Origin of the sequence: Legionella septentrionalis (assembly GCF_003989745.1) — a bacterium.
In the GTDB taxonomy this organism is placed as follows: Bacteria; Pseudomonadota; Gammaproteobacteria; order Legionellales; family Legionellaceae; genus Legionella_A; species Legionella_A septentrionalis.
On record NZ_RZGS01000012.1, the window covers coordinates 1 to 57,671 of the forward strand.

Below are 57,671 nucleotides of genomic sequence, written 5' to 3' on the forward strand. Positions count from 1 at the left end.
CTCAGGGAGTATGACAAAGATATTTATAAAGAACGCAACCTTATCGAACGCATGTTTAATAAACTCAAACATTTTAGAAGAGTGGCAACACGATATGATAAACTTGCTCAATCTTTTTTATTGTTCATTTATATTCCTGCAACCGCCCTTTGGTTAAGATAAATGTCGACAGAACCTAGCTAAGGTCCAGGGAAATAACTTTTTGTAATATTTCTTTTTACAGTATTTATTGAAATGATTCGTTGAATTCAGATGTGTCTATTCAATTAATTTTTGCATGAATTGTCAATAAGTAAATCATATTGTATACTTATATTCATTAATTACAAGTGAGAGTAAAGCAATGCGTCCCATGAATGATGGCAGCATTTTAAGAGAAGTTCGCGATGCAGACATAAAAAATGGCACTTTCGATATCCCTGAGTCCGTAAGGGTAATTGATTGGGGGGCATTTAGCAATCACATAAATTTAAAAAAACTTGACGTGCCAGAAGGCGTCACTCATATTAACCCTTTTGCATTTAGTGGTTGCAGAAACTTAACCCAAATTGATCTGCCAGAAAGCCTAACCACTATTGAACGTTGTACATTTGAGGGCTGCAGCAGCTTAACCAAAATTAATTGGCCAAAAAACGTTGCCATTATTCCTGTTGGTACATTTATTTATTGCTGCAGCTTAACCGAAATTAATGTCCCGGAAGGTGTCACTCATATTGGTGACTCTGCATTTAAGGACTGTATTAACTTAACTAAAATTTACCTGCCAAAAAGTCTCACAGACATTGGTGCCGCTGCATTCGCGGGCTGCAATAACTTAACCGAAATCAACGTGCCGGAAGGCGTCGCTCGTATTGGTGCCTCTGCATTTAAGGGCTGCATTAACTTAACTAAAATTTGCCTGCCAAAAGGCCTCACAGACATTGATAACACTGCATTTGTGGACTGCAACAAATTAGCTCATATCATTATCAGTAGTGATGATGAGAAAGAAATCACCCACATCAAATCGTTACTTCCCAAGGAATTACACAACAAAGTGAGTGGCAGGGCAGATTATGATAGGGCTCAACAAAAAGTAAAATCAGCACTTGAATCAGCATTTCTAAGGTCTGAGCTCAAACCACTATATCCTTTTATGATACGTAAAGAGTCCCCCTTTTATAATGAGGACACTTCGACTGTTGTTCGGATAGAGAATAGTGACTACTATAAATTTGCCAGGGAGGATATGGAAAATATTCCGATACCTGAGAACGAAGCGCAAATACAGGCTTACCAGGAAAAATTAGACGATATTGCCGAGCGATACCTGAATGAGGCCAAAAATGAGGCGAGGAAGCAAGTTGAGCATCAGTACCAAGAATCCATTAAGCTTTATCCTGAGCAAATTAAAAATTTTTCTTCTACCGATATAAAAAAAACCAGAGAAAAATATCCATTATTAAGCGAGGAAGAGTCAGGGAAATACCTCGATGCATTTAACAGGTTTCATCAATGCTGTGCTGAATTGTCAAAAAAACATTCTGATTTTGTAACACGTGATGAAAAAGCAGCTACCCGTGGAACGCATGAGCTGTTAAATACCCTGCAGCTGGCTTATATGGATTACATGAAAGACGCTCGTGAGATTGAGGAAAAAAGCAAGTTGTCTGAACGAGCAAAAGCATTCAGGCAAACCTGCCAGGAAGCCATTGACAAAGCTACGCCAGAACTTGAGAAACATAGGGGGGTAAAGAAAATTTTAACCAATCTGGCCATTGCTTTGGTAACTTTGGGCACGGCGTTTGTGGTTAACTACGCATTAACTGGTCGTTTCTTTTTTCATCCAGCAACTGCTTCTGAAAAGATCCTTAATAAAGCCAGTAAGGCAATTGAGGAAATTGACATCCCTGCGCTTAAGCAAGAGCCAAAAAAAGGAACATGATTTTGGCTCTCACATAAATTTTATCTGCAAGCACAATAAATGCATCTAAATTTGACCAATGATTTCAAATAAGTACTGCAGTAAAAGGTAATCCATTTCCTTGGTAATCGAGCGATCGATGCTGTTTTTATTAATTTTGAAAATAATTAGACTTCTTTCTCAATTGAGACGTGTTTTAATTATATTTCAGCAGCTATGGGTATATCTGTTTGCTGCGAGATACAAATTGATATTTATGCAGGGTGTTACGATGCCTTTTCAATATGCATGGGATACAGTGTTTTTTAACTGGCTTAAGCAATCTCATGAATAGAATCGGTGGGCAAACGAGCGAAGTCACGAGCTAAGAGACTAAATATAGAGCTTTAAATACCATCGTATAATGTTTTCTCCATAAAATAATGAAACCAATCCAGCCAGGCAAAGAAAAGGGCCGAATGCGATGGGGGTTTCTTTAGTTTGTTTGGTCGTTTTTAAATAAATAATGCCAAAAATACCGCCTATAACGGATGAAAGGAGCAGGATAAATGGCAGTTGCATCCATCCAAACCAAGCGCCAAAAGCGGCGAACAGTTTAAAATCTCCGTGCCCCATGCCGATTTTACCCGTAAACCAATAAAAAAGTTTTATAAAAAGCCATAAACTCATATAAGCCGCGGCAGCACTTAATACCGCATCTGGTAAGGAAGTGAACAAACTTTGAGTATTTGCAATTAATCCAAGCCAGAGCAAACTCAAGCTCAATGGGTCTGGGAGTAATTGATGCTGTATATCAATAAAGCAAATGATTAATAACAACCATATAAACAACAGGGAAAAAACGAAACTTAAACTTATGCCAAAATGCCAAAATGCCAAAAAAGAAAGTAGGAGAGAGAGTAATTCAACGAGGGGGTAGCGCAAGGGAATACGGGTTTCACAGTGGCTGCATTTGCCCCTCAATACACAGTAGCTAAGTAGGGGAATATTATGCCAAAAGGGAATCGTGGTTTTGCAGCCTGGGCAAAAAGAGCGCGGTAAAAATAGATTTATTCTTGCCGTAGGCTCAGCAGGTAATTCGAGGAGGCAGCGGCATTCAGCCAACCATTCTGCTTTAAGCATCAAGGGCAGACGATATATGACCACATTTAGTAAACTGCCCACGGCCAGAAAAAATAAGGCTAAAAAAATATGGAGAGCCAGAGGAGATGCTTGAGTAATTTCATTTAACATAAAGTTACACCACGGAGCCAAGTTTGAAGATAGGCAAATACATCGCAACGACTAATCCGCCCACCAGGACTCCTAATATTGCCATGATCATCGGTTCTAATAAACTGCTTAACGAATCGACGGCATTGTCTACTTCTTCTTCATAGAAATCAGCCACCTTAGTCAGCATTTGTTCCAATGCGCCGGATTCCTCTCCGATAGCAATCATCTGCACCACCATGTTCGGAAACAATTTGGTATTTTCCATGGCTACTTGCATTTGTTGACCGCTTGAAACTTCTTCACGAATTCGATCCGTTGCATTTGCATATAAGTAATTACCTGTGGCACCTGCTACAGATTTCAAGGCTTCTACCAAGGGCAATCCTGCGGCAAAAGTAATCGACAGCGTACGTGAGAAACGGGCAATGGCTGCTTTCTCGATAATGGGACCGATAATAGGAATTTTCAATAAATAACGATCAATGGTATGCGCAAAATTTTCAGAATGATTGCGTGCATATATAAAGGCATAAATGGCAAGCCCTAACATACCAAAAATGATATACCAATAAGCTTGGAAAAATTCGGAAAGGGAAATAACCCCGCGGGTGAGGGCTGGTAAATCTGCCCCAAACCCTTTAAACAAGGATTCAAATTGTGGCACGACGAAAATTAACAGCCCTGCGGTTACCAAAAATGCAATCACCATAACAGCTATGGGATAAGTCAGCGCTTTCTTTATTTTTCTTTTTATCGTTTCAATCTTTTCTTTATAAGCGGCAATTTTTTCCAGCATGAGATCTAAAGAGCCAGATTTTTCACCGGCATCAACCAGGTTACAAAACAATTCATTAAAATGGGCTGGATGTTTGCGTAAAGACTCGGCGAGAGTTGAGCCTGATTCTACATCTTTTTTAATCGTTTCAATCAAATCTTGCATGCGTTGGTTGCTCTGCCCCTTGGCAACGATGTCAAATGCTTGAATCAAAGGGATCCCGGCTCCAATCATCGTGGCTAGTTGCCGGCTAAAAACGGCAATGTCGGCTTGTTTTATTTTCCGGTTTTTTCGGCTGAATAATGGTTTTCTTTTTTTTACAATTTTGCGTGGAATCACCCCTTGCTTGCGTAACTCTACCTTGGCGATAGTCATGCTGCGTGCCTCAATAACACCCTGCAGTTTTTCACCAGACTGGTTCACTCCTTCCCATCTGTAGCGGGTCAGTGTTTCATCATTTTTTGCCATGATCCTAATCCACCGTGACTCGGTTTACTTCTTCAATGGTTGTCACCCCTTCTTTAATTTTTTGCAGTCCCGATTGATAGATGGTAACCATGCCTTCTTTTTGGGCAATATGCAAAATATCTAAAGAGTTACCTCCGGACATAATCAAGCCCCCCAGTTCTTTAGACATGGGCATGACTTCAAATAGTCCAATCCGGCCGCGATAACCATTTGTACACTGGGAGCAGCCTTCTGCTTTATAAATATGCAGATTTTTAATGTCGGTTTCAGAAAAACCTAATTCCAAAAGACTGGAGGCGGGTATATCATCCCGGATCATTTTACATTGTTCGCATAAACGGCGTACCAGGCGCTGCGCGATGATAAGACTTACAGAGCTTGCAATATTAAAAGAAGGGATCCCCATGTTAACCAAACGGGTAAGCGATTCTGCGGCGCTGTTTGTATGCAGAGTGGACAATACCAAGTGTCCGGTTTGTGCGGCTTTAATTGCAATTTCAGCGGTTTCCAGATCACGTATTTCCCCTACCATGATAATGTCTGGATCTTGGCGTAAGAAAGAACGCAAAGTGCCTGAAAAAGTCAAGCCAGCTTTAGGGTTGATGTTCACCTGATTAATGCCGGAAACTTTTATCTCTACCGGATCTTCGGCAGTGGAAATATTCCTTTCCGGCGTATTTAAAAGATTTAAAGCGGAATAAAGAGTCACCGTTTTACCGCTTCCGGTGGGACCTGTTACTAAAATCATTCCTTGCGGACGGCCAACGGCGCGTAGAAAATGTTCTTTTTGTGTTTTGCTAAATCCTAACGATTCAATTCCTAGCTTGGTAGCGCCTGGATCAAGGAGTCTCATCACTACTTTTTCGCCAGCCACAGTAGGGCAGGTGCTTACCCGAAAGTCGACCGAGCGGGTAGGGGATAATTTCAATTTAAAGCGCCCATCTTGCGGTATGCGCCGTTCCGAAATGTCAAGATTGGCCATCACCTTAATACGGGCTGCAATGCGGGAAGCTAAGCTGATAGGCGGAGCCGTTACTTCATTTAAGATGCCGTCTTGCCGGTAGCGAATGCGAAATGTGCGTTCATAGGGTTCGAAATGGATATCGGAAGCGCCTTTTTTTATGGCTTCCACTACAATGCGGTTGACGAATTTTACAATGGGTGCATCTTCGCTGGACAAGCCTAGCGTTTCCGCTTCTTTTTCTTCGTCATCCGTACTGAATTCTACGCCGTCGATTTCCTGGGATTCTTCAAAATAATGAGCTAACCCCTGGCTTTCTTTTTCGTGGAGCAGGTTATCAATGAAATCTTGTAATTTATCTGTCTCGACTACTAAGGGTGTAGGGTATAACCCTGTGTGGAATTGAATTTCTTTTAAAGACGAATGCTTACTGGGATCATCCATAGCCAAATACAATTGTTTGCCACGGTTGAACAATGGAATTAGACCGTGGCGTTTTATTAATTTGTCACTGACAATGGCTGCAGGAATGGCATCCAGATCCACACAATCTAAATCAATCAGGGGAACACCAAAATTTTGTGCCACAGAGACAGCGATTTGTTTTGCAGAAAGGATGCGATTGGCTACCAAATATTGCTGTAAACTAAGCTTGTTAGCTACAGCAGCTTTTTGATAAATTAAGGCTTTTTCTCTATCCAACAGCTTTTCTTGAACTAAAAGTTGAGCAATTCCATGTAAGTGATCTTCTTGAGCAACCGCCATAATCCTATAAATCAATTTATTAAGTATGTGATAACTATAGACAAAAAAAAACATAGCTGCATTAAAATTGCCTAGATTATTGCAAGGATTGAATGATCACTAGCAAATATCATCGGTAGCTTGTTTCAATGGGTGAGTGTATAGTAAAAAATACGTCTCGTTTAATTAATAGCTTAAATTGGCATTGGAAGAACAAGCATTTAAATATCGCTCGTTAGATGAGTGGTTTAACACACCGCAAGGGGCGCGCATTGGTTTGGCGTTTGCAGCGGAGCTTAATGAAATTTGTGAGCAAATCAGCGGGACGACTTTACTGCAATTAGGTAATTGCGGTGACAATAGTTGGCTTCCTGCGTTCAAGTTTCGGCATAAGTGGATCATCACCCCATATATTGATTATAAAAAAAGCAGTATTATTTCTTCTGTAAACCATTTGCCCATAGAGCGAGATAGTATTGAATGCCTGATTGCGCCATTAACTCTTGAGGCTTTTCGTGGTGATAAAAATCCTCTGGATGAAATGGATCGCATCATTAAGCCTATGGGGTATATTATATTTTTAGGTATCAATCCCTGGAGTTTTTGGGGGGCATCACTTAAATGGGGGCATCTGCATTGCTTTGCTCATGGCTCGATCTCCTTGGTTTCTTCGTTCACAATAAAACGGGCCATGTTAAATCGAGGATATCAGCAGTGTTCGCATAACAGTTTTTATTACGTTCCCCCGGTAAAACACCATCGCTTCATACAAGCTTTAGAGTTTATGAATGCGATGGGTAAAATGATTTGGCCTTTCCCAGCCGGTTTTTATTGTTTAATCATGCAAAAATATCAGTATTGTTCGCCCGATTTACTAATAAAAAGCGAAGGCGAATTGGTGTTGCAGGGAAAATCGTCTTTGGCTACCTGATGGATTACAGTTTGGGTGAAGATGCATTTTTTATGACGATTTCACGCGCGTCCTTACACATTTTTTCAAAGGCTTTAAACGAATCGGTTCTTAGTCCAAACAGCCATGTGGTGATATCCTGTGCTGTTTTTAATGTATTGAGTTCAAATTCATAGTCTTTTTTTATTCTGGTTATTTCGCTGTCCAATTCCTGCAGGCTGCTGCTGTCTGCAATAGCAAGATTTAAGGCTTTTCTAAGATTTTTTAATATTTTCCCTTTTAATTGATCGCCTTTCTCAGGCAAATGGTCAACTTCCACAATGTAGCGATGATTGCGCGGGTCTTTACCGAATTTATAATAATTTTTTACTGATGAAAGTTTCTGGTTTGTTGCAGATTTAAAGAGCGTTGGGTCATAGGGTGACGTTTTATCGGCTTTAATATTTTCAGGGTTGGATGCATTTACATTAGCTGATGGTGCTACTGATATTTTTTCCGGGTTTTTGTCCATGGGGAGCTGGGTGTCATGGCTTGGGGTTCCCATTTCCGAAATTACTTCTTTATGTGGTGCAATGCTTTGATTGTCCTGGCTTGCCACTGTAATCTTTTCCTCTACGGGCAATTTTTTATGTGGTTCGAGGTTATCTTCTGCCTGGTGGGCAGAAGTTAAGACTTCCTGGGTGTGAGGGAGCTGCAAATCCTGCAGCATTCCTTGCTCAAGGCTTGCCTTGTCTTCTTGATTTACAGGCGCTTCGACAGCAATAGTTACGGCTTTTGCCTGGGCAAGCAAGGTTTCTTTGCCAGCTTTTAACAAATCGCGAAAGCTTGGTTCCGGATTTAGATTAAGAGAGCGTGCATAACGGCGACTTTCCAAAAAATCAAAGACCAAATGGCATGCCTCTTTCTCGTTTAAACCACGGTGTTGCAAAACGGCGACCATTTCCGCAGTCGTGTAGTCCGGGTAATTGCACTGCAGCAGGCGGCGTTGGAGAGCCAGGCTAGGTTGACGTCTTCCTGCCATGGACATGGGATTTTGGGTGCCGATGAGCGTAAACCCTGGATTAAGCGCGGTGCGGTTTTGTAGATCCCGGCCCATGAGCAGGGCATTCATCATCCGTTCTAACATAACGGATGTGTTAAATTCATCGATAATGACAACTGCGCCCTCGTGGAAGGCGCGATTCAAAACATTAATTTTCGCGCTGACGCTCATGCTCGCTGGCAAATAATAAAATTGCTTGCTCGCCCCATTTTTTTCAATTTCTTCTTTTTCGTCAGCCAAATTAAAAGGCTTACTGTCCTTAATGTGCTTTTCTTCATACCCTTCGGAAAGAAGCACTTGTTTCACCAGTTGGCTTTTGCCAACACCAGGTTCACCTTCCAGCACAATGCCGGATATGCCGACCGGAACATCCTTAAGATTTTCTTTTTGCTTGTTTTCGCGGATTTTTATCATTTCAAACAAGCTTTGATATACCGGTTGGTGCGTTGACGTCAGTAAAAATTTATCTTCTTCCCTGGCACCAGGATGGCCCACAGTTTTAGGAAAGGCTATTTTTTCTTCGGATAATGAGCCAAAAGTTTCCTTAAACCAGTTTTGAAAAGGTACATGCTGCTCTTTATTCAAAACCATCAAAGCAATTTGATAGGCGCTGTGTTTGGCGCGTTCGTATTCATCCTGCGGGACAGTTTTGGCTTTGAGGAGTTGTGCCATCATCAGTAATTCACGTGCACTGATTGCAGTTTCATCAAAAGTTAAAATTTTACGGTAGGTTTTCAGAAAAAGTTTGCCTGCTTTCTCTGCTTCATTCACACCGTTTAATAAAGATTTTAATACACGTTGATAAAGATATGCATCCGTCATGTTTTTAAAGGTCACGACATTCGGATGCTCAATAAAGAGGCGCGGCATGCTGCGCTCCCCGCCGTAGCTTGCGGGATTGCCGGCGAAAATAACTACATGGTTTGCAGATAAGGGATAATAAACACCCTTATGGTATATGCCTTTGGGTAGGCTGTACAAATCTTCAAAAGAAGACCAGTCCGTATGTTCTAAGTTGGCTTCGTCAATGAATAAAATTTGTAAGCCATCTTTAGCTTTTGCCCAGGTTTCAATATTCTCAAAATGAACGCTGATGTTTTTTTCAGCAGCCAGGCTATTCATAAAGCTGCTCTTGCCCACGCCAGTTTTTCCTGAAAGAAAAAGAACGGGTTGTTTTTTTAAAGCAGCAAGCACTTCTTCTTTACGGGAAGCCTCAAATTGGCTTGCTTTCTCTTCGCTTAAATCGAAAACCACATCCAGAGAAGCGGGCAATTCTTCAGGAAGATGATAAAGCGGTGTTCTGAGTGCAGCAGGGTCGGCCGGCAAGCTGGTTTCGTTGGCCAGGGTTTCAAGGTAAGAGTAGGAAAATGCTTCCAATTGCTGTGGAGCATAATGCTGCAACAATCTTTCTTTTTGTTTGCTAGCCAATGCATCCAGGCGTTCTTTTAGCGAAATGTGTTTTTCAACTTTGTGAGGCGAAAAAGAAAGGAGCTCGGCTGAATCAGTTAAGAGAACCAATTTTCCCTGATAAGTTTCTATTTGCCCATTATGATAAGTACCGCCATTTTCTTTAAATAAAGGAGCCAGGCTGTCTGCAATTTCCGGTGTCAATTTTCCGGTTAAAAGAACTGACTCGCCTTGGCGCAGGGCTTGCCATATCGAACTGATTTTTTCTCTGAAAGCAAGGTTTGTTCCATTAGACTTCCCCTCTATGGCATAAAATATATCCGATTTAGTCAATTCGCTGAGGTTGATGACTTGATTAAATGACGTTTCTTTTTGCAAGATTTTTTTGCTGAGTGCCAAATCATTGCTAATAACGACTTGCGGATTGTGTGCGTTTTTTATTAATGATTTTTCCTGGAGCGGTGTTATTTTGACTCGTTTTGCCACCTCTTCCGGTAATGCTACGCCAGCGGCCAAGGTGATGTTTAACTGGCAATGTTGATGCTTGGCCGCGGTGAGTAAGCGTGCAAAAGAAGATAAAGGCAGTGCGCGGGTGAGATAAAGGTGGAGCGATTTTGGTGTTTCTTTTGTGCCTGCATGTTGCTCCAGGAAACCCGGTAAAGTGGTGAGTGTGTCTCCCTTGATTTCAAAATTCGTGAAGAAATGCTCAAAATTTCCCGGATTTAAAACGTAATCAAAGTCTTGAGCCAAGCCTTGTTTAAATTGTACGGTTTCTTCGCTGAGTAATGGCTCTAACTCATAACCACTTGCGGATTCAATAGTCACTTTGGCAGGAATATTAAATGAGCGGCCGTATAAATCCATCCGTTTTTGGCTGACGAGCGTATTTAAAGCAAAACGAAAATCAGGAAGATGCCAGGGAGCGTTTTTAAGCACTATTTTTAGGGCAGTGGGCGGTTTTTGCGCTTCCAGTGCAGCGATTAACGGGCTTGGGCTAAACTGTAAAGCATTCTCTGTTAACTGCCACTTTCCATATAAATGAGCTTGCCAGTTGGATTCATTATAAAAATCAACAGTAATCGTTTCAAACGTATCGTTTTCAGTCAAGACTGCAGGGAGAGATACTGCAGGGATATCAAGCCCAGCTGGCATTTCCATGATGTGGTGCTGGCGGGAGCTGAAATCACTGCCTGAATATAAATTCGGATCATTGATATTTTGTAGTCCCAAAACAACGGCTTTAAGCGGAACGTTAGTACCGTCAGCACGCCTTGTTTCATCAAGGATCGTATTGGCCTGGACTAATTCCTGCGGGGTGAAATTGCTCCAATTGACTACGATGATGGGCGCTTTATTTTCATGTTCATGTAAAAATTGCGATAAAGGACTGCCTTTTTCAATGTGTCCTTTTCCATTTTTATCCAGTTTGATGCAGTGGGTGGCACATTTTAAGTCATCCATGTTATTGATGATAAATAAGCCGCGGTTTTGAGCAAGGTTTGAGCTTTGTAGATGATGGATGTAGTTTTGTAAATCTACCTGACTTTGCAAATAAAGAAGAACATTTTCTTGTTGATGGCTGAATAATGATAAGTCAAGTTGTTCTAGAGACGAAATCTTTGCGGGATTTTTAGCTTCCCAGGTTTTAAAGCGGCCATGCTCGGGAAGTTTTGGTTTTTGTTTATGAGCATTGGACAGGAAAAAATCCAGATCAGTTATATTTTCCAATGTTTTTTGTGCTTTGGAAAGCTTTTGAGCGACCGGTTTTTTAGCTTCTACTCCTTGCGTTTCTTGTGCTGCTTCTACAGATTTTTTTGATACTTCTGAAGGCTTTGGCGTGATTGGTTTTCTTGCTTCTTCTGCCTGTATTTGTTTCGCTTGTTCTGCAGCAATAATTTTTTCTTCAATTTTGTGCAAAAGTGGATCTTTTTTAAAATTTTGTTCCAAATCATTCAGGTTTTGTTCAATATTTTTTTTAGGTTTTACTGGAGCATAGGCTGGAATGGTTTCCATTATATTTAAAATCAACGCTGTAAATTGCGTATTTTCCTTTTTTAAAATGCTTGCAAGTTCATTGGCTTCAGGCTCGGACAATGCTTCCAGATTTTTCTTTATTTTTGCTGTAAATTCAGCCTTCAGCACCACAGCAGCTCGCTCAAGCAAGTCTAGTGTTTTTTCACGGCTTGGAGGATTTAGCAAACCCTGCTGCCAGAATGGTTTATCTTCATTGCTGAGCCAGAACAAACCTTCCAAAGCTTTTTTAGATAGATGGTTGGGGTTTATAGCTTGTAGTTTCGTTGTGTCTTTTTCCGCAAGAAGGAGATAAAAACCGCCATCTGCAATAAACGCATCGATGTGTTCGGTCTCAAGAGACCAGGTGGCTTTCGGCAATTCATGAAACGAGAGTACCCTCAAGCCATGGCCCTGAGTTTCGTAAATTTGCTTGACCAGTTTGACTATATCTTGTCGTTTAAATTGTTTGGCGGTACCTGCCTGAAAATTAGGATCAAAGAAATGCCATGTATTGTCTTTAAAAAGTAGGCACGTGCGATGCCAGGCATTGGCAATGTAAATGGGGTGGCGTGGGGGATTGGCCAATATTTGCGGCAGGTTATTAACCGGGATGGCTTGAGTTTCAGGCCAGCGAATCTGGTATTTTAAAGCATAGTGCAACAATTCTTTCAGCAACGGCTCTATCTCTCTGGGGCAAGAGCGTTTGCTCCAATCCCTTAGCTTATCTAGTTTTTTCGTCCAGGCTGCTTCATTTTCTGTTGCTACGGTATCGGCATACCACTTGGAAACAGCTTGGCAGATGCCTTTATCAAACTCAGGAAAAAGAGGGGCCAGTTCAGGATGTTTTAACTGGCAATATGCTTTTAAGCGATCAATGAGCATGGATTGAGACCAGCTATTTTTTTCCTGTTTGTCAACAGAAGGTTGTTGGGGTGCCATTGGCGGCTGAAAAACAGGGTCGCGCGGTTGCACAGGTTGTATGGTTTCACCTGCTTCAGCTTCATTCGCCGTAATCGGCACAGACGGGCGGATGCGGGGTAGCCCTTTAATTTTGGGCTCTGTTGCCAGAAAAATTTCGAACTCTTCTCGCTCACCATGTACTTCTGTTTCCGATAAATCAAATTCACAGTGCGGGGCTGCTGCGATCAGCGCCATTAGATTTTCCAGGGAAATCACGATACGAGAAAACTTTGCGCTATTTAAATAAGGTAAGCTTGGAAAATTGAGAGGGCTTGTTAAAACTAAATCGCTTATCTCTAGTTTTTTCAGATTTGGAGCATGGGCAATAAAATCTAGGAATAATTGATCCGAGCCGTAATCTAATATTAATTGATTTAAGTTGTTTAGGTTATTGAAGTTGGGGGTTGATGTCCAATTGCAAATTCCGTGCCCTTCTATTTTTTGCACATTGGGCAAATGATTTAACAGGTTGGATTGATTGCCATAACATTCCCTCATGATCAATTTTTCAACCGAAGGAATATCTTCCTTCAATTGTAAACTTTCATTATTTCCATGAAGGTCTATTTCTTTTAAAGATTTGCACGCAGGCAAAAATTTTGCCAGGAATGGTGATTTTGTTGTGTTGACGTATGTACCGCTAAATTTCCCTAATGAATAGTCACCTTCCAGCTCATCCCGTATTGCCAAAGTACTGGAAATTTTTAATTCGCCGTCTTGTCCTAGAAGAGAGGTAAAATTTCTCAAAGTCGAATTCGTACAAGAGCAATTTCTTAATGTAATTTCCCTAAGAGCAGGCAAAGAGAGAGTAAAATTATCAGGAAACTTTACGTTGTTGATATTTAGCGCAGTAATAGGAGCAGGTATGGCGGTGATAATGCCGCCTAGCTCTTCTTCAGAAATATCACCCGAAATGAGAGTGATTAATAACAGGCCTTGGTTATAATCAATTCTCACCACGCCTGCTTTTAAATGAAGATCAAAATGCCCCTCGGAAAATTGATTTGGATGTAATTGTTCTGCAAAGGATTGATATTGTGGTAAAGAGAGGATTATCCCATACAGGCAAAGCCGCAAGAAGGTTTTCCCCGTTGGCACCCGCCATTCCTCGGGTAACGGTTGACTGGTATTTGTAGTAACAGCCAAGTCAATAGGCAGGCTGCTGGTTTGGATGATTTTTTCATATAATTGTGCGTCGAATTCATACTCTATCCTAACGACCGATGCTCCATTTTTTTTATGAAAACTTGCCATCCCGCCTGGCTCAAACATGCAGCGGCAGGAAAAATCAAAAGGATATTGGGCAGCAGCTTCCAAAACTTTATGAAAGTTAGCATCTAAAGTATCTCCCCAATTGATCTTAAGTTCGTGTAATTTTTCGAAATTAATGTCGGGTAATAAAGATAAATCATCCAGAGTTAAAATAAATTTATTACTGTCAGCCTGAAGAATGGATTCGATTTCTTTTTTACTAAACTGTTGGGCAATATCCTTTGTGTAATCAACCCGGCTTAAACCCGTTTGTTTAGGCAATTGCAAATTAGTTTCTTGTTCAGGAGCTGCAAGTATTTGTAAATTTGTAAAATCAAATTCACGAAGCTTTGGGGCATTCAGCAGGAAGCTGAGAAAAGCAGATTTAGTCAACTGCAATTTTTCCGGGATAATAATTTGTTTTAATTCTGGCAAATTAGGAGTTGACTCTTCCCCCTTTATTTCTGAAACCCCGGTCAAATCCAGGCTTACTAAAGTAGGGGAGAGCAGGGGAGCAATCAGTTTAGGCACTACGCTGGATGGCTTCCCTAGTATTCCCAAATGCTTAAGCTTTGCCTGTGGTTTCAGGTGGGTGTCGAAAATAGATTCTAAAAAATAGGTGTTATCTATTTCTAAATGCTCCAGTTCCAAATTAGCATTTACTATCTTGATGGTATTGTTGAAGTCAGAATTGGAAATCTTCAGATGTTTTAATTTGGGCAGATCCAGGGAGCTTAATTTACCAATGATGTTTACATTTTTTAATTCCAATGCGGTTAGGTTCGGGGCATTTTCCAGGATCAATTTAAGTTGTGCCGCCGATATGACGCATGATGTTAGGGTCAATGACCTTAAATTTGCCAGGGACAGAGCATGTAAATCGGATTTAATGGAACTCCCTTGAATCATGAGGCGTTCTAAGTTTGGTGCAAATTTAAGCGCTTCATGAAAAGAAAAAACATGCTGTTGACTGGAACTTATGGTGAGTGATTTAAGCGAAGGCGCTAATGGTAAGGTGTCTGCCGGATTGGGTGAATTTCTGTTATTTTCTCTTTTTATTTCTAGCTTTTCCAATTTTTCAGGCAAAACGAGGGGCTTGAAATTTGTATCATCCGCGATATTGAGCTGCAGCGACTGTAAGGAAGCTGCATATTTTAAAAAAGTTAACCTTTCTGTATACTTCGTCAAATCCGCTGAGAATTTAATTCCCAGATGTTTAACCGGAATTAAATGGATAAAATTAGCCAATATATAAAACCATGCATCGGTTAAATGCAACTTGGTACAGTGAGGTAATTCAGGGGTTATGTTTCTTCCTATTTCTTCGTTGATCTCTGTCTGTGTCAAATCTACATAAACCAATTGCCGGCAAAAATCGGGGTTTGCCAGCAGTTTAAGGATGTGGGTTGTGTCTTCTGTAGCTGCGATGCCGGTTTGGAATGTTCCAGTACAATGCTCAACATCTAAGTTTAGTACGCAGGCGGTTTTTGGCAATAATTCAATTCTCCTTTTAAGATCTCGACTCCTTTCCAGAAAACTTGAGCTGGCTGCTATTTGTTTTGTATTCAATTCATCAGCTTCCAGGCCGCTTAGTTTGTTGACATATTCATAATCGATAATAAAGGTTTTATCGTTTTCAATTTTATGTTTGCTGAGTAACTCACTTAACTGCCGACGATTAATCCTGGGAGGGGTAGAAGATAATTGTTTGGCATTGGTTATTTTTTGCAGGCGCTCGCCCACCACTTGGTAAACTTCGAAATCGTAATTTAAAAAATGGTTAATTTCATCGGTGGGATTTTGGTTTCGTGGTATGTTTTCTGAGCTTCTCCAAACATCATAAAAAATTATTTTTTTCTTTTCTTTTCGTGCGATTGCCTCTGATGTTTGATAAAAAAAGTCGCGTTGCCCATTAATAGCCCGCTCGAGGGCAAACAAAGGAGTTGGAGTTTCACTAAAAGAAACTCCTTGAGCATTCTCTTCATAATAGAAAGATCCTGCAGCCAGCAAATTAAAGAACATACATACCTCAAGAAGGCGAAACCTGGAGTGAGCAATTTTGTAGTTATTATTATAGCAATTAGCTATATTTTTGTCCTTAAAAATCTTATTTTTGCCTTGGCGTGTATTAAAAAAACAAATAGGACATTTATAAATTTCTCATTTATAAAAATGGGCAAGTCTTAGCATTATATTATTTGAACATGCTACTTGTTTTTGTATACTAGCGTTCTTTCTTATTGGGTATGTTTTATGGCTAACAAAACGCTGTATCGCATCATGTTTTCCTATGCCGAGGCAGTGTACGAAATTTACGCACGGCAAGTCCAGGAAAGCAGTATGTTTGGCTTTCTCGAAGTCGAAGAGTTTGTGTTCGGCGAAAACACTTCTCTGGTTGTCGATCCTTCCGAGGAGCGATTAAAGTTGGAATTTAATAATGTTAAACGCACCTATATTCCTGTGTACTCTATTCTTCGCATTGACGAAGTCAGTAAGCAGGGAGTTGCTAAAGTTCGTGATAAAACCCCACCAGAGACAAGTAAGGTAAGCATGTTTCCCGTTCCCGGCAAATCTAGAGATTGAGAAAATAATGACAATTCCAAGTAAAATTCAAGAAGTTTATGAGAAATCCACCCGCCTTTTCACTACGAAAGAAGTTGAAGCGGCACTGGATAGAATGGCCATCAACATCCATCAACGGCTGCATGATAAAAATCCGGTTATTATCTGTGTCATGATCGGCGGATTGGTGCCTATGGGGAATTTATTGCCGCGCCTTGATTTTCCTCTGGAAGTTGATTACGTGCATGCAACGCGCTACTGTGGGGAAATAAAAGGCGGCGAATTACATTGGAAAGTCAAGCCCAGTCTGGACTTGCGTGGCCGTACTGTTTTAGTGGTGGATGACATACTGGATGGTGGCGTAACATTAGCCGCTATTTTGGCTGAGGTCAAAGCAATGGGAGCAGCAGAAGTTTTAAGCGCAGTACTGGTAGACAAACATCATAAGCGCGTGGAAAACGGTTTGGAAAATGCCGATTTTGTTGGCTTGCAAGTAGATGATCATTATATTTTTGGCTATGGCATGGATTACGAAGAGTATTTACGCAATGCTCCCGGAATATTCGTAGTTGCTCCAGAGCACGAATAAAGTTCACCATAATGGTAATCTGGTTTGCGCAAAATACAACCAGATTACTATTCTTGCATGCTTTTGTATTCCAAGGCTTAATAAAAACGTATTACTGCAGCATCAGAATATGGCATTAACTGACCTTGGGCACGGGAAATTGATGCAAAGCCATGGATATTTCTTTATAAAGCTCTGGCAACCAGCGCGGCTGCGCAAAATTGGTTGTTGCTGGCTTTTCTTTCCTAAGATCATTCGGCGCAATGATGACTTTAACGTGATTTAAGCCTACTCTTCTTGCCAATAAAAATAATTGATCAATGGCTTTATCGCCGACGGCAAGACAGCCAACGGATGAAGCTTTACCATGCAGGAAAATATTGCCACCCAACTGCTTCCGGCCATCTTTAATCGCCTGCAATCTATCGAAATGATTTGGATAATTGATCATCATGGATAAATGGTGCGAGCTAAATGGATTAAATGAAGTTAAACGATAAACGCCTTCCGGGATCTGGTAGTCGTGCTCTTTGAGTTTAGGGCCCAGCCGGCCACTAAATGCTGTCAAAGGATAGGTGTGAATATATCGCCAGGAAGTATTGGCATCCTTTGCCCATAGTTGTATATGCCTTTCTTTCTTAAAGGCGAGCAGGGCAATTTCTTTAGGAGGGTAGGATATCTGTGCTTTGGCAAACATCCGTTTAAGTTGTGGTTCAAAATGCAACCCGTAGCGTTTGATTGCATTGTCAATAGCTTTGTCGAGACTAACTTTGGGCGCCATGGCATGCACAGCCATATGGTGCAACAATAATAAGCATAAAATGATATATCGCATAGCAGTATAAGACTTAATTTTTACCGATAGTAGCAAAATTAAAGCAATGGAACAATTTATAAGCAGCACATTTTAGTTTTTATCCTTCTTGGGCGTTAGTTTTTCAATTTCAACTGGCCGGTTTAGTTGACGAATAATAAATTCCGGAGGGGTGTCCAAATTCCCCACGGATGGAATTAACCCGTAATGGTTTGGACATAAATAACTTACCTTACCATTAGAACCTATTTTGTAAAATACAAAACGGTTATTACAATATTCCGCTGGGGTAAAGGTAACAACTTCCATGAGTGCGGTACCAGGAAGGCGGCTCTCCACGAAACGGGCATTTATCCACAAGTTGATGAGCAATAAAGCACTACCGGTAATGACCAAGGCTGCAATAAATCCAATGAGATAGCGAACATATTTTCCCTGGAAGGAGGAAACGTTGAAGCAAACATATAAAAAGGCAATGACTGCAATCACTATATTTAAGGAATATAAGAGGGCATTTTTATAATTAAAGTAAGTGCCGAAAATTTCACCACCAGCTCCATGGTAGGAAATTAGCAAAGCCACTAATGAAAGCCAGAGTGCAATCAGGATGTAATTAAGAAGATTTTTACTTAAGCCTAAGAGCAGAAAAACCAAGCATAAAAAGGGTAATAAATAATTAATTACACCAGTTAGTACAATCATCGCAAATCCTTGCTCCTTAAGATGCATTCATTTTATCCTAGAAAAAACAAGTTGTCGCTACTCTTTGGATAAGGATTGTTTGATAAGCAGTATTGTTGTAGGTTGTACTTGTTTGCCTGTTTTTAATTGTTCCTTATTTAATGAAACCCAATTAAAGCTGAAACCGGAAAGTGCGGAAGTAAGGAGATGAAAATCTTGCAAACTTCCCTCTGAAGAAATTTTATTATGATTTGCAGGCTCGATGCTACCAAGCCATATTGGTTGTTTGTAATGGTTTAAATAATAATTCGAACGCCAGAATTGTATGATCCACAAGGATGAGCCGCCATGGCTCCCATAGGTCATAATTAATGCGGGTTTTTTATTACGATAAAACTGAGTCACCAGGGGCTTGGCATTGCTGCGCTGGCCTTGTGCACGTAATAAAATTTTAAGAAAAAAAGAGCTGGATTGTTTTTTCCACCCCTGTTGCTCAAGCTTTTTTTCCAGTGCTTTAATTGAACCTGAATACTGAAGATTAAAGGTACCCGCCGGCTGCCCGGTGCGATTTGTTGTAAAAAGGGGAAGCAGGGGGTATTGCTGTTTCCACCAGGTTTCTTCGGTTAACAAGTGTGGCTTAAGATATGGATAATCTGTATCAATGATTTTTTTAAAACAAAAACCATACATCAGGCTTGCAGTAAGCACCAAAACAAGGCAAGAAAAAACAATAGGTGATTGTGAGCGGTTGCTGCTTAATTGTGCTTGCCGGTAAAAAATCCAATGTCCGAGACAAAGGGTAAAACCAATAAAATAAGCACCCAGCACGCTCGAAAACCAGTTATTTCCTAAATAGATTTCACTGATGCCCGCAAGAAGTAAAATCACCAGTAAAAAAATGCGGATACCAAGCGTTAAAATGGTTTTATAACGCGTAATGTAGAAAATTAAAAAACTGAATAAAGAGGTGGCAAGCGTAAGATTAGTAGCCGGATAAGTTAAATGTTTTTTATATTCTATTAATCCTCCATGCAAGCTGGGTACGCTTATAAATTCCGAAAATAAAAAGACAAGAATGGTGCAAAAGAAACTGATGCTCAACCAATAGCGCAACATGCGCCAATCTTTATAGTAAACGGAATAAACAGTGATGGAAATTATGAGGGCCAATAAAACAAAAGCACTGGTGAAAAGGCTTATGGCAATGAAAAAAAGGTCAAAAGGCTGCGTGCGTATGCTTTGTAGAAAAAGATACACAGTATCATCCAGCGAGTGAATGAAACTGCTTATGGCGACCAGAGCGGTCAGGACAATGGAAAAAAGGAGGGTGAGGAAAAATAATAAAATCAGCATGACTGTAGCATAGTGATTCGTTTCGGTTTCCGGCGTCAGCAATGTAAAATAATAACTCATGCGCGGATGTTCTCTAGACCATAACCAAAATTGATGCAGATTTGTTTTCAAGAGAGAATTAATGCGCTGAAAAAGCCATTTCATGCCTATTGTAAGCAGCCAGGCTAACAACAGTAAAATGATAATCAAGAGAAACAGTTTGCTGGCGCCTTCGGCTGATAATTCGCTGCTGGCTGCGCCGACTAAAACACCCGGCATCACATAGAGGATAGCCCAGCCAATTGCGGAAATGATATTGGCTATTAAAAAATGCCAAGCATTCATGTGCATCATTCCGGCAATAACCGGGATAATCGAACGGAGCGGGCCTATGAACCGGCCAATTAAAACGCTTTTCCCACCATGTTTGGCAAAGTATTCCCTGCCATAATTGAGCCAGTGCGGATAACGATAAAAAGGCCAGATGTTTGGTAAACTATGCCTGAATTTATATCCCAAAGCGTAGCTGACACCGTCGCCCGCTATTGCACCCAGTGTCGCTGCAAGCAGCGTCAAATCAATACGCATGACGCCTGAGCCTGCCAAAATTCCAATAGCGGTCATGGTGACAGAGCCTGGGATGATACTGCCTATAATAGCCAGGGATTCACTAAAAGAAATTAAAAAAGTGAACATTAGCGCCCAATGGGGATGGGTATATAACCAAGTGTGTAAGGGCTGCAAATAATCCGTTAGAAATTGCATAATATTAGCGTTCAAATAAAGTTAAGAATTCTTGAACAAACTGCTGATTAACCTGCTCTATATTAATATTCGGAACAAAATCTCGCATTTGAGTCATCTCCAGCTTTGCATATCCACAAGGATTGATTCCATGGAAAGGATTTAAATCCATAGCCACGTTTAATGCAATACCGTGATAAGTGCAGCCATTTTTTACACGCAAGCCAATGGATGCAATTTTTTTATTATCAACGTAAACGCCTGGAGCACCACAGCGGGTAGCGGCTGAAATTTGCCATTTCTTTAGCAATAAAATGAGAACTTGCTCCAATTGTGTCACTAAAGTTCTAATCCCAATTTTGCGCCGGCGCAGATCCATAAGTACATAGGCAACCAATTGCCCCGGGCCATGGTAAGTTACTTGCCCACCACGGTCGCTTTGTACAATCGGGATCCCCTGAGGATTGAGGATGTGCTCCGGTTTACCCGCTTGCCCCTGCGTATAAACCGGGGGATGTTGTAATAGCCAAAGCTCATCATCCGTCTGCTCCATACGCAGAGTGGTGAATTTTTTCATTTCTTCCCACACGGTTTCATAAGGCTGTACGTCGAGGTGGCGGATAGCTATCATTCAAAGCACCATCTTTATATCAGGGTGCTGGGTTAATTCTATGTATAGTGCGTCGAGAGTGGACTGATCTTCGGCATAGACGATGATGCTGATCGCTAAATAATTCCCTTGTTGGCTGGGCTGTGCCTTCATTTCACTGTCTTTAAGCGAAGGATAGTGCCTACGGGCGATATCCATAATTTCAGCAGTAAATTTCTCATCATTTTTTCCTATAATTTTAATTTGAAAATTACAGGGGAATTTCATCAGCGTTTGCTCAGTCATTATAAATAAGCCTCATCCTAAAATACTGTATAAATTTTTTTAATTAATAATAGCTTGTTATAAGGTTTTAATCAGATTTTGATATTGATTATCCAGTATTTCCCAATATTTTCCGCCCTTACCCTCGCCAACTGGTTTATCATCCAATTGGGTTATGGGGTAAATTTCCTTGGTAGTGCTGGTAATCCACACTTCTTGTGCGTCCAACAGATTGCTTTTGCTAATCATGCTTTCCTTAAAAGGCATGTGCAGCGCAGTAATTAACTCGATAGTGAGCTGACGAGTTATTCCAGGCAAGCATAAATTCGTTTGTGGCGGCGTGTGAATTACTCCCGCTTTATCCACCATAAACACGTTGCTTGCACTGCCTTCGGTTAAAAATCCGTCCCGAATTAATAAGGCTGTATTAGCGCCGGAAACAACCGCTTCGTCGTTAAGAAGAATATTGGCCAGCATGGACGTCGTTTTTATATTACAACGCAACCAGCGATTATCTTCCACAAGTTTTGCGCGCAATCCTTTTTTTTTGTCAGCAAAGCTGGGATAGGAATTATGTATGGTGAATAAAACTACAGTCGGGGTTAGATTATTGGGAATATCATGGGTACGCTTGTTTTGAGTGCCGCGGGTAATTTGCAGGTAGATCTGCATATCGCCGCTGTTATTCAGTGTCACCAATTCCTGGAATAAAGAAGGGAAATCAAGATTGGGCATGGTCATTTTTATGGCCGCCAAGCTTGCCTGAAGCCTGCTTAAATGGCGATCGATAAAATAAGCGTTTCCCTTATAAACCGGAATAACTTCATAAACGCTATCAGCAAATAAAAAGCCGCGATCAAAAATGGAGATTTTTGCATCTTCGGCTTTTATAAATTCGCCATTTAAATAGACCATGCGTTGCATTGGCGCTGGCCGTAGTTAAGAACCAAACCAGCGTCTGAATGTTAAACGGATGCCATCCTTAATACAGGTAAAAAAACCACCTTTAGGAACGCTTTCCAGAGCATACAAGGGCTTGGTAGCAATGATGTTATTATCAAATTGCACCAACAATTCCCCAATTTGCTCTCCTTTATTAATAGGAGCCTGTAGCAGTTTAGGGATTTTTGTATTGATGGTTAAGCGCTGATATTGCCCGCTTGGGATTGTTACAAATTCATCTTCTTGTAAACCTACAGGAATAGTTTTCGCTTTGCCTTTATATAAAGCAAGTTCAGTAATTGGCTTGCCTGCTTTATATAACTCATGCGTTTCAAAAAAACGGAAACCATAGTTCAATAAACGTTCGCTGTCATCGGCACGCGCGGTTTCTGTTGGCGAACCCATTACGACCGCAATCAGGCGCATGTTATTGCGTTTCGCAGAAGAAACCAGGCAAAAACCTGCGTCCTGCGTATGGCCTGTTTTAATGCCATCAACCTGATTATCACGCCATAATAAACGGTTGCGGTTAGGCTGACGTATGCCGTTAAAGGTAAACCATTTTTGTTTATACCAGTGGTAGTATTGCGGAAAATTCTTAACCAGTGCACGCCCTAAAATAGCTAAATCTTGAGCTGTGGTATAAAGCTCTGCATCGGGCAACCCGGTGCTGTCAGTGAAATGGCTGTTTTGCATGCCAAGATTACGGGCCTGCTGATTCATGATATCAGCAAATGCATTTTCACTGCCGCCCAAATGTTCGGCCATGGCAACACAGGCGTCATTCCCGGAGTCCACGATGATGCCTTTTAATAAATCTTCCACATTGACTTGCTGACCTTCTTTGACAAACATGCGGGAACCGCCGGTTTTCCATGCTCGCTCGCTAATTCGTACGCTATCTGTTAAGCGGATTTGCTGGTTTTGCAATGCGCTTGAGACCACGTACAAGGTCATCATTTTGGTAAGGCTTGCAGGAGGTAGTTTTTCATTGCTGTTTTTTTCAGCAATAATCTTACCGCTGTCTGCATCAATCAGAATATATGCTTTGGCATTTAAAACCGGAGGGGCGGGAGTAATTAGAGGATTGTTATTGGTAACAGGAGAGGGGGGGATAATGCCCGAAGGTGCAGCTGGTTCAGCGGCATAAAATGTGCCAGCTTTTACCAGCAAGGTAATGAATAACAAAAAATTTGGTAAAAAAAAGGCTTGTTTGTTCATGTTGTTATCCAGTATAAAAAAATTGAATTTATCTTATCACAGCATTTGCCCGCCAACCAAATGACAACAGGGTAATTTTAAGTATATATTTAGCAATCCGAACTATTTCTCAGAACAGATTATGTGGCTTGTATGGTTAATTGCAGGAACATTGTTGCTGGCAGGCTGTCAGCAAAGTGCTTTGGTACGGCAAGATCCGCCTAAAAAGAAAATGGTTTTTACCGCTCGAGTTCTTGATAAAACTCCGGCGAAAAAAAGTATCCCCCCAAAACTGCCGCCGAAAAAGTCTTCTGAGCCCAGTAAAGATGGGGCACCTGCCGGGCCCTTGCCTGTTTCTTTTAAAAAAATAGTCCCCATCTCTGAACCTCTAAGCCGCTACGGCAATCCGGCTGCGTATCACGTAAATGGTAAAACTTATGAAGTCATGACATCTTCCAGCGGCTATCGAGCCCGTGGGCTGGCTTCATGGTATGGCACAAAGTTTCATCAAAAGCGTACTTCAAGCGGCGAAGATTATGATTTATATGAATTGACTGCCGCCCATAAAACACTACCCTTGCCTACCTATGTAAGAGTTAAAAATCTGGAAAATGGACGGGAAGCTATCGTCAAGGTAAACGATAGGGGCCCTTTTCACAAAGACCGCATCATAGACTTATCTTATGGCGCTGCAGTAAAACTGGGGGTTTGGCCTACTGGTACTGCCCGGGTGGAAATTGAAGCATTGACCACCCACGGCCCGCATGCTGCTCACTATTATGTACAAGCCGGAGCCTTCTCTTCCCAAAGTTTGGCGCAGGCATTGCGTGGCAAACTTGCCAAACTGACTCCGTCCCCTGTATTTATCGAAAAATATCAGCAGTTTTTTGTGGTAAAAGTCGGTCCATTTGCTGACAAGAGAATGACTGAGGTACTGAAAAAAGCATTGGCACAGCATGGAGTGACGGGAGCTTTTTCTTTATTGCAATAGCAGGCAAGATATAAATCAACCCTCTACGGATTCGACAATTACCCGGGTTCCCCTCACTCCATCTTCAGGGACTTCAACAAATTCCTCATTCAACCAGCGTGCGTCTTCAACAAACATACGTACGCAGCCATGACTGGCCCGGTATCCAGGAACGGTATCGCTGCCGTGTAACGCATAACCGCGGAAAAAATGCATGCAATAAGGCATTTCCGCTCCGCCATTGTTACCATCCGCACGCATTGGAAAAGTGGTAGAAATACAGCTTATATCTTGTTTTCTAATGACCCGGAAAGAGCCTGAGGGAGTTTTGCAATTTCCCTCTATGTTCCGGCAAGTACCGGAACCAGAAGAGAGAGGCCCCCACCAAACCAATTCTCCCTGTTCATCGTAGGCCCCCCATGCCAGCTGTTTTTGGCTGACGAAAATTGTTTTTTCACCGTCGGATTCAATGTAGCGGGGAAAAGGGGATACATCATAAATGGTGAGGCGATCAATATTCTTGGGTACTGCAATGGTCATTCCCTTACGCAAGCCAATATTCATGCGGTTAATTCGTTTCACAATGTCGCGTTCTTCAATGTTGGGGAATAGCATTTCCCAAGTTTCTCCCGATTTTACTTTGATGCAGAAATAATCTTCAGATGAACAAAGTGTTTCCCCGAAACGTTGTTGGGATGCGCCTAGAGCATGTTGGGCTAAAAAGAGGGATAGAACAGCTATCGCTGCAGCTAACAGTTTCATAGCAACCTCCCAGGCCATTCTCTTTAATGGGTTAACGGCAATGTTGCAAAAAACTTAATAAAAAATGCCATTGCCAAGTAAAAAACAAGCTCTTCTATAATTTTCAGGATATAATATTGTGTTTTCTTGACTAGTACGGATTTATGCTATGAGTTGGCTAAAGAAATTGTTGCCTTCAAAAATTAGAACAGAAACCTCACAAAAGAAGGGTGTGCCTGAAGGTTTATGGGTTAAGTGCGCAGGGTGCAATGAAGTCCTCTATCGTACGGAACTTGAAAAAAACCTTTCCGTTTGTCCGAAATGTAACCATCATCACCGCTTATCTGCCCGCGATCGCTTGGCTCAATTTTTGGATGAAACCGGTTGGGAAGAAATTGCAGCAAACCTGGAGCCTATCGACCGTTTGAAATTCCGCGATTCAAAAAAATATAAAGATCGCATCAGCCAAGCGCAAAAAAGTACCGGCGAAAAAGAAGCTTTGGTGGTTTTAAAAGGTACCTTATTGCAACAGCGCGTTGTTGCCAGTGCTTTTGAATTTAATTTTATGGGGGGCTCCATGGGAGCCACCGTAGGGGAAAAATTTGTTCGTGCCGTGACTTTAGCCACAGCTGAAAAGCGTCCTTATATCTGTTTTACAGCCAGCGGAGGCGCAAGAATGCAGGAAGGCTTATTTTCTCTCATGCAAATGGCAAAAACTTCAGCGGCTCTGGCGCGTTACGCAGAAACTGGCTTGCCTTTCATTGTGATCTTGACCGATCCAACTATGGGCGGTGTATCGGCAAGCTTTGCTAGTCTTGGGGACATCATCATTGCAGAACCCAATGCCCTTATTGGCTTTGCCGGCCCCAGAGTCATTGAACAGACAGTACGGCAAACATTGCCTGAAGGGTTCCAGCGCAGTGAATTTTTATTGGAACATGGGCATGTAGATATGATTGTAGAGCGTAAGGCATTGCGTAATACAATTGGAGAATTGGTCGCTAAATTGACCCAGCAAACCCTTTATTCAGGAAATGAATAATTTCGTCCATTATACCCTTGCTGATTGGCTGCTATATCTTGAGGAGCGCCATCAGCAAGAGATCCAGTTAGGTTTGGCACGTGTTTTAAATGTTGCCAGAAAGTTGGATCTTCATCGCTTTACTGTCCCGGTTATTACTGTTGCAGGCACTAACGGCAAAGGTTCCACTGTCGCCGCTTTGGAAGCCATTTATGGCAGCGCCGGGTATCGGACTGGAGTTTATACTTCTCCACACCTCTTGATGTTTAACGAACGCATACGAGTCAATCAACAGGCAATTTCAGATGAGGATTTGTGTGCAGCATTTTCTGTTATTGAACAAGCGCGAGGAAATATCCACCTTACTTATTTTGAAGTGGCGACTTTGGCTGCCCTTTTGCACTTTAAGCAATCCGGTTTGGATCTTATTATCCTTGAAGTCGGTATGGGGGGACGGGCGGATGCTACCAATGTCGTGGATGCTGATTTAGCAATCATTACCACCATAGCTTGGGATCATTGCGAATATTTAGGCGATACCTTGGAACAAATTGGTTATGAAAAAGCAGGTATTTTAAGAAAAAACAAATTTTTCATCTATGCTGATGATAACCCGCCAAGCAGTGTCATCGAGGAAGCTAAGCGGCAACATACAATAAGCTGTTTTTTAAATTTGGATTATCGTTTCGAAGAAATAGACCGATCGTTTCAAATCCACCAAGGTTTGCAATGCCTTCCATTATTGCCAGTACCTGGCATTAATTTAAAAGCGGCCGCAGCAGCAATAATGGCAGTTCGCTGCCTGCATGAGCGTTTGCCTGTAGAGGATGCCAATCTTTACGATGCCATGCAAAATGTATTTATTCCTTGCAGGCAACAGATTATAAAAAACAAAGCGACTGTCATTCTGGATGTGGCACATAATTCACAATCTGTTGATTTATTAGCCGGTTTTGTTGCAAAATATGCACAGGGTAGAAATGTATATGCTGTATTTTCAGCATTGAAAGATAAAGATCTTTGCGGTTTAATTGAGCCTATGCGTCTTTTAATAAAAGCATGGTATCCGGCTCTACTGCAGAATAAACGCGCGGCTGATGTTAAGATGCTTAACCATGCATTTCGCAAAATAATTGCGTATGAACCTAAGTGCTATGAGCATCCTTGCAAAGCTTATCAAGCCATTTATGAGCAAGCCGGGGTTGAGGATGTCATTGTTGTGTATGGCTCTTTCCATACGGTTGGCCCCATTTGGGATAAATTAAAAACAAGCTCACACCCGATTAACTGCACGCAACAGAATAACCATAGGAGAAGCTAGATGAAATTTGCATTGGATGAGCGGCTCAAGCATCGATTAATTGGTGCAGTTGTCATTATTTCTGTTGCAGCCGTTTTTTTGCCTGCCCTTATGAAACAATCCAATTATCGTTTTGATGACAAAGTCAGCGTATCCATTCGTTTGCCTGAGAAACCAACGGCACCTAAAGTGGCGGTTCCTGATGAACATGCTATGTTTCAATCAGTCAAAGTGGCGCATGTGGATATTTCAAATGCCAGTGAGATAGCGCGTATACCGCAAACTGCAAAAGCCGAGCCGCTTAGCATCGTTCCTGCAGCCAGCAATCGAACTCCTGCACTGGCTAAAGCAGATTCTTTCACAAAGCCAGCCATAGCCCAGGTTGCGAAAAAACCTGCTTTGCTGCCTGTCGCTAAAAAAGAGGTAGTTCTTAAGGGTGTCTATGGAGTACAAATTGCTTCTTTTACACAAAAAAGCAATGCCCAATCCTTGGTGGAGCGTCTGCGCAGCAAAGGTTATAAAGCCAGCTATAGTAAGTTTGCAGGTAAAAATGGCGATTTTTATAAAGTGATCGTCGGGCAAATGAAGCAAAAAGATGAAGCGATAAATTTACAAAAACAATTGGCTGAAAGCATGCGTTTAAATGGCTTTATTGTAAAAACAGGGGTTAGCTAAAGATGGTTGGAAATTGGGTAGACTATTTTATTATAGGCGCCATTGGCTTATCCGCCGTCACCGGATTATTCCGCGGGTTTGTAAAAGAGTTAATCGCCTTGTGTGTCTGGGTCGTCGCAATTTGGCTTTCTTTTCGCTACTCTCCGCAGGTTGAGCTTTGGCTGCAACCATATTTACATGAGAAAAGTATACGAACAGTTGCCGCTGTGATTGCAATATTTCTTACTGCCTTAATTGCAGGTGGTTTATTTAATGCTTTGCTGAGTTTTATTTTGAATCGCTCTGGCCTTAGCGGTACCGACCGCATTCTCGGCATGGGGTTTGGTGTAGTGCGCGGTGTGTTTATTGTGGCCTTAATTGCTTTGGTAATAAAAATGACGTCGATACCGTTTGAGACTTATACTCGGCAATCATTGTTATATGCCAAATTTGATCCGGTGGTAAACTGGATATCTCAATTTGTGCCCGAGTTTATCAAGCAGGTCAAAGTCTTTGATGGCGATGACAAAGAAATTATTGATATAACCCCTGCGCCTTAATGTATTCCGCTATTCCGCCAGGAAGGTAACTGCTCACATCATTGCCTTTCTTGATTTGTTCGCGCAGCCAAGATGATGAAACGGGATAGAACCCCGCATTATAAAGATAAATTTTTCCTGCAGCGCAATTTAATAAATCTTTTTTGTTTAAGGTTTGGTGTTTTTGCAGCACTTTTTTTAATGCATCTGGACTATTTTCAATTGTATCTGTGGGGCGCTCCATTACCAGAATATTGGCAAGTCCAATAATTTTTTGCCATTGATACCATTGTGGAAGCTGTAAAAAAGTATCCATTCCCACCAGTAAATTAATAGCGGTACATTCACCGCATTCCTTGCGGAAGCTTTTTAAAGTCTCCACCATATACGAAGGCCCTTCACGTTCGATTTCTCTTAAATCAACTTTAAAGGCGGGGTAGGGGAATACTGCCTGTTGCAACATTTGCATCCGCTGTTTGGCAGAAGCTTTAGTTGCCTCTTTTAATAAAGGGATTTTACATGGTAAAAAAATAAAAGATTCAAAATTAAACTCATTTTGTACTTGCAGCGCGGTTTTTAAATGACCATTATGAATCGGGTCAAAACTGCCTCCATAAATAATTATATTGTGCATTTATTATCCTTATGGAGTTATTGTTAATCCAGTCTTAATATTTGACTGCATATAATATGGCATTTGGGTTTATCTTTATGCAAGAAATTACTCGCGAAAAATTTATTGAAATTTGTAATGAAGCAATCCATAAAACTTGCCAAGATGTTGTTCCTGGTAATCAGTTAAGTGGCTATATCCAATTTCATAATGCTATTAAAAATGATTTCATTGATAAAGTGTTGCGTTCCGCACTCTTTAAGACCAAAGCGGATGATTATGCCTTAAGGCATGCAATTATTAAGAAAGCAGGCGTTGGAAATTGTTATGAACGTGCTTATTATTTAGCTGTTGAACTGACGCGACGTCTCACCCAGGCAGGAACACAAGCTGTAATTTTCCTGGTGGCATCCAAGACAGTTGATCATGTGTTCAACCGGGTTGAAATTAAATTGCAAGGAGAGCTTAAGCCTTCTCTTTGGGAAGTTGATGCTTGGGATCCACGCATAATTGATATCACACAAAGGCCAAACAAGACGAGAAAAAATGCGGAATTTTTAAAATATGGCGAAGAAGTAAACATTAAACGATTTTTCTCTACTGCAGATTTCCAGGAGATAACGCCTGCTCAAGCCATTCCAGCAATTAAGCCTCCCGAAAAGGGGCGGGCCTTGCGTTCGCCTACCCCTGAGCCAGACATGCTTGCAAAACATGATTGGCTTTACAGCGATCAAACGGTAAAGGCAGCCTATAAAGCGCATTCTTTGTGTACCCCAGCAAAAATGCATTACATGCAGAAAATTTCTCTTTGGCAAAAAGATACACCGGATAAAGGAGAGTGCTCAAGCTCCACTTTTAATTGCATGTGAAATTTAATTTTACTATAATTTCATATGAAATAAGGGGATCTAGCGATGAGAACGAGCTCTATAAATAACCCTGCCAGTGCTAATCAGGACGCTATACTAACCAAAGCTATCCTTAAAATGGCCAATTTTTATGGGTTAAATGGCAAAGAGTTAAGTGAAATTCTCGGCATAAGTGAAGCAACCGCCACACGCTTGCATCAAGGCAAGAAACAACTAGCTGCGGATACAAAAGAAGGAGAGATGGCTCTCTTATTGTTAAGATTATATCGTAGTTTGAATGCATTGGTAGGAAACAATCACGAAAAAGCCAAGGCTTGGCTGCGCAGTGACAATTACTATTTTCATAAAAAACCATTAGAACAAATTAAAACCATAGCCGGCTTGGTTGCAGTTGTAAATTATTTAGATGCTATGCGTGGAAAAATATGAACATTTGGATGTTATGTGCAGGTGAAAAACAATTACAGCCTATACAGACGGAGCCATGGCGTGTTGTTGAAGCACAACATATTTTAAGCGTCAGGGATTTGGTTGATACGCCGGAAGAGCACGATATCCTTGAAGAGCTAATAGAACAGACCAAACCTTATGTAGCTAAGGATAAGGATTATTTAATTTTTACGCCGTTTCGCTATCCTCCTTTAAAATATGGCTCCCGCTTTGGTCGCACATTCGAACCCTCTTTATGGTATGGATCGTTTGAGCTTGAAACTGCTTTTGCGGAAGTTGCTTACTACCGTTTAATGTTTTTAAATGACACGACTGCGCAACTTGGTTATATCGAAGTATTATTAACAGCTTTTACTGCATTACTAGATACCAAGAAAGGAATTGATTTGACGGTAGCGCCTTTTAATCAATATCGTGCCCAAATTTCAGCGAAGGATACTTATGCTTACAGCCAAGTGTTAGGTGCTTCCATGCGCTCGGCTCAGGTGCAAGCCTTTCTTTATTTTTCAGCAAGAACAAAAAGCGCAAGAAAAAATATCGCTGCATTTACTCCTGACGTATTCAAAAAGAAAGACAAACATTTTGCTTTTAATCAGCAAACGTGGCAGTGCATTGCGAATAAACACATCGTAGAATTTACACGATCCGAGATTGCCGGTAGAAAAAGGTGCAGCTTTACTGCAGAACAATTTACTGAACTTACCCCCGAGATGGCCGCCATGTTTTAAATTTATTTATGCGGTACATGCAATAATTTCCTGGTGAATATCGCCAACCATATCATGTGTTTTCCCGCATAAACTAAAGAAAAATGTGCCAGTCGTTGCATATTTTATAAGCCCGGGAATAGCCAATGGCACTACCGTCAGTATATTTAGCAAAACAAGCCCGATTTTTTGCAATGTATTATACTTATCAAGATTATGGTTTAAATAGACTTCCTGTATGTAATCGCTGATGGCAGCGGCTTGATCTATGGCATCATTAAAAATTGTTTGGTATAAAAACTTTTTTGTATGCTCTAAGATTTCAATCCTTTTCTCATCGTTATATTTTAACTCAAGCCTTTTTATTTCATCTTCCAAAATAGGGATCATTCGTTCAGTAACGAGTGAAGGTACGCTGGATGTTATAAGGCCGTCTTTTATGAGCAGTGGGACTATCAATTTCTGAAGCTGTTGGTTAAAGTTTTCCTTAATGAGCCAATCGCCATTTTCTCTGTACTCATATATATCTTGTAAATCCAACAAATTATGCTCGATAAAAGGTTGTAAAATGGATTGTATGTTTTCATTTGCCTCAGGGGTAATTTGGGTTCCATAATATGGCTTTAACAGCAAGTTAAAATTAACCATCAAGTTATTTATTATGGTTTTCGCCGTATAACGGCTTTCAAAAAAACGAGTTAATTCGCCTTTAGTACCTTCATTAAGCGAGCGGGGTTTAAAACGATCATCGCTATATCCCCTGATTTCTGCATGACCTGGAATTTCCCAGCCTTTTGCCTTGGCATGCTCGGCACAAAAAAAGTGAACATGTATGCTGCTGCCGTCAGGAATAGCATATTTTGCAACCCAGGTTTCTGCAAACTCATTGACTATATTTTTTCTTAATTCAGCGAGCCATGTGGCGACAGATGGTTTTTGTGTTAATTCATACACTATTTCGCACAACTGAGTATGAGCCCCAGTTGCGCATACCATGACTCGCTCACCCAAATTTAAAACAAATTGACGCTTTTTATTGATATCCCAATCTTGAATAAGAAAATAAATGGTTTCCAGATTTTTTTTATAAGCTAAAAAATAAGCTGCTTGCACCTGGGGATTCTCATCTACATAGCTCGTATCAGCTAATTTTATTTTCAAAAGGGCGATTTGATTTTTAATATCCTCTACATCCAGACGATAAACCAGATCAGCGGAGTCTAATACGACTTTTGCCAGCTCATCGATTAGAGTGGAAAGTTGTTTTTTATAAGTTTCGCGTTCTGTCCTATTATACGAGTAGCAGGGAATTTGTTCGTACAATTGAGTGACTGCAATATCTAAATCTTCCTTATTTATTTCAACAGATTGTGTGGGTAGAAATGCAGTTTGCGTTATTTCATAAATACTGTTTTTCATTGCAGAAACCGTGTCAATTTTTGCAGCATGCTAACACATTGTAGCAATATATAAAACATATTGATGGTATACATGACTTGTAGGCTTTTTATTGCCTATTTTGCTGGGTTACTTAGCCAATTTTCAATTTGTTGACAGGTAACCTTAACCACATGCAATAACTGCTGATAAAGAGAATTTAGAATAGGTTTATTTCCCGACTTTTGTGAATGTTCAAGGTATTGGCAAGCATATTTAAGACGTACAGCGCCGCAATATAAAGCGCTTCCCTTTATTTTATGCGCAATTTTCCCAATGGCATCCCAATTATTTTGTTCATAGGCTTTTTGCAAGTTCATTAAATCCATATCAATTTCTTGAGACAACATGAGATGCAATGCCTTTCGCAAAATGTCTTTATCGCCCAAATTGGTCAGCGCGACCTCGAGATCCAGCAATGGGTATTGCTCAAGCCTGAAAAATTCATCGTGGTGATGAGATATCGTTTGCTCTCCAGAAAAACCACTATTTTCAATATCTTGTTTTTTTTCTTTTAGAAAAAACCGGCTCAGAATAGTGGAAAATGTATCCATATTAATAGGTTTGCTAAGGACACCGTTCATGCCAAAATCAAGACATTTTTGATGAGTTTTAATTTCAGCATGTGCGGTTAAGCCTATGATGGGTGTCGGTTTCTTTTTATGTAAAGCTTCCCAATCGCGAAATTTGCGGCTGAATTCCTGCCCGGAAATACCCGGTAAGCCAATATCGGAAATGATTAAATCAAATTCCATGGTTTTTGCAAGCTGCAGTGCATTCTCGCCACTTTGCGTGGAAGTGAAACGACATCCTGCCTTCAGGGCAAAGGATTCAAGCATCTTTAATGATATGTGGTTATCATCGACCAGCAGCAGATTGGGTGCATTTGCAATAAATTGCTGATTCTGGATGGGAGATTTTTCCGAAACCATGTCAGTGGCTTGCGATGCACTTTTCCGTATATCCCATCGGGAAACATAGGTACTCTTTTTTTGGACATCAAATTTTAAGTTCAGAATGAAAGTACAGCGCGTTCCCACGTTTTCTTCGCTAACTAAACTAATTTTGCCTCCTAGCAGCTGCACATAGGATTGCACGATGTGTAGCCCGAGACCATGGCCTTTATAAATACCCTTATAGGAGGGAGTAACCCGATGGAAGCGATCAAATACTTTGCTTTGCTGATTTTTGGGGATGCCAATGCCGGTATCTGCTACGGAAAATTGTACGCGAGCAGAATTATCCAGGGTTTCCAGCAATAGAACTTCAATGGTTATATAACCTTTTTCAGTAAATTTAATGGCATTCCCTAAAAGGTTTAATAAAATGCGGTGTAGTTTCGTGCGGTCGGTAGTTAAAAACCTGGGTACAGCAGGATCCAGTTGGACTTTTAAATCCAATCCTTTGACTTTAATGGTCGGCATTTCAAGGCGGACTAATTCTTCGATAAATTGATAAAGATCAAACGTGGTTTCCTTGACTTCATCTTCACGGGCATTCCCTAGTGACACGATGTCCAAAATACTGTTTAGTAAAGTTAATAATTGCTCACTGCAATCATGGATCCATTCGGCATATTGCTTTTGCTCTTCATTCAGGGCTTTTTCTAGTAACAAGTCGGCCATGCCGATGACACCACATAACGGGGTGCGGATATCATGACTCATATTTTCAAGAAATTCAGTTTTGGCGAGGCTTGAGGCTTCTGCTTTTTTTGTCGCCTCTTTCAATTCAGCTTCTATTTTTTTTAAATAGGAAATATCAATGGTATTACCAACAACCCCAACTACCTTGCCTTCTTTATCTTGGAAGGGTCTTTTGGTAGATAGCAATATTATTTTTTCGCCTGTCGGTAATTGAGTTGTTTCCTCGCGGGTAAGCTCAATCTTTTTTTCCATCACCTCCAGATCATTTTGCCGGTATGCGTGAGCAGTTTTTGGATCGAATAATTGATAATCTGTTTTGCCAAGCACTTCCGATTCAATTCCTTTTTTAATAAACCCCATGCGGTATAAGCTCTGCACGCAACGTTTGTTAACCCCGGCCCATATGCCCTCTACATCTTTCCAATAAATATCGCCAGGTAATATATTAATGAGATTGGTCAATTGGGTGATTTTGGATTCTTGTTCGGCGATTTTTATTTTTAATTCATTAATTGTTTTTTCTAAACCGGGCGTATCCGTTTTCGGCGTGGATTTAACTGTTTTAGGCTTGTCCATTATTTTAAATAAAATTCCAGGTTAGTTAGTAAAAGCATAGTAAACAGTGAAAATTTTTCCTATTTTCAACAAGTTTCATTGCGCAATTATTATAGGTTCTTTTCAATTTTCTTCATATTGCTCAGATTGAAAAATGATTTAACTTGATTTAGGGAGGTATAAAAAGGTATAATTTTTGCCCACAAAACGTATTATTTGCTCATTAACGGGATTTTATTATGTTAACTCCAAATGGACAATCTGCACACAAAATAGAAAAAGTTATGTTGTTAGCCATGTGGGCCAACACGTTAAATGAAGAAGTTATTTCGCAAGAATCGGCAAAAACAAAGAAATTAATTTTTGCGGGTCTTGGTAAGCCCACTTATCCGATTAGCACACATACCATTTCATCTCATTTATCTTATTGGCAAAGATTGGATGAGTTGGCCAAACAATGGTTTGACAGTGTGGATGGAATGGAAGAAAACCCTGCTATTGATTACGGTGATCCGCGCGGTGATACACCACCAAGGCAGTTGATGGCAGAAGCCATGTCCAAATGGTATGCGGCAGATATTGCAAAAGAAAATATTTTATTTACAGTTGGAGGTATCGCCGGGTTAGGAATGCTCTTCGATACCCTCAATGCTCGTTATACGGATATCCCTGGTTATCGTGTTGTTACTCCTTTTCCTCATTATAGTGCGTACGCCAATAATCCTGTGCATCGCTTACATCCTGTGGAAGTCATGAATGAGCCTGGATTCAAAATAAAAGCGCATGCGCTGGAAGCGAGCATCAGGGAAGCGTATCGCCTGGCAGAACTAGATAACGGTATACCTAAGGCCGTTTTAATTTGCAACCCGTCTAATCCTCTGGGAAATATTGTCGATGAAGCAGAAATGCTGAAGATCGCTGAAGTTCTACGTAAGTACCCTGATTTACATATCATTTTTGATGAAGCTTACGCAGAAATGTGTTATAAGCCCATGCCTTCTTTCCTCAAGCTGGCTCCTGATTTAAAAGAAAGAACCATCATCTTGCGTTCAGCAACCAAAGCTTTTTCGGCAGCAGGCGAGCGTATGGCCGTTATGATGGTTTTTGATCCTGTCTTAATGAACGAATTGCTTAATAGAAGCGTCAGTTATTTTGTTCACGCTCCTCGTTCTGCACAAATCGCTTATGCTCAAACCATGGCTAACTTTGAGGCTGAGGAACATAAAAAAATGTCTGCTTTTTATAAGAAAAAAGTGGATTATGTTATCGAACGCTTGCATGACATGGGAGCCAATGTTGCTGATCCGGAGTACCAGGTTGAAGCCACCTTTTATGCATTGGGCGACTTCAGTGATTTATTTGGTTTGGAATTGCCGGAAGAAACTTTCCGTGCTTTGCAAAAGAAAGGTAAAGTACAAACTGGGGAAGACATTGCCTATTATTTGCTTTTTAAAGATTCGATAATGATTGCACCACTCAGTTATTTTGGTTTGCCAAAAGACAATGGCATTATCCGCATTACTTGCAGTGACAGCCCACAAGAATTAAAAGAAATGATGGATCGTTTGGAGCAACGCCTGCTGAATGCTAGAAAAATCAGAAAATTAGCTCTGCTTAAATACATTGAACAACAATTGTTAAGTCTCGAAAAAGTAGATGCATCCATGCATCAAACTTATGTCCAGCAATTGGCAGCGCTTGAAGCAGAAGATGATACCTGCCTTAACTTAAAGGTTAAAAATCAGGTGCTTTCTGAAATTCAAAGGACCATTGCGGCTATTTTGATGAGCAAGGAAGAATTGTTATTTGACAAAAAACTTGTAAAAACATTACAACCTGGCTTTATAGCTCATCATGAAAAATTAGACATTTAAATAATAGAGGAGTAAGGAAACTCCTTAGTTAATTTTTCCCAAAGCCCCCGCTTCATCTTCCTGTTAAATGCTACACTAGACATAAAGCCTGAGAGATCTTTCCATGAGACTTTTACTTTATGTATTGGCATTAATAGGATTTATCGCTCTTTTTTATTTCTTGTTTCATTTTTTCTTTGCGTCTACCGGTTCGACCATGTTTACAAGTGCACCTACATCGGTGCAAGCATATGCTGCTCATACGGAAAATCAGGCAAGTTTCTCAAGTGTTTCACCTGCAGCAGTTCCCGCGCGAACCCCGCAAAAACGCATGCTTGTACGCAATGCAACGTTAACCTTGCAAGTTTCTGACGTTAATTCCGTGATGCAGAAAATTAATACGTTGGCAGAGAGCATCGGGGGATATGTTGTTAATTCTAATGTGGCGCAAGATGTTGAGGATAATATGGATACTAACGGACAAATCAGCATTCGCGTGCCATCCACCAAGCTTAATGACACCTTAACTCGGCTAAAATCGTATGCACTTAAAGTCTTGCAAGAATCCATACAAGGCGAAGATATCACGGAACAATATGTAAATTTGGAGAGTCAGTTGAAGAATCTTGAAGCTGCCAAGGTTCAACTTACAAAAATAATGCAAGGAGCTACACAAACCGCCGATGTGTTACAAGTTTATCAACAATTGCATGAAACACAGAAACAAATCGATGTGCTTACAGGGCAAATGAAATATTATAAAGAATCGTTGGATTTATCCTTAGTTACCATTTACTTGCAAAAAGATCCTTTAATAAAAAAACAGCAGATGAAGCATTGGCAGCTCGGTGAAACGGTAAAGTCTTCTTATTATACATTACTGGAATATATCCAAGGATTTACGCGAGGCCTTATTCAATTCATTGTATTTTTGCCGTTGATTGTATTGTGGCTGATTATTGCTATCCTTGTGATTTGGATTGGGAAAATAATTTATAGCCGCTTTATTCGTTAAAAGGTGGCTTTAAAATTCAAGGAGGAAAAATGAAATCAGTAGGAATTTTTGTTGAAAACGAGTACCAGGAACTGGAATTCTGGTATCCATATTTGCGTTTACAAGAAGAGGGGATAAAGCCTGTTATTATTGCCCCCGAGAAAAAAACTTATAAGAGCAAACTAGGGTATGGCGTAGAGCCAGATTGTACCGCCAGTGAAGCTGAGGATAAAGAATTTGACGCAATTATTATTCCCGGCGGCTATGCCCCCGATAAAATGCGGACTCACCAAGCCATGCTCAATATTGTTAAATCTACTTATGAAAAAAATAACATTGTGGCTGCCATTTGCCATGCGGCTTGGGTTTTGATTTCTGCTGGTGTTATTTCAGGCAAAAAAGCTACCTGTTTTCATACTGTAAAAGATGATGTAAAAAATGCGGGTGGGCATTACCTGGACGAAACCGTAGTCGTGGATGGCAACATCATCACCTCGAGGCAACCTTCTGATCTCCCGGCATTTTGCAAAAAAATAATAGAGAAATTAAAAAGTTGAGACAGTTCTCTCCCGGGTTCTGCTGAAATACCAGAATCCGGACGTGTTACTGCTCATACTGATTTAATCCCATGCCATAAAACTTTCGATACGTTCATCGTGCTTGTTTTTAAACGTTTTATGTGCCAGTTGAGTACGTTCGCCAAAATGTTTTAAAGCTTCTTCAAGCGTTACAAATACAAAGCCATTTTGCCGATAAAGATTAATAATGTTGGGCAAAGCGTAGGCATTAAGCAGGTTTGCATGGATTAATAAAATTTGTGGTTGCTTGGTTTTATGTGCCAGGCGGCTACGTTCCTCGGCCTTAATCGTTTGTTGCCAAATAAAATTTAAGTAACAAGGCTCCAGAACTTTCATGAATTCACGCCGTTTATTTTCAGGAACGGATAATAATAATTGATTAAAAATAAAATCCTTGCTGTCTATGGTCACAGGGGCGACTTGATAATTTTTTGCTGTGAGAAATTGCAAAACTTTATTTTTTTTCTTGCCATCGCTTGTAGCTAAATAGGGATAACGAAAAAATTTGGGTTCCGTTAGTACAGGCAGCAATGTTTTATCAGCTTCATCGATTTCTTGAATGTAGGTATCAACGTTTACCTTATTTAAATTAATGTGAGAAAAGGTATGATTGCCTAGGGCAAGGCCTGTATCTCGGAAACGGTGTAATACTTTCCAGTTCTCCGGCCGGACATTGCCTGCAATAATGAAACCAGTTGCCGGCACTTCATTATTTTTAAATGCATCAATAATCATATTTAAATGAAAATTTTTGCTTTCCCCAACAAAAGGCAAATCGTCAACAGTTATGGCGATGTAACGATGCTCGGCAAAGCTTATATTACATGCAAACAAAGAAATAATAAGACAAAGAACGTATTTGAGTTTTGAAATTATCATTGGTTTAAATGGATTTTTGCGCTTTGCTACCGTTATCAAGTAACGAATAATACGTCAATATAAAATTAAAAACAACCAAATTGCTCTTTTACCCACCAATTGCTTTGCTTTATACAACGATTCACTACGATCTAAGTAGTTAAATTAATTACCATTTGTTCGAAAGAAAGCCAAATTTGCTGATTATGGCTTGTCTTAATTTGTTCGTCTAAAGTTTGGCTGAGGCTTAGTAATTGATACAAGCGCAGTAGAGGTAATCGTCTTAAAGCCGATTGATATAAATTAACGCGCTGTGGCCAGATTTTTAATTGGCTACACGCCGTAGAGAAGGCAACGGCTTGGGAAAGTAAATGCGACAATTGAATGAGTTGGCGAATATCTTGAGCAAGCAGCCAAAGAATCAATGCAGGTTCCGTGCGATTTTCACTTGCTTGCCGAAGGATATGAATGGCTTTTTCCGTATTGGCGGAAAGGCATGCATCCGATAACTCATACAATTGATAATTGCATTGGTCAATTAGTTGTTCAATGACCATCTGTTGCGTTAATATTTCTTTTTCCTCAATCACTAATCTAATAATTTCAAGAACTTGGGCACAAGCCAACATATTCCCCTGAGTATAGCGGTGAATAAGGGCAGGTACTTCCGGCTCATAGGAAATGGCAAAACGGTTCAATTGTGCAATGATCCACTTTTGCAGCATGGTGGGCGTAAACGGAGAAGCTTGGACAATCAAGACTTGCTCATTTGCTGAGAAACCTTGCAATTGTTTGCTGCTGAGATGAGGTGCCCGTAATATAATTAAACAGCGTGGATTAACATCTGCCAGATATTGATTTAATTTTTCTTTCCCTGCATTTTCCAGCGATTTTTTCTCATAGCGTACATCCAGTAACACATGTTCGGCAAATAAGGAATAATTGTTCGCTTCTTCAATCAGTGCGGCCCAATCTTGCGCCAAATTCATATATAGAATTTTATCATCACTATCGCCTAGCAAATGCCAGCTTTTTTTAATTTGATAGGCTGCATCATTCAGCAAATAATGATCCTGGCCAATTAAAATATAAACAGGGCATATTTTTCTGTGCAGGCTGGATGTAAGGTCTTGATATTTAAGCAGCACCTCTACCTCACTCTTTTCTACCTAAATTGGTATGAATAATAGACTTAAAGAAACGCAATTTTCATGTGCCAAGTACCAGCTTGTGTTGCAGGGCGTGAAGGGTTTTAATTATGCCTGATTGAACACGGGCTTGTTTTCCCATGCAAAAATTGCCATTCCGTACATAAAGACATGGCTACTTTACAAGCATTTACACCCGAGGCATCCCATGCGCGCCCATTTTCATCAGTAACGACACAGCGATCATCAGCCAGGGTGAGTGCGCCTTGTTCACAATAAGATTGGGCTGATTTGCAATCCTGGCAGCTCGACTCTTTTCGGCAGCGCTCGGTCGCCGCTTGCATGGCACTTGAAATAGAAACTCCAAAGCCTTGATAACTTTGCTCTTTGGCATCAAATGCCAAACATTGCCACTGACCGGCAGGGGCTGCGTAAACATTCATTGTTATCAAGCTTAACAACATAAATATATACTTCATGGTTATTTCCTTATTCGTGACGGCTTAGGCGGTTTAAAATTTGAATGGCTGCTTCTCGCCGCATTTCCCTCTTTGTTGTAGCTTCTTCTTCATCAGAACCTAATATTCTGTCACTATTGATTGTAATTTGTCGAGTTACGGAAACCAGGCTTGAAGGAATAATTTCCTGGCCCCGCACCTGCTGGACTTTAAATTGTACGGTATAAATTAATTGATACTGCCGCGGCGTAGTGCTGGCGCTGATGCTGCTAATTTGTTGTTGAAAAGCATCACGTTCAATGATTAGCCAATATTGCGCTAAAGAGGGTTCGGTGGTTACGTGCACATCATACGCTTGCAGTTGTTCTTGCAAAAAAACATCCAAAGGATGATTTTTAGAGTTTGCATTGACAATAGCGATGTTATCAAGCCAGCTTGGCATGTCCAGCATGCCGCGCAGATGAAAGCCGCATCCGCTCAGAGACGCCAGCAGTAATCCCAGAAAAAAATAAGTATAAAATTTACTGCTAAATTTCATCTTAGCTGACTACGAGATTGATTAATTGCCTATGTGCAACCACAATGGCTTTTTTAATATTTTTATCGGTCAAAAAAGATGATGCATGCTCTTTTGCCATTGCAATGAGCGCTTCTTCCGAAGCATCAACGCTTGCTTGGAATTGGGCACGTAACTTGCCATTTACCTGTACCACAAACTCAGCTTCGTCTGCTTTTAAAGCGCTTTTATCTACCTTGGGAAACGGTGCGTCAATAATAATTTTTTCAAAGTTAAGTTGCTGCCAGATATGATGGCAAATATGGGGGGTAATTGGAGCCAAGAGCCGTAACAAAATGCTGAGGCCAGAATGCAGAAAATATTTATCTTCCTCGGTAGTCATTGTGTAAGAGGAAAGCTCATTAAATAATTTCATGCAGCCTGAGACAACAGTATTAAATTGCTGTCGTTCATAATCCTGAGTAACCTGCGCCAAAATTTGATTGACGATTAATCGCGATTTTTTTAAGCGATTGTCGCAATTTTGCCAATTAATATTAAGATTATTATCTTTGATGAGATCATTTACTTCACATAATAAAGCTTGATTTTGATGCGCAAAAGCCCAAAGACGCTTCAGGAAGCGGTGTGCTCCTTCAACTCCACTGTCTGACCATTCCAACGATTGTTCAGGAGGAGCGGCAAACATGACGAATAGGCGGGCGGTATCTGCACCATAAGTATTGATTAAATGATTAGGGTCAACAATATTTCCCAAAGATTTGGACATCTTATGGCCGTCTTTTAAAACCATTCCCTGGGTTAGCAGGGCTTTAAACGGTTCATCGGAATTCACCAAGCCTTCATCGCGCATTAATTTATGAAAAAAGCGGGCGTACAATAAGTGCATCACGGCGTGTTCAATACCACCTATGTATTGATCAACGGGAGTCCAATATTTTGCTCGATCATCGAGCATGGCATTGTCTTGGCCTTTGCAGGCAAAGCGGGCGTAATACCAGGAAGATTCCATAAACGTATCGAAGGTATCCGTTTCCCTTTGCGCATCCTGCCCGCATTTGGGACAGGATGTGTGTACAAATTCATTGCATCGAGCCAGAGGAGAGCCGCTGCCGGTTAAATCCACGTGCTCAGGCAACATGACAGGCAAATCTTCTTCAGGAACAGGCACAATACCGCATTCCTCACAAATAATCATCGGGATAGGGGTACCCCAATACCGTTGCCGCGATACTCCCCAATCGCGCAAACGATAGTTTACTGTAGCCTTGCCTAAATCCTGCTCTTCCAGCCATTCAGTAATCGCTTTTTTCGCATCCGACGAGGGCAAAGTGTCAAATTCTGCTGAATTAATCAAAATGCCTTCGTCAGTAAATGCAGATGTATTAAAATCGTGCTCTTTTTCGCCAGCCGGTTTAATGACTTGTGTAAGCGGCAGCTGATATTTTTGAGCAAACTCCCAATCGCGCTGATCGTGCGCTGGAACAGCCATTACTGCTCCAGAACCGTATTGCATCAATACAAAATTAGCTATCCAGACAGGAATTTCCAGGCCGCTGATGGGATGAACAGCTTTCATGCCACTGTCAATGCCGCGTTTCTCAAGGGTGGCGATATCAGCTTCTGACATCCGCACGCCCTGGCAGCTGTCCAGGAAAGCTTGAACTTCAGGATTTTGGGCAGCAGCTTGTTTTGCCAAAGGATGATCGGGTGCCACTGCTAGATAAGTTACGCCCATTAATGTATCTGGGCGAGTGGTGTAGACCTTAAGCCGCTTGTTGTAATCGTGAACCTTGAAATAAATATTGGTGCCTTCAGAGCGGCCAATCCAATTGCGCTGCATTTGTTTTACTTGAAGAGGCCACTGATCAAGGGTATCTAAATCGCATAATAATTCGTCAGCATAGGCGGTGATTTTAATAAACCATTGAGAAATTTCTTTATGTTCAACGAGAGCGCCGGATCGCCAACCGCGTCCATCAATTACTTGTTCGTTCGCCAAAACTGTTTGATCAACTGGATCCCAGTTCACAATGGCATTTTTCTTATAAACCAACCCTTTTTCAAACAGTTTGATAAAAAACCACTGTTCCCAACGATAATAATCCGGATCACAGGTCGTAATTTCACGTTTCCAGTCATAGGCATTGCCTAATCTTAAAAATTGCTCTTTCATCGAGGCAATATTTTTTTTAGTCCACTCCGCTGGATGAATTCCATGCTTAATCGCAGCGTTTTCTGCTGGCAAGCCAAATGCGTCCCAACCTATGGGTTGCAGGACATTTTTGCCCAGGGCGCGCTGATAGCGGGAAATAACGTCGCCTAATGTATAATTACGGACATGCCCCATATGCAGGGTACCAGAAGGATAGGGGAACATGGATAAACAGTAAAATTTTTCCTTATTTAAATCTTCGGTGACGCTAAAAAATTGTTTTTTAAGCCAAAACTGCTGTGCTTGTTCTTCAATTTCTTGAGGTTTATAACTGTTATCCATATTCATAAATCAAAGTTTGTGGGCTGGTAAGAATAACCCCTCTTATGATTTGCAGCAATAGGTTAGGATTGAATATATTTGCGGAAATAAAGAAACCCAGCTGTGAAAAAAACCAATAAAAATGAAAGCCACAAAACGGGCGCATCCCCTAAATAAACCCAAGGGGTGGAACCGAGTGCCGGCCATATGTTTCCTTCAACAATGCCCGCACTAAAGGCTGGCAGTGACGCAATGATATCGCCCTTGGCATTAATTAAGGAAGATAATCCATCATTATTGGCCAATACTTGGTATCGTCCTGTTTGCAAAGAAAGGGCTTGTGCCATTTGTAATTGTTGATACATGGCAAAAGAACGGCCAAACCAACCATCATCGCTTATAGAAACAATCCATGCAGCCTTGGGCAACTGTTTTCTTAACAGTTGCGGGTAGGCTAATTCATAGCAAATTAGCGTGGCAATGGGATGATGGTGCACATGGATTAAAGGCTGATTGGCATGTCCTGGCTTGAGATTTGCACTGGGAAGTGCCAGCCACTCCACTATATCTTGAAAAGGTTTGGGAATAAATTCGCCGAATGGCACTAAATGTTGTTTGAGATAAGAGCCTTGCGCCGAGCCAAGTGCGCGCATCGTATTATAATATTGAATCTCTTCAGCATTCGTAGGCTCTGGAATGCCTAATAAAACAGCGCTGTCTTTTTGGCTGGCTTGATGATGGATGGCTTCAAGAATATCACTGATGTAACCGGCTGGAAGCGGGATAGCGGATTCTGGTAAAACAATTAATTTATTTTTGCCTAATAATTGCTCGATTTTATCGCGATAATGCTGCAATAATTGCCAGAACAATCCTTCATCCCATTTGTCACGCATGGATAAATTAGCTTGAATTACTCCCACCGAAACAGGCGTTTTTTCAATTTCCACCCAGTGTTTATGTTTAAGACTTGAGGGGAGTAAAATCATGCTTACCAGGGCTAGGATCCATGCGTATCTGGTTTTTGATTTGCTTTGCACGCCCATTGCTAAAAAAGTTGCTGCAAGACAAGTTAGAAAACTTATGCCATACACACCTATCACAGGCAATAAATGCTTAAGAGGTGTATCCATTTGGCCAAAGCCTAGCAGCAGCCAGGGAAATCCTCCCATGATATTCGCTCTTGCATATTCGCCTAGACACCACAAGGCGCTAAATAAAACGCATGAAAACAAGGCCGAAGAAATAGTTAATTTTTTAAATGCCCAGGCAACCAAAGCTGGATAAATAGCAAGATAAATAATAAACAACAACGTGATGAGTGCTGAGAAAAATGAATTTAAATGCCCGTATTCATGGATGCTTACATAAACCCAGGAAACCCCAAGTCCTAAAAAACCCAAGCCAAAGGCAAACCCGGCAGAAAAGGATTGCCGCACAGTAAAGCGTTGCAGGTTTGTATAGAGAAATGCAAGTCCAAGAATGGGGAATCCTGGAAGATGGAAAGGCGCAAACCCTAACGGCAATAGTAACCCTGCCAAAAAAGAAGGCAAATAAGGGAGCTTATTGACTGCCAAATGGTTCAGTGATGATTTTGTGGCGGTTGCCGCTTGGTTCATAGCATTAGTAAAGAAAGAATGCAATTGTGCGACGATAGAGAAGTAGGCTTAAAAGATCAAGTTTTAGGTAAACTATTTCACAATTTATGAATGTTTGCGTCTTATGATTAACACGTGTTTTTATTGGCAAGTTGACTGTGCAAACCCTATTTTTTTAGTGTACGATGACTATTCGCTTTACAAAGGAGACAGGATGTATGTATAACGTGATGATTACAGGGGCTGGGAAAATTGGAAGTTTAATTGCCTGCTTGTTGGCGGATAGCAAGGATTACCAAGTGCATTTGGCCGACTTGGAATTTAGTGGTACGGACGTTGCCCGCTTGCTGCATAACATGCCGCAGATAAAAACCGTCGCCCTGGATGTACGCGATCAAGAGTCCGTAGAAGCTTACCTCCAAAAAAACAACATCATTGCCGTAATCTCAAGCTTGCCTTATTTTCTAAACACACACGTCGCGCGCGCTGCAAACAATGCAAAAGCCCACTATTTTGATTTGACTGAAGATACCGCCGTCACTTCCGCAGTCAAAGAAATTGCGGCTGAGGCCACCACTGCTTTCGTCCCGCAATGCGGTTTAGCCCCCGGTTTCATCAGTATTGCAGCCAATACGCTGATGCAAGAGTTTGAAGAATGCCACCATGCAAAACTGCGTGTAGGCGCTTTGCCTCAGCGCGCAAGCAATGCTTTGCATTACTCATTAACATGGTCCACCGATGGGGTAATTAATGAGTACGGGAATCCTTGCTATGGAATAGAACATGGAGAAGCAGCCGTTTTTGCACCTTTAGAAGGGTTGGAATCAATACAAATTGATGGTTGTGAATATGAGGCATTTAATACGTCCGGAGGGTTAGGCAGCTTGGCAGAACTCTACGCAGGCAAAATTCAAAGCTTAAATTATAAAACCATGCGTTACCCTGGCCATTGCCTAAAAATGCGTTTTTTAATGAATGATTTAAAATTAAATGAAGACAGAGCAACTTTAAAACGTATTTTAGAAAAAGCCATTCCCAAAACTTACCAGGATATGGTGATGGTTTATGTAACGGTTGAAGGTATAAAAGATGGTGAATTAACCGAAAAAAGTTATGTGAAAAAAGTTTATCCTCAAACCATTCAGGGAATTGAATGGTCTGCCATACAAGTCAGTACAGCCTCAGGCGTTTGCTCGGTAGTGGATTTGGTTTTAGGGCAGGCAAATGAATACCGCGGCTTGATTTTACAAGAAAAATTTAAACTAAATGATGTGTTGAATAATCGTTTCGGCCAATACTACGCTTGAACTGTCTATTCATTTCCTGACCCTGTCTGTCAAGGCGGGGCAGGTGGACTATCTCATGTAACTCATATAACCCAATAATTGGCTCATTAACGTTCTTCAGGAGAACCGTGATGGATTTATTATCAAATCTTAATATTTCAGAACTTAATTCTGGTGCTTACAGTGGTTACAGCTGGAAAAGCGCCTACAACCATCATCGCTTAGTTTCCATAAATCCAAGTAATGGTGAAAAAATTGCTGAAGTTTCCAGCTGTTCTATCGATGATTATCAAGAAGTCATGAAACGCGCAGAGGCAGCTTTTTTGCTCTGGCGTAAATTTCCGGCACCCAAACGCGGGGAAATTATCCGTCAAATCGGCCAAGCCCTGCGGGAACATAAAGACTGGTTAGGCAGTTTGGTTTCCCTGGAAATGGGGAAATCCAAGCAAGAAGGCGATGGTGAAGTACAGGAAATGATTGATATTGCCGATTTTGCAGTAGGACAGTCGCGCATGTTATATGGTAAGACCATGCATTCTGAGAGGCCAAATCATCGAATGTATGAACAATGGCATCCATACGGCATTGTTAGCGTTATTTCTGCCTTCAACTTTCCTGTCGCTGTCTGGGCTTGGAATGCTTTCATTGCAGCAATTTGCGGAAATGTGACTTTGTGGAAACCCTCCGCGAAAACTCCATTGTGTGCCATTGCCGTACAGCATATATGTAATGAGGTTTTACAGAAAAACAATTGTCCCGACATCTTTTCTTTAATTATTCCATCTTCGCATGCTGTCGCTGAAGCAATGGTCGAAGATGCCCGCATACCGTTGGTTTCATTTACCGGCTCTACAGCGGTAGGCAAAAAAGTAGCGACCAAGGTTGCGGCACGCCTTGGTCGATCTATCCTGGAACTGGGTGGTAACAACGCCATTATCCTTGATGAGACTGCGGATTTAAAATTAGCCATTCCCTCCATTGTGTTTGGTGCGGTTGGGACTGCAGGGCAGCGTTGTACGTCAACTCGCCGCCTGTTTGTGCATCATTCTATTTTTCAAGAAGTAAGCAAACGCCTGCAGCATGCATATGAGCAAATTACAATCGGTGATCCATTGGACAGTAAAAATTTAATGGGTCCTTTAATTGATAAACAAGCTGTAGAGCAATTTAACCAGGCAATTTCCCGGATTAAAACAGCTGGTGGGCAAATTTTATTCGGTGGTGAATCTCTCAATCGACAGGGATGCTTTGTTCAACCTACTTTGGTGACGGGGCTTGCTAACCAAGATGACATAGTTCAAGAGGAAACGTTTGCACCTATCCTTTATCTTATGCCTTACCATTCTTTGGATGAAGCCATCGAATTACAAAATGGTGTGCCGCAGGGTTTATCTTCAGCGATTTTCACCCAGAATTTAAAATCCGCGGAGCAATTTCTAAGCGCCATAGGAAGTGACTGTGGAATTGCAAACGTAAATATAGGTACATCCGGAGCTGAAATAGGCGGTGCTTTTGGAGGAGAAAAAGAAACAGGTGGCGGGCGTGAATCCGGTTCGGATTCCTGGAAAGCTTATATGCGCCGCCAAACGAATACCATCAATTGGGGCGATACTTTGCCTTTGGCGCAAGGAATACGTTTCGACTTGTCTTAAGTTAATTTTTGGAAGGAATTGAATATGCAAGAGCCATTTTTCATTAAGAAAATTGCGGTTCTCGGAGCAGGGGTCATGGGAGCACAAATAGCCGCCCATTGCATCAACGCGGGGATTGAAACTTTATTATTTGATTTAGCAGCTAAAGAAGGGGGTTTGAATAGCCTAATAGATCAAGCTGTGAAGAATTTGACTAAATTGAAGCCCTCACCTCTAGCTACCCCTCAGTCTGCTTCTTTGTTAAAAATAAGAAATTATGAAGAAAATCTGGCGGAACTTAGCGATTGTGACTTGATTATTGAAGCCATTGCAGAACGTTTGGATTGGAAACAGGATTTGTATCAGCGCATTTCACCTTATCTTGGCGAGCAATCCATCCTTGTTACCAATACCTCTGGTCTTAGCATTAACGTATTGGCAGAAGCATTGCCTGAAAAAAATCGAGAGCATTTTTGCGGCGTTCATTTTTTCAATCCTCCCCGCTACATGCGTTTGACCGAGTTAATCCCGGCAAAATTGACTTCTGCCGTGCTGCTTGATGCCCTGGAAACATGGTTAACACGTTACCTTGGTAAAGGCGTTGTGCGTGCCAAGGATACCCCCAACTTTATTGCAAACCGGGTAGGCGTATTTTCCTTACTAGCTATTTTACACCGCGCACAAGAAATGAGCCTTTCCCTGGACGAAGTGGATAGCTTAACCGGCGTCTTAATCGGCCGGCCAAAATCTGCAACATTTCGCACCATGGATGTAGTAGGTCTGGATACCATGGAACACGTGGTGCGTACAATGGAAATGCAATTGCCTGCTGATCCTTGGCATGAATTATTTAAGTTGCCTGAGTGGCTGATGACTTTGATTCAAAAAGGTTATTTAGGGCAAAAGTCCGGTCAGGGTATTTATCGTAAGAATGGGAAAGCAATTGAAGTTTATGACGTTGAGCTTAAACAATATCGCCCTGTACAAGACAAGGTGAGTGATGAAATAAAAAACATCATGAAGCTGCCTGATGCAAGAGAGCGCATGCGGACTTTATTTATTGCAAATCACCCGCAAGCTCGGTTTTTAACGGCATGTTTTTTTGATTTGTTTCATTATTGCACATACCATCTGGCAGAGATTGCAGATTCAGTTCGTGATGTTGATTCTGCATTGCGCTGGGGGTTTGGTTGGCAGCAGGGTCCTTTTGAGATATGGCAAGCAGCAGGTGTTGATATGGTCAAAGGATACCTGGAAAAAGCCATAGCTGAAAATAGGACCTTAAGTTCAGTTAAATTACCGGCTTGGGTGCTCCACTTGGATAATTTTTACACGAAAAAGGGCGCATTTTCACCTGTGGCCAATCAATATCAGGAACAAGATCATTTGGCGGTGTACGAACGCCAGTTTTTTAGTGAGAACGCCATTAAATGCATTCATCCGACAAATCATCTTCTCTGGCAAAATCCTGCTGTAGAGTTATGGCATTTACAAGATGACATTGCTGTTATCAGTTTTAAAACCAAAGCAAATACCATCGGTCAGGAAGTTTTAGATGGTTTTAATCAAGCTTTGGATATTGCAACTGCACAATGCCAGGGGTTAATCATCTATCAATATGATGCTAACAATTTTAGTGCAGGCGCGGACTTGCGTGGTGTAGGAGCACTTTTGCAGGCTAATAAACTGCAAGCTTTAGATGAAATGATCGCACAGTTTCAATGTTTGGCGATGCGTATTAAGTACAGCCCCATCCCTGTGGTTGCCGCACTGCGCGGGCGGGCATTAGGCGGGGGATGCGAATTAGTGATGCATTGCGCGGCCACCGTGGCCGCTTTTGAATCCTACCCTGGTTTGGTTGAAGTGGGGGCTGGATTAATTCCTGCTGGCGGTGGCTGTAAAGAAATGGCTTTGCGTGCGGCCGAGGAAGCAAAAGAGGCGGATTTATTTGTTTTCCTTAAACCTTATTTTGAGCAAATTGCCACAGGGTTTGTTGCTGGCAGCGCAACGGAGGCAGCAGAGCGTGGTTATTTAAAACCGCAAGATGTTTGGGTGATGAATACCAATGAAGTCCTATATGCAGCTCTTGCACAGGTTAAGTACATGCAAGCTGTAAACTACAGTCCACCATTGCCCGTAAAATTTAAAGTTGCAGGCCGGGAAGGGCATGCTCGTTTACAGATTGGATTAGTTAACTGGCTGGAAGGTGGATTTATATCCCAACACGATTATTTCCTTGCCAACCATTTGGCGCGTGTGCTTTGCGGTGGCGATCTTAATCAGGGTGAGCAAGTTGATGAAGCCTGGATACTTAAATTGGAAAGAGAAGCATTTATTGCTCTTGCCGAAACATCTTTAACCCAAGCCCGAATCAAATATTTACTTGAAACTGGCAAGCCGTTGCGTAATTAGCAGGAGTTTATTTCAATGACGGACATTTATATTGTTGATGTATTACGAACCCCGGTAGGTAAAGCACCACGAGGAGTTTTTAGGCACACTTCCCCAGATGACTTGCTGATTCATGTTATGAAGCGAATCAAGGAGCGGAATAATAGGGTGGATTGGGAAAAAATAGCTGATGTAGTGATAGGTTGCGCTATGCCCGAAGCTGAGCAAGGAATGAACGTAGCCCGAATTTCCTCTCTGTTAGCAGGAATACCTGCCTCAGTGCCAGCCATGACCATCAATAGATTTTGTTCATCCGGGGTGCAAAGCATTGCCACTGCTGCAAATACAATTGCCCAAACGGGGGCACCTTTTGCGTTGGCAGGAGGCGTGGAAAGCATGTCTAAAGTCCCATTGGGAGGAAATAAATACACCGCTAATCCAGCTATTTTTACTGATGAGCATATAGGCATTGCTTATGGCATGGGCATTACTGCAGAAATCGTGGCCAAACGCTGGCAAATTTCACGACAGGAACAAGATGAATTTGCTGCTGAAAGTCATAAGCGCGCAGTCGCAGCACAAAAACGCGGTGATTTTCATGCTGAAATTAGTCCCGTTGAAATTACATTGCGTAATCCTAATTTGTCCACAGGCGGGGTTGTTACTAAGAATCGTTTAATTTGTGAAGATGAAGGTCCCAGGGAAGATACCTCTTATGAAGTAATAGCTAAATTAAAACCAGTTTTTGCAGCACACGGTAGCATTACTGCGGGTAATAGCTCGCAAATGAGTGATGGTGCAGGCATTGCACTCTTAGCTAGCGAATGCGCTTTACAAGAATACGATTTACAGCCCATGGGTCGCTTATTAAGCTATGCAATTGCCGGTGTACCGCCGGAAATTATGGGCATCGGGCCTGCTCACGCCATCCCCTTGGCTTTAAAGAGTGCGGGATTGACGCTTGAGCAATTGGATTGGATTGAGTTAAACGAGGCTTTTGCCGCACAAGCTTTGGCTGTTATCAAGGAACTTAAATTACCCCGGGAAAAAGTGAACCCGCTTGGAGGAGCAATTGCTTTAGGGCATCCGCTTGGGGCTACCGGTACAATACGCACAGCCACTTTGCTGCATGGATTAAGACGTACGCGCCAACGGTATGGCATGGTGACCATGTGCATTGGAACAGGCATGGGTGCGGCTGCTATCTTTGAAGCTCTGTGATTATATTGCTTAGGGCTATGTAAGAAGGCTTACTAGATTCTTTACTTGATCTTTACAAACCGGCGTTTCATGGGAACTTGTGAGCGCTGGTTTTTTTGCCTAAAATTTAAGCAAATACCAAATAAGGGGAAATTATGCCTAATCAATTCAAACAACAATTACAAGAACAAAGAGAAAAAGAACAAAAAGAGAAAGAACAACAGCAAATGGAGTTGAGAGATGTTAAAAAAGTAAATGTTCGCCCAATAGACGAAGATGAACAGAAAAAGCGGGAAGCAATCGATTTATTAGTCAGCGATTATTTGGATTACTTGGAAAAACTAACCAAAACACGTCCTGAAGAGCCTAAACCAGGAAAGGACGGCGGGGTTAATCTAAGCTTCCCCAGTGAAAAAGATGCAGAAAATTTTTTTAATGAACAAGCTGAAAAAAACCGCAGGTTTATCGTTGTTGATCCCAGTACGGATAAAGTGCTTTTTTATTCGAATGGCGATGGTTCCTTGCATCGTCCCGACAAAGATGTTCTTTTTTCTAAATTTGAAATGCCGGAACCAGAACAAAAAAGCTTCAAGCCTTAGTAGTAATGACTTTGCTGCAGGCCTCAGAAGCTGGGGCCAATAACTTTAACAAAACCAAACACTTAATCGATGCTATACTATACTTTACTTCAAGATGGGAAGATGATTTTAACGAATGAGAAGTATAGTCCCGACCCATATCTCTAAAGATTGTTTGTCATTATTATTACAAGGTTCGTTGCGGGCTATACCTTTCAATATCATTTCCGCCCTCCTTTTGGTAATTGCACTTCATTATCACCGCGTACCTTTCTCAAAAATTATTCCGTGGATTAGTATCGTTTTTATCATTACACTCTCACGGATTATTCTAAGTAAAAAACAAATCGCGCAAGCTGAAAACGGCAGCCATTCCATAACTACTTTGCTGTCATTTATTGTCCTGACATTTCTCATGGGACTTACTTGGGGGGTCGGTTATTTTATTTTTTTACCCTATTTGGCTCCATTGCCTGAATTTATTATTCTTTTGGTTCTGGGAGGCATGTGTGCCGGCTCAATCGCATCGCTATCAATTTATATGCCCGCTTTTTATGCTTACGTTTTATCTATGTTTATTCCGGTCATTATCTACAATTATTATCTCAATACGTTTGACCGTATTTTATTGTCTAGCATGTTTTTGCTATTCATATTAATGCTCATCATCACGGCTAATATAAATGGCAAAATGCTGCGAAAGATGGTAGCGCTTTCTGAAGATAAGCAAGTATTAATCGAGCAGTTATCTTCCATGTCAATAACTGATCCTCTTACCGGCTTATACAATCGACGCTATTTTGATAAAACCCTAAAAGAAGAATTGAATCGCTCAAAACGCAATAAATATGCGTTTACTTTAGTATTCATAGATGTCGATAATTTTAAAATAATAAATGATAATTTAGGGCATCCTTCTGGGGATAAATTTCTAACTCATGTAGCTAACGTTTTGAAAGCCACTTTCAGGCGGGCTAATGATACAGTATTTCGGTTGGGAGGTGATGAGTTTGCAGCTATTCTGGTTAACACCCCCCTGGAAAATGCCATTGCCATTTGCAATAAGATTCGTGACGAATTAAGTTTGCATCTTCATCCTAAGGGATTGGAAATATTTAGCAAAATTACCTTAAGCATAGGAATAGTCTCTATTCCCCATGACTCCATCACCGATATAGAAGAAATAATTTCTAAAGCAGATCAGATTTTATACCAGGCAAAAAAAAGCGGGAAAAACTTGATTATTTCCGCCGACATCGGTTGAGTGGCATTGTCTAGAGGACGTACAGCAATGCTTAATGGCTAACGTTAAGATTAAGCCCAGTATTAATTTCCTGAGTTATCGCATCCTCGATTTGAAGCTCTTCTTCCCGGGAAGAATTATCTAATGGCTCATGAGCAGACTGAGGAGTTATCTCCTGTTCCATTTGGTTTTCCCTATTCTTGTCCACACCAAGGCTTGAGGCCATTTTTTTAGTAGAATCTTCAATGGGTACCCGTTCTACCGTGATATCACGTAGATAAAAGTGGGGGTAAAATATACGATCAATCAGCCAGTCGATGGCAGGTTTTAGTAAGCTATACCATAAACCAGCCAAGCCAGCACTTGCGGCTGGGGCTAATGTTATAGCAATTAAAGGAGTCAAAGGGGTAGAAATACCTGCACTCGTAATAATGGTGAAAATCAGGAAGGCTATTATTAAACTGATACTTACCCACTTAATCATTTGCCACATTTTGGGATAGTTATGTACAGTTCGCCTTAAGACTGCTGCAAGGCTATAACTTTCTTCCAAAGTTACCCGCGCGCTGTCTTTCTTTTTTGATTTTCCTGCCAAGTATTGATGGTGCAAATTAAAGTATTCAGCTTTTTCTTTGGTGTTTATAATAACGCCATGGTCAGAATGGCAATTTCTGTATGTTTTGTCATGATGAAGTTCATTAACCTTTTGGTAAACTGCCAACAAAGCGTCATCCAACCGGTTGCTATCAACCTTAAGATCCAGCATGCCTTCCACTCGTATAGACGGGAAAGGTTTAAATTGAGTGCCGTTTTCCTGAAGAAATTTTACTACACGCGCAAATGTAATAAAGCTTTCAGGGCTGAAAACAACGCCGCTGGGATTAATTGTTAAATGTTGAGTTTGAGCATGATATCCTGCAATTGCTTCTTCTTCTACTTTAGTCCGTTCGGGATAAAGACTAAAAGAGGGAGCTCGAAAGGTTATGGCTGGAAGTGGTACATTTGGATAAAGTGCCAAAACATTACTCAACGGCAGACAGTTACGTAAGTCCTTGGTTTTATTTGCTAAACTGATACCCAAAAAATCCAGGGTGGCGGATGTGATTAAATTGCCCGGGGTGGGATCTAACAAAGCCAAATTAATTTCCAGTAAATTTTTTTCTACTGTCGACAATTGCTTGGCTAAAAGAAGCAGGCCAGTAGCACCGCGGCTATGTCCATAAGCGTTCAAGGAAACAGTATTACCCTTTTTAATCTCCGCAGCAATTTGTTCAATTACTTTCTGGCAGTGTTGATCCAGGCCGGTGCCAAAAATAGTGCCTGATAGTCCATGTGTTATGCCGCAACCATCAAATGCAATAAGCCGTTGGGCGTCAGATTCGATGTGTTCTGTCAAGAATCCAACTAAAGTATCGGTATTATTTGCTGCATCTTCTGCGCCGCTAAAAAACACATTGAACGTAACATGTGGCATGTTAAACTTCCGAATAGTTCAAAATTTGCGCATTTTAGCATATTATTTAGACGTGAACAATTATGAGGAAAGAAGCAATGAAGATTACTGAGGTTGCTGCAGCAACCTCAGTTTTTTTAATTATTCTTGAACTTCGCAGGTGATCTTGGTGCAATCTCTGCAATTCTTGGCAGCAAAAGCAAAAGAATCAGAAGCAGAGCCTGCTTGGTTGGCCATTTTATCATCTGCTGCTTTGTCATCGGCAACATCGCTGCTGCTGGCATTGGTTGTGCAAATCCATTTGGTGTTCATATCGGTTTTTGCAACAGTATCAGCAGCGAAGGAAGCTGAGGAGCCTAACATTAAGCTACAAACTACTAATGCGAATATTCTTTTCATGATTTGTCCCTTTGATTATTAATAGAAGATTAAACTAATGCTTTTAAAGCATATACATTTTTACTCTTTTTTCCCACTATTTTAAAGATTTTTAATAGGATTTATCATCATGAGAAAATAAAAAGACAGCTTGCGCAGTGTACAATAAAATTTCAGATTGGTTTGAGGCACATAGGAATCAAGAATTAATGGAGAGATTTTACCCTGACTTTATCACTGAGAACATCCCAATAGAAAGCAAGATACTGGACGTAGGTTGCGGCACAGGGTTCTCCAATAGCAAAATTTTTTATTGAAAGAGGCTATAAGATAACAGGAGTCGATGCCAGTGAAAAATGATTGCCAAATGTAGAATGCGTTTTCCCACTGAAACCTGGCTGTTGGCAAATATGAGAAAGCTTGTCCTGAGAGAAAAATTTAATCCGTACTGGCCTGGCACAGTTTTTTCATTTACCTCATGCTGAGCAGCCCAGCACATTAAAACGATTAGTGTCATTTCTTCGTGCAAAAGGCTTATTGGTTTTGACGGTCCAAAATTTGAGGAAGTTTGGAGTGAGAATGGTGGTGAGTTGCTTTATCGCGCCTCTTTATCTGCCGAAGAATACACTCGCCTTCTTGATGAGAATGGGTTAAAAACATTACTTCATAAGATGCAAGATGCACAATGTGGTGATGCCACGGTGTGGATTGCGCAAAAATGAATTTTACTTACTGCATTAAGTGTTATTTAATCGCATGTTTTACCAGCCTAAAAATTAAAATGAGAAAACCAATTGTATCCTTGCTGTCTATTTTGGCTTTAAATGCAGCTGCCAAAGAAATCACCCAAGAAGAATATAATAAGACGTTCAAAGGTTATAATGCCTGTTTTATTTTGTATGATGTGAATAAAAATAAAATTATCAGTAAATATAATCCTAAAAATTATTGTAATCAGCGAGTTGCTCCTGATTCTACATTTAAAATTGCTTTGTCGCTGATGGCCTTTGATAGTGGCGCGAGCCATGAGAGCACGGTATTCAAATGGAATGGAAAGAAAAGTGCTTTGTTAGATTGGAACCATGATCAAACCCCAGAGAGCTGGCTTAAATATTCAGTCGTTTGGGTTTCTCAACAACTTACTCAACGAATGGGCGATACACGTATCAAGGGTTATTTGGCCAAATTTAAATACGGCAATCAGGATTTCAGCGGTGATCCTGGTAAGAACAATGGACTTCAATATGCCTGGTTAAGCAGTAGCCTAAAAATATCTGCCATGGAACAATTGAATTTCTTAAAAGCTTTTTATGCAGGCGCTTTGCCTGTTTCCAAAGAAGCTTTGCATTTGACTAAGAAGAACATGTATCAAGGCCAATTGGAAAATGGCGCTGACTTGTATGGTAAAACAGGGAGCGGGCGCCACGGAGCCAGCGAGCGGGCGTCTAACCCTAGCTTGTTAAGGGATGGCTGGTTTATCGGGTTTGTGGAGAAGGGGAGCCAACAATATTTGTTTATAAGCAACTTATCGGATAAAACACCTCCGGCCCCTATGGATAAAGCATTCGGCAGCGCTGTTTTAAAACCGATCACAGTTAAGCTACTTAATGAATATTTGTAACCTTAGGCTGACTAATCCCCCGCATAATTCTCTCTCATTCGAGGGATTAGTAGTTCATTATCGCTTTTATTTTGAGCTGCTATAGTTTGTGCAGGCTGGGCAAAATAAACCACAGCTGGTAATTAAAGAAGTAGAACCAAATAGTACTAATATTAATGCTATTGTTTTCATAATGGCATCCTTGCTTAAAATGTGTTCAATAATAGTGTATACAGAGTTTTTGAATTTTACAAATAGAAAAAATAAAACAATGGGGCGGGTAAATTAATAAGAATTTATATTCTAGGTTTAACGGAAGGATTTGCCAATAAAATCAGTATTCACCGGCGCTCAGGCAAATGAATACTGTAGAAAATCTCTCTATGAAATTTTTTTATAAGTTACTGTTTGATCAAAATCCATTTTTTTACCATTCGGCATGGTCATGCTACCTTTGGCATGCATGATCATCTCATTTCCTTTGATTTCAAAAGTGCGCGTTTCATTAAATCGATCATTACCATCCGTGAGTTCAAGCTTGTTATCTGAAAAAGTGCCAGTAC

General features: G+C 41.0%; 48 protein-coding genes (1 of these 48 running past the window's edge). 24 read left to right on the top strand and 24 right to left on the bottom strand.

From position 1 onward, the window contains the following. Together ELY11_RS05785 and ELY11_RS05790 are read left to right on the top strand one after the other, a co-directional pair. Nucleotides 1-162: transposase (locus tag ELY11_RS05785; protein ID WP_148110509.1), on the top strand; the 162-nt coding region annotated here is incomplete at its 5' end. A 190-nt stretch (nucleotides 163-352) separates the two neighbouring features. Beyond that, nucleotides 353-1,924 (top strand): leucine-rich repeat domain-containing protein, encoded by a 1,572-nt coding sequence (locus ELY11_RS05790; protein WP_158615175.1) that lies wholly within the window; start codon nucleotides 353-355, stop codon nucleotides 1,922-1,924. A 351-nt stretch (nucleotides 1,925-2,275) separates the two neighbouring features. On the opposite strand, the gene ELY11_RS05795 is transcribed toward ELY11_RS05790, so the two are convergent. Genes ELY11_RS05795 through pilB form a run of 3 tightly spaced genes read right to left on the bottom strand, consistent with a single transcriptional unit; the run spans nucleotide 2,276 to nucleotide 6,087 of the window. After that, the gene (locus tag ELY11_RS05795; RefSeq protein ID WP_126954916.1) at nucleotides 2,276-3,136 is read right to left on the bottom strand and encodes a prepilin peptidase; all 861 of its coding nucleotides are present in this window, start codon (nucleotides 3,134-3,136) and stop codon (nucleotides 2,276-2,278) included. Between the two features lie 4 nt (nucleotides 3,137-3,140). After that, nucleotides 3,141-4,361: a type II secretion system F family protein gene (locus ELY11_RS05800; protein WP_126954917.1), complete on the bottom strand. Its 1,221-nt coding sequence runs from the start codon at nucleotides 4,359-4,361 to the stop codon at nucleotides 3,141-3,143. 4 nt (nucleotides 4,362-4,365) lie between these two features. Then, entirely contained in the window at nucleotides 4,366-6,087 is a 1,722-nt protein-coding gene (gene pilB, locus ELY11_RS05805) for a type IV-A pilus assembly ATPase PilB (RefSeq protein WP_126954918.1), read from the bottom strand. Between the two features lie 178 nt (nucleotides 6,088-6,265). Here pilB and ELY11_RS05810 point away from each other — a divergent pair, with 178 nt between their 5' ends. Beyond that, nucleotides 6,266-6,997 (top strand): methyltransferase, encoded by a 732-nt coding sequence (locus ELY11_RS05810; RefSeq protein ID WP_127032684.1) that lies wholly within the window; start codon nucleotides 6,266-6,268, stop codon nucleotides 6,995-6,997. A gap of 4 nt (nucleotides 6,998-7,001) precedes the next feature. Here the strand turns inward: ELY11_RS05810 and ELY11_RS05815 are convergent, their stop codons facing one another. Further along, on the bottom strand, nucleotides 7,002-15,671 hold the full coding sequence (locus tag ELY11_RS05815) for a hypothetical protein (RefSeq protein ID WP_127032685.1): 8,670 nt from the start codon (nucleotides 15,669-15,671) through the stop codon (nucleotides 7,002-7,004). 231 nt (nucleotides 15,672-15,902) lie between these two features. On the opposite strand from ELY11_RS05815, the gene ELY11_RS05820 reads away from it, so the two are divergent. Together ELY11_RS05820 and ELY11_RS05825 are read left to right on the top strand one after the other, a co-directional pair. Beyond that, a complete protein-coding gene (locus ELY11_RS05820; RefSeq protein WP_127032686.1) occupies nucleotides 15,903-16,232 on the top strand; it encodes a DUF1820 family protein in 330 nt (109 codons plus the stop codon). Nucleotides 16,233-16,239: 7 nt separating this feature from the next. Beyond that, on the top strand, nucleotides 16,240-16,800 hold the full coding sequence (locus tag ELY11_RS05825) for a hypoxanthine-guanine phosphoribosyltransferase (RefSeq protein WP_126954922.1): 561 nt from the start codon (nucleotides 16,240-16,242) through the stop codon (nucleotides 16,798-16,800). Between the two features lie 115 nt (nucleotides 16,801-16,915). Here ELY11_RS05825 and ELY11_RS05830 read toward each other — a convergent pair whose 3' ends face one another. The 7 genes from ELY11_RS05830 to ELY11_RS05855 form a co-directional block, all read right to left on the bottom strand. Continuing rightward, the gene (locus ELY11_RS05830) at nucleotides 16,916-17,614 is read right to left on the bottom strand and encodes a L,D-transpeptidase family protein (protein WP_127032687.1); all 699 of its coding nucleotides are present in this window, start codon (nucleotides 17,612-17,614) and stop codon (nucleotides 16,916-16,918) included. Nucleotides 17,615-17,686: 72 nt separating this feature from the next. Continuing rightward, the gene (locus ELY11_RS05835) at nucleotides 17,687-18,295 is read right to left on the bottom strand and encodes a type I secretion system protein LssZ (RefSeq protein WP_126954924.1); all 609 of its coding nucleotides are present in this window, start codon (nucleotides 18,293-18,295) and stop codon (nucleotides 17,687-17,689) included. A gap of 57 nt (nucleotides 18,296-18,352) precedes the next feature. Further along, on the bottom strand, nucleotides 18,353-20,302 hold the full coding sequence (locus ELY11_RS05840) for a VTT domain-containing protein (RefSeq protein WP_158615176.1): 1,950 nt from the start codon (nucleotides 20,300-20,302) through the stop codon (nucleotides 18,353-18,355). Nucleotides 20,303-20,375: 73 nt separating this feature from the next. Then, nucleotides 20,376-20,981, bottom strand: coding sequence for a lipoyl(octanoyl) transferase LipB (gene lipB, locus ELY11_RS05845; RefSeq protein WP_256478731.1), 606 nt, complete (start codon nucleotides 20,979-20,981; stop codon nucleotides 20,376-20,378). After that, nucleotides 20,982-21,245: an HP0495 family protein gene (locus tag ELY11_RS12495; RefSeq protein WP_127111315.1), complete on the bottom strand. Its 264-nt coding sequence runs from the start codon at nucleotides 21,243-21,245 to the stop codon at nucleotides 20,982-20,984. It abuts the gene before it with no gap. Between the two features lie 57 nt (nucleotides 21,246-21,302). After that, the gene (locus ELY11_RS05850) at nucleotides 21,303-22,148 is read right to left on the bottom strand and encodes a D-amino acid aminotransferase (RefSeq protein ID WP_233579711.1); all 846 of its coding nucleotides are present in this window, start codon (nucleotides 22,146-22,148) and stop codon (nucleotides 21,303-21,305) included. A 15-nt stretch (nucleotides 22,149-22,163) separates the two neighbouring features. Then, complete coding sequence (locus ELY11_RS05855) at nucleotides 22,164-23,387, bottom strand: D-alanyl-D-alanine carboxypeptidase family protein (protein WP_126954926.1); 1,224 nt, start codon at nucleotides 23,385-23,387, stop codon at nucleotides 22,164-22,166. A gap of 121 nt (nucleotides 23,388-23,508) precedes the next feature. On the opposite strand from ELY11_RS05855, the gene ELY11_RS05860 reads away from it, so the two are divergent. Next, a complete protein-coding gene (locus ELY11_RS05860) occupies nucleotides 23,509-24,357 on the top strand; it encodes a septal ring lytic transglycosylase RlpA family protein (RefSeq protein WP_199741513.1) in 849 nt (282 codons plus the stop codon). Between the two features lie 15 nt (nucleotides 24,358-24,372). On the opposite strand, the gene ELY11_RS05865 is transcribed toward ELY11_RS05860, so the two are convergent. Continuing rightward, a complete protein-coding gene (locus tag ELY11_RS05865) occupies nucleotides 24,373-25,098 on the bottom strand; it encodes a L,D-transpeptidase (RefSeq protein ID WP_127032689.1) in 726 nt (241 codons plus the stop codon). Between the two features lie 148 nt (nucleotides 25,099-25,246). Here ELY11_RS05865 and accD point away from each other — a divergent pair, with 148 nt between their 5' ends. From accD to ELY11_RS05885, 4 genes are read left to right on the top strand one after another with little or no spacing between them, the layout of a single operon-like run. Further along, nucleotides 25,247-26,119: an acetyl-CoA carboxylase, carboxyltransferase subunit beta gene (gene accD, locus ELY11_RS05870; RefSeq protein ID WP_126954928.1), complete on the top strand. Its 873-nt coding sequence runs from the start codon at nucleotides 25,247-25,249 to the stop codon at nucleotides 26,117-26,119. Then, nucleotides 26,112-27,419, top strand: a complete 1,308-nt coding sequence (gene folC / locus ELY11_RS05875) for a bifunctional tetrahydrofolate synthase/dihydrofolate synthase (RefSeq protein ID WP_126954929.1) — start codon at nucleotides 26,112-26,114, stop codon at nucleotides 27,417-27,419. Before accD ends, folC begins: the two co-directional genes overlap by 8 nt. Then, nucleotides 27,420-28,073: an SPOR domain-containing protein gene (locus ELY11_RS05880; RefSeq protein WP_126954930.1), complete on the top strand. Its 654-nt coding sequence runs from the start codon at nucleotides 27,420-27,422 to the stop codon at nucleotides 28,071-28,073. It abuts the gene before it with no gap. A 2-nt stretch (nucleotides 28,074-28,075) separates the two neighbouring features. Beyond that, a complete protein-coding gene (locus tag ELY11_RS05885; protein WP_127032690.1) occupies nucleotides 28,076-28,612 on the top strand; it encodes a CvpA family protein in 537 nt (178 codons plus the stop codon). Here the strand turns inward: ELY11_RS05885 and nadD are convergent. Then, entirely contained in the window at nucleotides 28,587-29,225 is a 639-nt protein-coding gene (gene nadD / locus ELY11_RS05890; RefSeq protein WP_126954932.1) for a nicotinate-nucleotide adenylyltransferase, read from the bottom strand. The two genes, ELY11_RS05885 and nadD, sit on opposite strands and share 26 nt — an antisense overlap. Before the next feature lie 77 nt (nucleotides 29,226-29,302). Here nadD and ELY11_RS05895 point away from each other — a divergent pair, with 77 nt between their 5' ends. Genes ELY11_RS05895 through ELY11_RS05905 form a run of 3 tightly spaced genes read left to right on the top strand, consistent with a single transcriptional unit; the run spans nucleotide 29,303 to nucleotide 31,251 of the window. Beyond that, nucleotides 29,303-30,073 (top strand): hypothetical protein, encoded by a 771-nt coding sequence (locus ELY11_RS05895; protein WP_126954933.1) that lies wholly within the window; start codon nucleotides 29,303-29,305, stop codon nucleotides 30,071-30,073. Between the two features lie 45 nt (nucleotides 30,074-30,118). Further along, entirely contained in the window at nucleotides 30,119-30,502 is a 384-nt protein-coding gene (locus ELY11_RS05900; RefSeq protein WP_127032691.1) for an antitoxin Xre/MbcA/ParS toxin-binding domain-containing protein, read from the top strand. Then, nucleotides 30,499-31,251 (top strand): RES family NAD+ phosphorylase, encoded by a 753-nt coding sequence (locus ELY11_RS05905; RefSeq protein ID WP_127032692.1) that lies wholly within the window; start codon nucleotides 30,499-30,501, stop codon nucleotides 31,249-31,251. The genes ELY11_RS05900 and ELY11_RS05905 overlap by 4 nt, the downstream gene beginning before the upstream one ends. A gap of 6 nt (nucleotides 31,252-31,257) precedes the next feature. Here ELY11_RS05905 and ELY11_RS05910 read toward each other — a convergent pair whose 3' ends face one another. Continuing rightward, nucleotides 31,258-32,649: a hypothetical protein gene (locus ELY11_RS05910; RefSeq protein WP_127032693.1), complete on the bottom strand. Its 1,392-nt coding sequence runs from the start codon at nucleotides 32,647-32,649 to the stop codon at nucleotides 31,258-31,260. 95 nt (nucleotides 32,650-32,744) lie between these two features. Continuing rightward, nucleotides 32,745-34,889 (bottom strand): ATP-binding protein, encoded by a 2,145-nt coding sequence (locus tag ELY11_RS05915; protein ID WP_127032694.1) that lies wholly within the window; start codon nucleotides 34,887-34,889, stop codon nucleotides 32,745-32,747. A gap of 218 nt (nucleotides 34,890-35,107) precedes the next feature. Here ELY11_RS05915 and ELY11_RS05920 point away from each other — a divergent pair, with 218 nt between their 5' ends. The 3 genes from ELY11_RS05920 to ELY11_RS05930 all read left to right on the top strand — a co-directional run bounded on the left by ELY11_RS05920 (nucleotide 35,108) and on the right by ELY11_RS05930 (nucleotide 38,272). Beyond that, nucleotides 35,108-36,742 carry a pyridoxal phosphate-dependent aminotransferase gene (locus ELY11_RS05920; RefSeq protein WP_126954831.1) on the top strand — a complete coding sequence of 545 codons (1,635 nt, stop codon included), beginning with the start codon at nucleotides 35,108-35,110 and terminating at the stop codon, nucleotides 36,740-36,742. 103 nt (nucleotides 36,743-36,845) lie between these two features. Further along, nucleotides 36,846-37,736 carry a DUF4349 domain-containing protein gene (locus tag ELY11_RS05925; RefSeq protein ID WP_126954830.1) on the top strand — a complete coding sequence of 297 codons (891 nt, stop codon included), beginning with the start codon at nucleotides 36,846-36,848 and terminating at the stop codon, nucleotides 37,734-37,736. Nucleotides 37,737-37,765: 29 nt separating this feature from the next. Beyond that, nucleotides 37,766-38,272 carry a type 1 glutamine amidotransferase domain-containing protein gene (locus ELY11_RS05930; protein ID WP_126954829.1) on the top strand — a complete coding sequence of 169 codons (507 nt, stop codon included), beginning with the start codon at nucleotides 37,766-37,768 and terminating at the stop codon, nucleotides 38,270-38,272. Between the two features lie 63 nt (nucleotides 38,273-38,335). Here ELY11_RS05930 and ELY11_RS05935 read toward each other — a convergent pair whose 3' ends face one another. The 6 genes from ELY11_RS05935 to lnt all read right to left on the bottom strand — a co-directional run bounded on the left by ELY11_RS05935 (nucleotide 38,336) and on the right by lnt (nucleotide 45,369). After that, the gene (locus ELY11_RS05935) at nucleotides 38,336-39,172 is read right to left on the bottom strand and encodes a polysaccharide deacetylase family protein (protein ID WP_127032695.1); all 837 of its coding nucleotides are present in this window, start codon (nucleotides 39,170-39,172) and stop codon (nucleotides 38,336-38,338) included. 131 nt (nucleotides 39,173-39,303) lie between these two features. Then, nucleotides 39,304-40,299 carry a DNA polymerase III subunit delta gene (gene holA, locus ELY11_RS05940; RefSeq protein WP_127032696.1) on the bottom strand — a complete coding sequence of 332 codons (996 nt, stop codon included), beginning with the start codon at nucleotides 40,297-40,299 and terminating at the stop codon, nucleotides 39,304-39,306. A 104-nt stretch (nucleotides 40,300-40,403) separates the two neighbouring features. Further along, nucleotides 40,404-40,778 (bottom strand): hypothetical protein, encoded by a 375-nt coding sequence (locus tag ELY11_RS05945; RefSeq protein ID WP_126954826.1) that lies wholly within the window; start codon nucleotides 40,776-40,778, stop codon nucleotides 40,404-40,406. Between the two features lie 10 nt (nucleotides 40,779-40,788). Continuing rightward, nucleotides 40,789-41,295: an LPS-assembly lipoprotein LptE gene (locus tag ELY11_RS05950; RefSeq protein WP_126954825.1), complete on the bottom strand. Its 507-nt coding sequence runs from the start codon at nucleotides 41,293-41,295 to the stop codon at nucleotides 40,789-40,791. 1 nt (nucleotide 41,296) lies between these two features. Continuing rightward, entirely contained in the window at nucleotides 41,297-43,771 is a 2,475-nt protein-coding gene (gene leuS / locus ELY11_RS05955; RefSeq protein WP_126954824.1) for a leucine--tRNA ligase, read from the bottom strand. A gap of 62 nt (nucleotides 43,772-43,833) precedes the next feature. Further along, complete coding sequence (gene lnt / locus ELY11_RS05960) at nucleotides 43,834-45,369, bottom strand: apolipoprotein N-acyltransferase (protein ID WP_126954823.1); 1,536 nt, start codon at nucleotides 45,367-45,369, stop codon at nucleotides 43,834-43,836. A gap of 197 nt (nucleotides 45,370-45,566) precedes the next feature. Between lnt and ELY11_RS05965 the strand changes: the two genes are divergently transcribed. From ELY11_RS05965 to ELY11_RS05990, 6 genes are all read left to right on the top strand, one after another. Continuing rightward, entirely contained in the window at nucleotides 45,567-46,655 is a 1,089-nt protein-coding gene (locus ELY11_RS05965) for a saccharopine dehydrogenase family protein (RefSeq protein WP_126954822.1), read from the top strand. Nucleotides 46,656-46,765: 110 nt separating this feature from the next. Continuing rightward, on the top strand, nucleotides 46,766-48,286 hold the full coding sequence (amaB, locus tag ELY11_RS05970) for an L-piperidine-6-carboxylate dehydrogenase (protein WP_126954821.1): 1,521 nt from the start codon (nucleotides 46,766-46,768) through the stop codon (nucleotides 48,284-48,286). A 24-nt stretch (nucleotides 48,287-48,310) separates the two neighbouring features. After that, nucleotides 48,311-50,677, top strand: coding sequence for a 3-hydroxyacyl-CoA dehydrogenase/enoyl-CoA hydratase family protein (locus ELY11_RS05975; protein WP_126954820.1), 2,367 nt, complete (start codon nucleotides 48,311-48,313; stop codon nucleotides 50,675-50,677). Nucleotides 50,678-50,692: 15 nt separating this feature from the next. Next, the gene (locus ELY11_RS05980) at nucleotides 50,693-51,877 is read left to right on the top strand and encodes an acetyl-CoA C-acyltransferase (RefSeq protein ID WP_126954819.1); all 1,185 of its coding nucleotides are present in this window, start codon (nucleotides 50,693-50,695) and stop codon (nucleotides 51,875-51,877) included. A gap of 134 nt (nucleotides 51,878-52,011) precedes the next feature. After that, the gene (locus ELY11_RS05985) at nucleotides 52,012-52,455 is read left to right on the top strand and encodes a hypothetical protein (protein ID WP_126954818.1); all 444 of its coding nucleotides are present in this window, start codon (nucleotides 52,012-52,014) and stop codon (nucleotides 52,453-52,455) included. 115 nt (nucleotides 52,456-52,570) lie between these two features. Next, the gene (locus ELY11_RS05990; protein WP_126954817.1) at nucleotides 52,571-53,698 is read left to right on the top strand and encodes a GGDEF domain-containing protein; all 1,128 of its coding nucleotides are present in this window, start codon (nucleotides 52,571-52,573) and stop codon (nucleotides 53,696-53,698) included. A gap of 31 nt (nucleotides 53,699-53,729) precedes the next feature. Here ELY11_RS05990 and ELY11_RS05995 read toward each other — a convergent pair whose 3' ends face one another. Then, nucleotides 53,730-55,151, bottom strand: a complete 1,422-nt coding sequence (locus ELY11_RS05995; RefSeq protein WP_126954816.1) for a hypothetical protein — start codon at nucleotides 55,149-55,151, stop codon at nucleotides 53,730-53,732. A gap of 120 nt (nucleotides 55,152-55,271) precedes the next feature. After that, nucleotides 55,272-55,529 (bottom strand): hypothetical protein, encoded by a 258-nt coding sequence (locus ELY11_RS06000; RefSeq protein WP_126954815.1) that lies wholly within the window; start codon nucleotides 55,527-55,529, stop codon nucleotides 55,272-55,274. 569 nt (nucleotides 55,530-56,098) lie between these two features. Here ELY11_RS06000 and ELY11_RS12685 point away from each other — a divergent pair. Next, nucleotides 56,099-56,230: a hypothetical protein gene (locus tag ELY11_RS12685; RefSeq protein ID WP_267900237.1), complete on the top strand. Its 132-nt coding sequence runs from the start codon at nucleotides 56,099-56,101 to the stop codon at nucleotides 56,228-56,230. Nucleotides 56,231-56,289: 59 nt separating this feature from the next. Then, a complete protein-coding gene (locus ELY11_RS06010) occupies nucleotides 56,290-57,129 on the top strand; it encodes a penicillin-binding transpeptidase domain-containing protein (RefSeq protein WP_126954814.1) in 840 nt (279 codons plus the stop codon). Between the two features lie 360 nt (nucleotides 57,130-57,489). Here the strand turns inward: ELY11_RS06010 and ELY11_RS06015 are convergent, their stop codons facing one another. Beyond that, nucleotides 57,490-57,671, bottom strand: the end of a protein-coding gene (locus ELY11_RS06015; protein WP_126954813.1) for a hypothetical protein. It continues 436 nt past the right edge of the window; 182 of the gene's 618 nt are visible here — the last part of the coding sequence; its start codon lies beyond the right edge, outside the window — the gene reads right to left on this strand; its stop codon occupies nucleotides 57,490-57,492.

Bases quoted from the DNA above. Each gene is read 5' to 3' on its own strand.
- ELY11_RS05790 (WP_158615175.1), top strand. From the start codon at position 353: ATGAATGATGGCAGCATTTTAAGAGAAGTTCGCGATGCAGACATAAAA.
- ELY11_RS05795 (WP_126954916.1), bottom strand. From the start codon at position 3,136: ATGTTAAATGAAATTACTCAAGCATCTCCTCTGGCTCTCCATATTTTT.
- ELY11_RS05800 (WP_126954917.1), bottom strand. From the start codon at position 4,361: ATGGCAAAAAATGATGAAACACTGACCCGCTACAGATGGGAAGGAGTG.
- pilB (WP_126954918.1), bottom strand. From the start codon at position 6,087: ATGGCGGTTGCTCAAGAAGATCACTTACATGGAATTGCTCAACTTTTA.
- ELY11_RS05815 (WP_127032685.1), bottom strand. From the start codon at position 15,671: ATGTTCTTTAATTTGCTGGCTGCAGGATCTTTCTATTATGAAGAGAAT.
- ELY11_RS05820 (WP_127032686.1), top strand. From the start codon at position 15,903: ATGGCTAACAAAACGCTGTATCGCATCATGTTTTCCTATGCCGAGGCA.
- ELY11_RS05825 (WP_126954922.1), top strand. From the start codon at position 16,240: ATGACAATTCCAAGTAAAATTCAAGAAGTTTATGAGAAATCCACCCGC.
- ELY11_RS05830 (WP_127032687.1), bottom strand. From the start codon at position 17,614: ATGCGATATATCATTTTATGCTTATTATTGTTGCACCATATGGCTGTG.
- ELY11_RS05835 (WP_126954924.1), bottom strand. From the start codon at position 18,295: ATGATTGTACTAACTGGTGTAATTAATTATTTATTACCCTTTTTATGC.
- ELY11_RS05840 (WP_158615176.1), bottom strand. From the start codon at position 20,302: ATGTTCACTTTTTTAATTTCTTTTAGTGAATCCCTGGCTATTATAGGC.
- lipB (WP_256478731.1), bottom strand. From the start codon at position 20,981: ATGATAGCTATCCGCCACCTCGACGTACAGCCTTATGAAACCGTGTGG.
- ELY11_RS12495 (WP_127111315.1), bottom strand. From the start codon at position 21,245: ATGACTGAGCAAACGCTGATGAAATTCCCCTGTAATTTTCAAATTAAA.
- ELY11_RS05850 (WP_233579711.1), bottom strand. From the start codon at position 22,148: ATGCAACGCATGGTCTATTTAAATGGCGAATTTATAAAAGCCGAAGAT.
- ELY11_RS05855 (WP_126954926.1), bottom strand. From the start codon at position 23,387: ATGAACAAACAAGCCTTTTTTTTACCAAATTTTTTGTTATTCATTACC.
- ELY11_RS05860 (WP_199741513.1), top strand. From the start codon at position 23,509: ATGTGGCTTGTATGGTTAATTGCAGGAACATTGTTGCTGGCAGGCTGT.
- ELY11_RS05865 (WP_127032689.1), bottom strand. From the start codon at position 25,098: ATGAAACTGTTAGCTGCAGCGATAGCTGTTCTATCCCTCTTTTTAGCC.
- accD (WP_126954928.1), top strand. From the start codon at position 25,247: ATGAGTTGGCTAAAGAAATTGTTGCCTTCAAAAATTAGAACAGAAACC.
- folC (WP_126954929.1), top strand. From the start codon at position 26,112: ATGAATAATTTCGTCCATTATACCCTTGCTGATTGGCTGCTATATCTT.
- ELY11_RS05880 (WP_126954930.1), top strand. From the start codon at position 27,420: ATGAAATTTGCATTGGATGAGCGGCTCAAGCATCGATTAATTGGTGCA.
- ELY11_RS05885 (WP_127032690.1), top strand. From the start codon at position 28,076: ATGGTTGGAAATTGGGTAGACTATTTTATTATAGGCGCCATTGGCTTA.
- nadD (WP_126954932.1), bottom strand. From the start codon at position 29,225: ATGCACAATATAATTATTTATGGAGGCAGTTTTGACCCGATTCATAAT.
- ELY11_RS05895 (WP_126954933.1), top strand. From the start codon at position 29,303: ATGCAAGAAATTACTCGCGAAAAATTTATTGAAATTTGTAATGAAGCA.
- ELY11_RS05900 (WP_127032691.1), top strand. From the start codon at position 30,119: ATGAGAACGAGCTCTATAAATAACCCTGCCAGTGCTAATCAGGACGCT.
- ELY11_RS05905 (WP_127032692.1), top strand. From the start codon at position 30,499: ATGAACATTTGGATGTTATGTGCAGGTGAAAAACAATTACAGCCTATA.
- ELY11_RS05910 (WP_127032693.1), bottom strand. From the start codon at position 32,649: ATGAAAAACAGTATTTATGAAATAACGCAAACTGCATTTCTACCCACA.
- ELY11_RS05915 (WP_127032694.1), bottom strand. From the start codon at position 34,889: ATGGACAAGCCTAAAACAGTTAAATCCACGCCGAAAACGGATACGCCC.
- ELY11_RS05920 (WP_126954831.1), top strand. From the start codon at position 35,108: ATGTTAACTCCAAATGGACAATCTGCACACAAAATAGAAAAAGTTATG.
- ELY11_RS05925 (WP_126954830.1), top strand. From the start codon at position 36,846: ATGAGACTTTTACTTTATGTATTGGCATTAATAGGATTTATCGCTCTT.
- ELY11_RS05930 (WP_126954829.1), top strand. From the start codon at position 37,766: ATGAAATCAGTAGGAATTTTTGTTGAAAACGAGTACCAGGAACTGGAA.
- ELY11_RS05935 (WP_127032695.1), bottom strand. From the start codon at position 39,172: ATGATAATTTCAAAACTCAAATACGTTCTTTGTCTTATTATTTCTTTG.
- ELY11_RS05945 (WP_126954826.1), bottom strand. From the start codon at position 40,778: ATGAAGTATATATTTATGTTGTTAAGCTTGATAACAATGAATGTTTAC.
- ELY11_RS05950 (WP_126954825.1), bottom strand. From the start codon at position 41,295: ATGAAATTTAGCAGTAAATTTTATACTTATTTTTTTCTGGGATTACTG.
- leuS (WP_126954824.1), bottom strand. From the start codon at position 43,771: ATGGATAACAGTTATAAACCTCAAGAAATTGAAGAACAAGCACAGCAG.
- lnt (WP_126954823.1), bottom strand. From the start codon at position 45,369: ATGAACCAAGCGGCAACCGCCACAAAATCATCACTGAACCATTTGGCA.
- ELY11_RS05965 (WP_126954822.1), top strand. From the start codon at position 45,567: ATGTATAACGTGATGATTACAGGGGCTGGGAAAATTGGAAGTTTAATT.
- amaB (WP_126954821.1), top strand. From the start codon at position 46,766: ATGGATTTATTATCAAATCTTAATATTTCAGAACTTAATTCTGGTGCT.
- ELY11_RS05975 (WP_126954820.1), top strand. From the start codon at position 48,311: ATGCAAGAGCCATTTTTCATTAAGAAAATTGCGGTTCTCGGAGCAGGG.
- ELY11_RS05980 (WP_126954819.1), top strand. From the start codon at position 50,693: ATGACGGACATTTATATTGTTGATGTATTACGAACCCCGGTAGGTAAA.
- ELY11_RS05985 (WP_126954818.1), top strand. From the start codon at position 52,012: ATGCCTAATCAATTCAAACAACAATTACAAGAACAAAGAGAAAAAGAA.
- ELY11_RS05990 (WP_126954817.1), top strand. From the start codon at position 52,571: ATGAGAAGTATAGTCCCGACCCATATCTCTAAAGATTGTTTGTCATTA.
- ELY11_RS05995 (WP_126954816.1), bottom strand. From the start codon at position 55,151: ATGCCACATGTTACGTTCAATGTGTTTTTTAGCGGCGCAGAAGATGCA.
- ELY11_RS06000 (WP_126954815.1), bottom strand. From the start codon at position 55,529: ATGAAAAGAATATTCGCATTAGTAGTTTGTAGCTTAATGTTAGGCTCC.
- ELY11_RS06010 (WP_126954814.1), top strand. From the start codon at position 56,290: ATGAGAAAACCAATTGTATCCTTGCTGTCTATTTTGGCTTTAAATGCA.